Origin of the sequence: Halochromatium salexigens, from assembly GCF_016653295.1 — a bacterium.
Taxonomy (GTDB): Bacteria; Pseudomonadota; Gammaproteobacteria; order Chromatiales; family Chromatiaceae; genus Lamprobacter; species Lamprobacter salexigens.
The window spans coordinates 1-56,076 of sequence record NZ_NHSF01000067.1 but is presented as its reverse complement, the minus strand read 5'-3'; the positions used below and the strand labels follow the sequence as shown (position 1 = coordinate 56,076).

Genomic DNA, 56,076 nt, shown 5'->3' with positions numbered 1-56,076 from the left:
GGTCATCTGCTGCTGGCTCCCGCAAGTATCCTCGTACCCAGTCTCCGGCCTATGATACGCGCATGAACGACGCAACGATGGTGAGCGCGCGCGGCTGGTGGGATTTGGCCGATCGCGCCACATTCTACCCGGACGATCTGCCCGAGGATTGGCAGTTAAGCTATTTCGCCAACTGCTTTCACGCCACCCTGCTGCCAGCCTCATTCTGGCGCCCGAGCGAGGCCTCGCAGTTCGCGCAATGGCGCGATGAGGTACCGGCAGGATTTCGCTTCGTCGCCGAGCAGCCGTGCGCGCGGTCGACACCGGCCGAACCGCCACTCCAGGCCGCGATCCTCGAACGATGGCTCGCACCAAAGCTCGCGGCCTGGCTCGAGCCGGTGGCGTCTGCGCCACGTATCCCGGCCGACGCCGGTGAGCCTGCAGTAGAGGCCTGGTTTCGCTACCTTGGCCCTGCCCCGGATGCAGGCTCGAACGCGGGCGAGCCCAACGCCGTGCGCGAGCACTATGCCGTGCAGGCGCCGAGTGCCCTTCACCAAGACCTCCGGGGCGCCAGGCACTGGCTGAGCGCACTGATCGAGCACCAGGGTCAGGCACCGAGCCTGATCATCCTGGCGCAACCGAGCAGCAACAGCCTCGGCGCCTGGCAAGAGTTGCTGGAGCTGCTCGGGCTGAGCCAACGCTGACCCAGCGCTGAACCCACGTCAGCCCGCAATGCCGCCTCGTCCTTGACGCTGTGCGGGGAGGTCGCGAGAATGCCCCGCTTTGGATCGCCGCCCGCACAGGGATCAACCACCGATGGGATCAGCTCTGTCCAAGCCCGCCGCCGAGCCAAAGGCGGCGGCCACCGACGCCACGCCGGGCGAGGCCCTCGTGCGCGTGCGTGGTCTGCGCTTCTGTCATGGCGAGCGCTGCATCTTCGACGGCATCGATCTCGAGATCCGGCGCGGGCGGGTGACGGCCATCATGGGCCCGAGCGGCACCGGCAAGACCACTCTGCTGAAGCTGATCAGCGGGCAGTTGCAGCCGGACGCCGGCGAGATCGAGGTCGATGGACAGGCGATCCAGTCGCTCAGTCGCGCCGATCTCTATCGGCTGCGCACCCGCATGGGCATGCTGTTCCAAAGCGGTGCCTTGCTCACCGACCTGAGCGTGTTCGAGAACGTCGCCTTCCCCATCCGCGAGCATGCCAAGCTGCCGGAATCCGTGCTGCGCAAACTGGTGCTGATCAAGCTCGAGGCGGTTGGCCTGCGCGGGGCGGCGGCCTTGATGCCGAGTCAGCTCTCCGGCGGCATGGCGCGCCGGGTCGCGCTGGCGCGGGCGATCGCGCTGGACCCGATGATGATCATGTACGATGAGCCCTTCACCGGCCAGGATCCGATCTCCAAGGGTGTGCTGGTCTCGCTGATCCGGCAACTGAACGATGCCAGCGGCATGACCAGCATCATCGTCAGTCACGACGTGGCCGATACCGCCAGCATCGCCGATGATCTGTACATCATCGCCAATGGCAGGATCATGGCCCAAGGCACCCCGCAACAGCTCGCGGCCCACGAGTCGGCCTGGGTGCGGCAATTCATGGATGGCGAGCCCGATGGGCCCGTGCATTATCATTATCCGGCCCCGGCGCTGGAGCAGGACCTGCTCCAGGATGCCCGTCATTGAGCACCCCTCATGCTTGACCCACTCGCGAGTCTAGGCCGCGCGGGGCTCTCGGTGCTGGCCAGCCTCGGTCGCGCTCACCTGCTGCTGGCGAACATCCTCGCCGGCTTGCCGTCGCTGCTGATCCGCCCGCGTCTGCTGCTGGCGCAACTCTATGGCATCGGCGTGCTCTCGCTGCTGATCATCGTCGTCTCCGGCCTGTTCGTCGGCATGGTGTTGAGCCTCCAAGGCCACTATGTGCTGTCACAGTTCGGCGCCGCCGAGAGTCTGGGGGTGATGGTCGCCGCCTCGCTGGTACGCGAGCTGGGGCCGGTGGTCACGGCGCTCCTGTTCGCCGGCCGCGCCGGGTCGGCATTGACCGCCGAGATCGGCCTGATGAAGGCCACCGAGCAGCTCTCCGGTCTGGAGATGATGGCCGTCGATCCGATCAAGCGCGTGCTCACGCCGCGCTTCTTCGGCGGGCTGATCTCGATGCCGCTGCTGGCGGCGATGTTCAGCGCGGTCGGCGTGCTCGGCGGTTGGTTCGTCGGCGTTGGCCTGCTCGGCGTCGACGACGGCGCCTTCTGGGGGCAGATGCAGAACAAGATCGACTTCGAGGAGGATGTCATCAACGGCGTCATCAAGAGTCTGGTCTTCGGTCTCGTGGTCACCTGGATCGCGCTCTACGAGGGCTACGATGCCACGCCGACCTCGGCCGGCGTCAGCCGCGCCACCACCCGCACCGTGGTGCAATCGGCGCTGGCGGTGCTGGGGGTCGATTTCATTCTCACCGCATTGATGTTTGGAGGCTGAAGCCATGGCGCGTATCCGCCTGAGCGAGATCCTGGTCGGTGCCTTCATGGCGCTTGGCTTCGTCGCGCTGTTTTTCCTGGCCATGCGGGTCAGCAACCTGAGCACGGCGACGACCGGCGAGGGCTATACCCTCAAGGCCCACTTCGACAACATCGGCAGCTTGCGAGTACGCGCGCCGGTGAGCATGGCCGGTGTCAGGCTGGGCCGGGTCGAGGCGATCGAGTTCGACCAAGCGACCTACCAAGCCGTGGTGACGCTGCGCATCGCCGAGCGCTACGATCAGATCCCCAGCGATACCTTCGCCAACATCTTCACCGCCGGCCTGCTCGGCGAGCAGTACATCGGCCTCGACCCCGGCGGCAGCCCCGACATGTTGACGGACGGCGATCGCATCGAATTCACCCAGTCGGCGTTGGTACTGGAACAGATGATCGGACAATTCCTTTTGAGTAAAGCAGAGGACGGTGGCGAATGAGAACACTCCTGATCGCCGGCATCTTATTGCTGGCAAGTCCATTGGGCGCCCTCGGCGCCGAGCCCTCGGCAACCGAGCTGGTCGAGCAGACCGCCAGCAAGATGCTCAGCACGCTGGAGAATCGGCGCGCCGAAGTCGAGCGCAAGCCGCAGCTGATCAATGAATTGGTCGACAGCATCCTGGCCCCGCACTTCGACTTCGAGCAGATGACCCGACTCGCGGTCGGGCGCGCCTGGCGGGACGCCAGCCCCGAACAGCAGGAGGCTCTCATCGAGAGCTTCCGCAATCTGCTCGTGCGTACCTACGCCAGGTCGATCATGAAGTACTCGGGCCAGGATATCGTCTACGAAGCCGCGCGTCCTGGCACCCGCTCGGGCACCGTCGTGGTGCCGACCGAGGTGCGCGAATCAGGCTCGAGCCCCATCCCGATCGACTACTCCATGCTCGAGCGTGGCCGCAGTTGGAAGGTCTATGACGTGGTCATCGACGGGGTGAGCATGATCTCGAACTATCGCAGTCAATTTCGCTCCACCATCGCCAGTTCGGGGATCGACGGCTTGATCGAGCAACTGCGAGCCAAGACCGCGCGCGGTGCCTGAGCCCGTGCCTGCTCGCAACGGCGCAGGCGCGGCGGCCCAGCAAGCGGCGGAATTGGTCGAGCTTGGCGCCGGCCAGTTCAGGCTCCAGGGCCCCCTCGATCTCAGCACCATGCCCGAGCTTGCGCGCCAGGGTCAGCGGCTGTTCAAGCGCTTGCGCCGCGACAGCACGAGCCAGCCCCAACACCTCGAGATCGACCTCGGCGGTGTCGAGCGCAGCAGCAGCGCCGCGATCGCGCTCTTGCTCGACTGGGTCGCACAGGCCCAGCACGCTGGCCTCGGGCTCAGTTTCGCGCACTGGCCGGATGCGCTGAGGCGCATCGCCCTCTTCTCCAACGTCGACGGTCTACTCGGCATCGAGACGGATCAGCACGGATAAGCCTCGGCATGGATAAACTCCTGATCACCGGCGGATCGCGTCTCGATGGCGAGGTCCGCGCCTCGGGCGCCAAGAACGCCGCGCTGCCGATCATGGCCGCGACCCTGCTCGCCGATGGCGTCTGCACGCTCTCGAACGTGCCGCATCTGCGCGATATCACCACCACCATGGAGCTGCTCGGGCGCCTCGGCGTGCAGCTGACGGTGGACGAGCGCATGGGCATCCAGGCCGACGCGCGCCACATCACCAGCCTCGAGGCCCCCTATGAGCTGGTCAAGACCATGCGCGCCTCGATCCTGGTGCTCGGCCCATTGCTGGCCCGCTTTGGCGAGGCCAATGTCTCGCTCCCCGGTGGCTGTGCGATCGGCGCGCGGCCGGTGAATTTGCATCTCGAGGGTCTGCGCGCGATGGGCGCCGAGATCCAGGTCGAGAACGGCTATGTGCATGCACGCGCCAAACGCCTGCGCGGCGCGCGCTATGTGATGGACATGGTCACCGTCACCGGCACCGAGAATCTGATGATGGCTGCCGCCCTCGCCGAGGGCGAGACCGTGCTCGAGAACGCCGCGCGCGAGCCCGAGGTGGTGGACCTGGCGCGGTTCCTGACCCAAATGGGCGCGCGCATCCGGGGTGCCGGCACCGACAGCATCCACATCCAGGGCGTCGAGCGCCTTCACGGCACCGACTACAGGGTGCTGCCGGATCGCATCGAGACCGGCACCTACCTGGTCGCCGCCGCGATGACCGGCGGGCGTGTGCGCGTGCAAGGCACCCGCGCCGACCTGCTCGAGGCGGTGCTGATGAAACTGCGCGAGGCCGGCGCGCGGGTCGAGGCCGGCGCCGACTGGATCGACCTCGACATGCAAGGCCGCCGCCCCCGCGCGGTGGACATCCAGACCGCACCGCATCCGGCTTTCCCGACCGATATGCAGGCCCAGTTCTGCGCGCTCAACAGCATCGCCGAGGGCAGTGCCATGGTGAAGGAGACGGTGTTCGAGAACCGTTTCATGCACGCGCTGGAGATGCAGCGCATGGGCGCCGATATCCGCATCGAGGGCAATGTCGCGATCTGTCGCGGCGTCGAGCGCCTGACCGCCGCGCCGGTGATGGCCACCGATCTGCGCGCCTCGGCCAGCCTGGTGCTGGCCGGTTTGGTCGCCGAAGGCGATACACTGATCGATCGCATCTACCATATCGATCGTGGCTACGACAATATCGAGGAGAAGCTGGCCGCGCTCGGGGCGCTGATCCGGCGCGTGCATTGAGTCGCCTTGCCCCGAGCCGATCTGCCCTTTCCTGAACCGTCCTGACCTGACCTGCTGCCGAGAGCGACCGCATCCATGTCCAACGATCCCAGGCTCACCATCGCGCTCTCCAAGGGGCGTATCTTCGAGCAGACGCTGCCGCTGCTCGAGGCCGCCGGACTGCGGGCGAGCGAGGACCCGGAGACCAGCCGCAAGCTGATCCTGGACACCAATGACCCAAACGTGAAATTGGTGATCATCCGCGCCAGCGACGTGCCCACCTATGTCCAGTACGGCGCCGCCGATCTCGGCGTGGCCGGCAAGGATGTACTGCTCGAGCATGGTGGCGAGGGGCTCTACGAACCGCTCGATCTGCGCATCGCGCGCTGTCGCCTGATGGTCGCCGGCCGGCCCGATGCCGCGTTGGTGCCACCGCCGGCGCGCGGACGACTGCGCATCGCCACCAAGTATGTGCGCAGCGCCGAACGGCATTTCGCCGCCAAAGGCCAGCAGGTCGAAATCATCAAGCTCTATGGCTCGATGGAACTCGCGCCGCTGGTGGGACTCTCGGATCTGATCGTCGATCTGGTCGAGAGCGGTAACACGCTCAAGGCCAATGGGCTGGTACCGCTCGAGCACATCGGCGACATCAGCTCGCGCTTGATCGTCAACAAGGCCTCCTGGAAGATGAAGCATGAGCGCGTCGCCGGCCTGGTCGAGGCGCTGCGCGGCGCGGTCGCGAGCGCCTGACGCGGCCGACGGGCCCTGCCCGCGCCTTTTGCATTGCCACTCATCGTTTTCGCACCTCAGCGTCTCGCATTGCCATGACCCAGATCGCTCCCTCCACCATCGCCCGTTTGAGCACCACCGATTTGCAGTTCGATGCCCGCCTCGACGCCCTGCTCGCCTGGGAGTCGGTCTCGGATGCGGGCGTCAAGCAGACCGTCGAGACCATCATCGCCGATGTTCGCGCGCGCGGTGACGCCGCGCTGATCGAGTACACCGCGCGCTTCGATCATTGGCACCCGCAGGATGCAGCGGCGCTCGAACTCGACCAGGAACGCTTGAGCGCGGCATTGGAGGCGATCCCGAGCGCTCAACGCGAGGCGCTGGAGGCCGCCGCCGAGCGCATCCGCGCCTATGCCGAGCATCAGCGCCTGCAGAGCTGGCAGTTCGTCGAGGCCGATGGCACAGTGCTCGGTCAGAAGGTGAGCCCGCTCGATCGGGTCGGACTCTATGTCCCTGGCGGCAAGGCGGCCTATCCCTCCTCGGTGTTGATGAACGCGCTCCCGGCCAAGGTCGCCGGCGTGCCGGAGCTGGTGATGGTGGTCCCGACACCGGGCGGCGAACTCAATGAGCTGGTGCTGGCGGCGGCCGCCATCGCCGGGGTCGATCGCGCCTTCGCCCTCGGCGGTGCGCAAGCGGTTGCCGCGCTCGCCTATGGCACCGAGACGGTTCCGGCCTGCGACAAGATCGTCGGCCCCGGCAACATCTATGTCGCCACCGCCAAGCGCGCGGTGTTCGGCCAGGTCGGCATCGACATGGTCGCCGGTCCGTCCGAGATCCTGATCCTCTGCGACGGCAAGACCGACCCGGACTGGATCGCGATGGACCTGTTCTCGCAGGCCGAGCACGACGAGGACGCCCAATCGATCCTGATCGCCTGGGAGGCCGAGTATCTCGACCGGGTCAAGGCGAGCATCGAGCGGCTGCTGCCGCAGATGGAGCGCAGCGAGATCATCGCGCAGGCGCTGAGCGCGCGCGGCGCCCTGATCCTCGCCCGCGATCAGGACGAGGCCGCCGAGGTCGCCAATCGCATCGCGCCCGAGCATCTGGAACTCTCGGTCGCCGAGCCCGAGGCGCTGGCCGAGAAGATCCGCCATGCCGGTGCCATCTTCATGGGCCGCTACACCGCCGAGGCGCTTGGCGACTACTGTGCCGGGCCGAATCATGTGCTGCCGACCTCGCGCACCGCGCGCTTCTCATCGCCACTCGGGGTCTATGACTTCCAGAAGCGCTCGAGCCTGATCATGGCCTCGGCGGCCGGCGCCGCCGCGCTCGCCGACACCGCCTCGGCCCTCGCGCGCGGCGAGGGCCTGACCGCCCACGCCCGCTCAGCCGAATATCGTGGCCCTGGCACCGGTGAAAAACCGTGAAATACACTGCAATCACGGACACGGGACAAACGGCGCGACCAACCGCCATGAGCCACCTGGTCGAGACGCTGATCCGCCCCGAGATCCAGGCGCTCAAGGCGTATGATGTGCCGGATGCCACCGGCCTGATCAAGCTCGACGCCATGGAAAATCCTTACCGCTGGCCTGAGGCGCTGCGCGATGACTGGCTCGCGGCGCTGCGTGAGGCCGAGCTGAACCGCTATCCGGACCCGCAGGCCCGCGACCTGCAAGCGGCGTTGCGCGAAGCGATGGCGATCCCGCCCGACATGGGGGTGCTGCTCGGCAACGGCTCCGATGAGCTGATCCAGATGCTGGCGCTCGCGGTGGCCGCACCCGGTGAACAGACGCGCGCGGATGCTGCTGAGGCCGGTGGTGAGGCGTTGACGAACGCTACCTCGGGCCGCCCGACGCTGCTCTCGCTCGATCCCGGCTTCGTGATGTACCGGATGATTGCGCGCTTTGTCGGGCTCGAGTATGTCGGCGTCGCGCTGAGCGCGGCTGATTTTGCGCTCGATCTCGACGCCACCCTGGCGGCGCTCGAGCACCACCGACCGCTGCTGACCTTCATCGCCTATCCGAACAATCCGACCGGTAACCTCTTCGATCCGGCGGTGATCGAGCGGATCATCGCCGCCAGCCCCGGCCTGGTCATCGTCGATGAGGCCTATGCGCCCTTCACCGACGCCAGCTTCCTGCCACGGCTCGGCGACTGGCCGAATCTACTGGTCATGCGCACCGTCTCGAAGATGGGCCTAGCCGGACTGCGGCTCGGCTATCTGGCCGGCCCGGCGGACTGGATCGAGCAGATCGACAAGGTGCGCCTGCCCTACAACATCAACTGCCTGAGCCAGGCCAGCGCCACCTTCGCGCTGCGCCATCGCGATGTCCTCGATGCCCAGACCGAGACCATCCGCAGCGAGCGCGATCGGCTCGCCAGCGCCCTCGCCGAACTCGACGGTGGTCAAGGCCGACTCGAGCCGTTCCCGAGCGATGCCAACTTCATCCTGGTCCGCACCCGGCCTGGGCGAGCGGGCGCACTTTTCACCGGCCTGCGCGAGCGCGGCCTCCTGATCAAGCACCTCGACGGCAGCCATCCCCTGCTCGCCGACTGCCTGCGCATCACCGTCGGCACGCCTGATGAAAACGCCGCGCTGCTTGCGGCCCTTGCCGCGCTGCTCGACGATCACTGAGGTGATGATTTCACCGGCTTGACCCCGCCCTTGCGCCTGAGACCATAGCCGACCCGATAGACATCCGGCATATTGGTGGCTTTGGATGTCTTAGACGCCTTGGGTGCCACCTTGGGCGCCGATGTCTTCGCACGCGACTTAACCGGCTCGCCATCGGAGATCGCGAGTACCAGGCCCAGGCTCGCGAAGACGGTGAGCAGACTACTGCCACCATGACTGATCAGCGGCAAGGTGATCCCGGTGAGCGGCAGGGCCTTGGTGACGCCCCCCACATTCAGCACTGTCTGCACGCTCAGCACAGTGGCCACGCCAGTTGCCGCCATCAGCCCGAAGGGCGTGCGCGCCCGCGCGGCCAAGGTCAGCAGACGCGTCAGCAGCACCGCGAACAACAGCAGCAACAGCAGGCTGCCGGCAAAGCCAAGCTCTTCGGCCCAAACCGCATAGATCAGGTCCGACTCCGCGATCGGCGTGTAGCGTGGACGCGCCTCGCTGAAGCCCTCGCCCCAGAGTCCGCCCGCGTACATCCCGGATAGGCCTTGCAGCACCTGCCAACCGGCCCCGGTCGGGTCGGTAAAGGGGTTCATCCAAACCTCGACGCGACTCAGGCCGTGGCTGAAAAAGCGGATCAGGACCGCGCCAGCCGCACCACCCAGCACCAAGCCATAGAGCAGGTAACCGGGCTGTCGGGTGCCCGCCGCCAAGACCGCGATCAGCGTCAGACCCAGGATCAGCACCAGCCCGAGATCACGCTGCAGCAGCAGCATCGACAATAACGCGCCCCAGACCAGCAGCAGCCGCCAGTGCGGCGCCAACGGCGGCAGCAGACCGCGCCAGCGACTGAGCCGCTTGATGTGTTGATCAACGAAAGCGGCGGTGAACAGCACCATGGTCAGCTTCAGCAGCTCGGTCGGCGTGATCAAGCCGAGACCGTATACCGCACCGCGATAGCGTTGCCCCGTCACCAGCACCAGCGCCATGAGTAGCAACGAGAATACGCCCCAGACCCAGGTCGCGCGCGCGGCGAGCCGATAGCGGCCCTGGCGGCCAGCAATCGTGATGGTCAACATCAGTGCGACCCCAAGCGGCAGCAATGCCAGCTTGGACCCGTGCAGCGCTCCAGCGCCGAGGAGTCCGGTCCGCGCCTGAGCCATCAAGCCGATCGCGCTCAGCAAAGCCGTGACGGGAAGCAGCAGCTGATCGCCACGGAAGCGCGCCAGCACCAAGCTCAGATGAGCACTGACGAAGGCGCCCATGAACACGAGCAAGGGGATCAAGGCGCTGAGCCGGACATCCAGCCCCTCCTTGGTCTGTGCGCCAAGCAGCATCAGATACCCAAGGAGGGCGATCAACAGCGCCCACAGCAGCAGTTGACGCTCTGGTGCGCGTAGCCGCCAGAAATCCTCAAGGTTTGTTGGTGTAACGCGGCTCATCATAGGCCTTGCTCAGCGGCCTTGAGCAGCAGATCGCGAGCGATGGGCGCCGCGACCGTCGAGCCGTATCCGCCATGCTCGACTAACACCGCGAACGCGAGCCGTGGCGCCGACGCCGGTGCAAAGCCGATGAACCAGCTATGCGAGGCCCCTTGCGGATTCTCGGCGGTGCCGGTTTTGCCGGCGATCTCGAGTCCGTCAGTCTCGATCCCGCGACCGGTACCCTCGCTCACCGCGCCCCGCAACATCACCCGGAGCCGACGCGCGGTATCGGCGCTCATGAAGCGTGTCAGCGTCTCGGGCGGGCGATCGCGCAGCAGACGCGGACGCATCGCCACACCCTCGTTGGCGATCGCTGCCGCAATCAGCGCCATGTAGGCAGGCGTTGCCGTGACCCGACCCTGACCGATCGCCGCCTGCGCTAATCCGTAGCGATCGCGCTCGGGGATCGGCTCAAGCCGTGCGGACTGTAGCCGCAGCGTCCCCGAGGGACCACCGACAAAGGCGATCGAGCGGTTGAAGGAGAACCGCTGACCGGTCGCTGCGAAAGCCCGATGGCCGCCCAGGATGCCCAGCTGGGCGAAGAAGACATTCGAGGACTTGGCCAGCGCCGTGGAGAGATCGAGCGGGCCATGTCCGGCCCAGGCCCGACCGGCGCGCTTCGCCTCGTAGTATTCGTGATCCCGAATCGGCCGATAGCGACTCGAGGTGGTGTAACCCTCGGCGGGACAGTCCAAACGGCCATGAAAGCCCGTCTCCAAGGCCTGTGCGGCGAGCACCACCTTGAAGCTGGAACCCGGCGGATACTGACCCTGAGTGGCCCGATTCATCAGCGGGTTGGTAGCATCAGCGCCAGTGAAAACAGTCGGTTGCAGCCGATTGGGATCGAAGCCGGGCACGCTCGCTAGCACCAGCACGGCGCCATCAGTGGGCCGGAGTATTACCACGGCGCCGCGCCCGACCGGCTTGGCCGCCGCGATCCGCTTGACCGCCAGCTGCTGCAGCTCGGCATCCAGAGTAGTGACCAGATCCTGGCCACGCGGGCGCTTGCTCTGGGTCAGCACCTGGCGTCCCAGTTCACCCCAGTCGCCGAGACTCTGCAGCGTTGCTCCATTCAGCGCCCGGTTGGCGATGGCCTCGATACCGCTCAGCCCAAAGCGCGGATCGGCATAACCCACGGCATGCGCGAAAACCGGCCCATAGGGATAGACACGCTCGGCGGCGCCGTCACGGTTGTGACTCTCGGCCAAGACCCGACCGCGCCGATCGAGGATGCGGCCGCGTTGAACCCAGTGCGCGGGATTGAACTGCCGCCGGTCATGCAACTGCATGAAGGCGATGAACTGCGGTCGTGCCATCCCACCAAGCTGCCAGGTCGCCTGATAAGTCAGGATGGCCACCAAGGCCAGCGTCAGCAGACCCACCGCCGGCAACAGCCAGGCGCGCGGCCGCGCCAAATGCCGCAGCGACACGGCCGCGCGCAGCCGCAAGGCCTGCCAGAGCCAAAACAGCAACGCGAGCGCAAAGGCCAGATGCAGGCCGACGCGCATGGCCTCCCAGGGCGGTGAGCGGAACAGGTCGTTGAGCAGATCCATGGCAGGCGCAAGCATACCCGAGAACATTATCGAACTTGCGGCTACAATCGGCTCGATGACCCTGTGCGACCCCGGCCTACCGGTACCCGTGCCGCAAGCCCCAGGGTCCGATCCAGACCAGCCGGCGAATCGCCCGCCCGACCCAGCGGAGTCCAAGATGCCCAAAGACCAATCCCGCCACGGCCGCACCGGCCAGACCATCGATGGCAGCAAGCTCGATCGCGTCGTCGCCAGCGCCCGCCGCGCGATGGACGAGCGCGCCGCCGGTTATCGCGAGCAGGCGCTCAAACTCTACCCTTGGGTGTGCGGACGCTGCGCGCGTGAGTTCGATCGTAGCAACTTGCGCGAGCTGACCGTGCATCACAAGGACATGGATCACGACAACAATCCGCCCGACGGCAGCAACTGGGAACTGCTCTGCCTCTATTGTCACGACAACGAGCATCAGAAGTACGAAGAGCACCTGGCCGCCGTCGCCGCCGGGCGCGATACCAGCGCCACCGGTGGACGCACCGCTGCGCCCAGCACCCACAATCCCTTTGCCGGGCTCGCCGATCTGCTGAAGAAAGACTGATGAGGCGGCATTCGCCGCCGCTCAGGGCAGAGCGCCGGCCTCGCGGACGATGAGATCGAAGACCACGGACGGGCTCTCCTCGTGCCCGAGATGGCCAAGCCCCGGCAGTCGCCGCAGGCGCGCCGACGGCAGCAACCGTTGCGCGCGCTCGGCCTCGCTCGGCGGCACCGTGCGATCCTCCGCGAAGCCCACCAGGACCAGCGTCGGCCGCAACTGCGGCAGCTCGCGCAGCATCGGCTCGAGATCCCAGTTCGCCATCATATTGAGCGCCGCCGCCAGATGCCCTGGATAGGCGATCAGCAGCCGATACAGGGCGACCTCCTCCGGGCTCAGACGCGAGCCGGTGCCATCGACCATGCGCTTGACACTGCGCGGGTCCTTGCGCGCGCCCTGGGCGAAGAAGCGCGGCACGATCGAGCTGCGAGCGAAGAGCTTGGCCGCCGGCGAGAACCATTTGCCAGCGAATCCGCGCAAGGGCAGCAAGGCACCGCTGAGGCTGATCAACAGCTTGGGTTGGATAGAGCCATCGAGGCACAGGCGCGCCAAGATGGCCGCGCCGGCCGAATGGCCGACGACGATCTCGGGCGCGAAGCCGAGCTGCTTGGTCAAGGCGCCCACGGCCGTGGCCATGCCCGGCAATGACAACTGCTTCGGCGCCGGCGCCGAGGTGAAGCCATGCCCGGGGAGGTCGAGTGCGAGCACCTGATAGCGCTCGGCGAGCAAAGGCAACAGCCCGCCCCAAGAATGCGAGGCCGCGCCGGTGCCGTGGATCAGCAGCAATGGCGGGCCGCTGCCGGCCTCCTGGATGTGCCAACGCAGCCCGCCGGCCTCGACGAAGCGACTGCAATCGCGATTCGGCCAACTGTGCCCGTCGCGTTCCCAGATCGGCCTGTCGTTCATCACCGAGGCCGAGGTCATGGGGAGCCAACCTGCGGTGGCCTGTGCATCGGCGGCCTGTGCATCAACTGACCGCCTGCACGGCACCGGAGAGCGCGCGCGCATCGGCATGCGGCAACGGCAGATAGACCGCGCCCATCTCGCGCGCCAGGTTCTCGGCATCCGGCCGTGGTCGCGGTGACATATCCACCACCAGCGCTTTCAGCTCCGCGACGCGGAAGGCACGCGCCGAGGCCAACGCATCCTCGGCCGCTTGCGCACGGCCACCGATGCCATCACGATTGACGTTCGCGCGGCCATCGGTGAGCAGGATCACCACCGCCGTGCCACCGCGACGCGTGACTCCATCGGCGAGCGACAGCGCGGCATCGATGCCGGAGGCCAGCGGCGTGCCGCCACCGCCGGGCAGACTGGCCAGGCCGCGCTTGGCGCGCACCAGCGAGCGCGTCGGTGGCAGCAGGATCTCGGCGCCCGGACCCCGGAAGGCGATCATCGCCACGCGATCGCGACGCACATAACAGTCGGCTAGCAGCAACTCGACCGCGCCCTTGGCCTCGGCGAGGCGGTGCAGCGCCGCCGAACCCGAGGCATCGACGACGAAGATCGTCGTCGTCTCCGAGCGTTGGCGATAGCGGGTGATGCGAAAATCATCGCGCCGCACCTCGACCAGCACTTCGGAGGCGCCGCCCTTCTCGGCGCGCTCCTGGCGGCGCAACCGCTGCCAGGGTGCTGCGACGCGCAGCGTATCGATCACGTTCAGCCGCGCGCCGGCGCCGGGCTCGCCGCGCCGAGTGCCGGCCGGTCGGCCACGCAGCGAGCCGCTCTGGATCGCCCCCGACTTACCGCTCGAGTTCGAGCGTTGGCGCATCGCACCCATCTGCAGCATCGCCAACAGATTTGGCGGAATGGCCGCCTGCGCGGACTCCAGCACCTGCTCCTCGAGCGGCTTGTCCATCTCCTGCTGGGGCGTCTGGTCCTGATCCTGTTGCTCGTCCTGATTGTCTTCCGGCGGTGGCGGCGGTTCCTCGGCCTGTTGCTCCTCATCCGGCTGCTCTGGCATCGGGATGCGGGTCGCGCGCGGCGCCAGCACCAAGCGGGCCGCCGCGCTCACATCGGCGGACTCGACCCGCTCGCGCCCGGCGAGCGCGGCCGAGGCCCGCGCCACCCGGAAGGCGGCGAGCGACGAGCGCAGCGAATCGACGCCGAGCGCCAAGGCCGTGCCGCAAAGTGCCTCGATGGCCTCATCATCGATGGCTATCTCCGACAGCCGATGCCGCGCCGACTGGATCTCGCTCGGGTCGATGTCAGAGGCGATCGCCTCGGTGTAACGGATATCGCCGAGATCGAGCAAGAAGGCGAAGCGATCGAGCAAGGTATGCGGCACCTGCTCTTCGTCGTTCGCACCTTCATCGAGCGCCACCACCCCGACCCGCGCCGAGGTGCGCGCGGTGATCCCGTCGCGCTCGACCTGGATCTCGCCGTTATCGAGCGCCGTGCTCAGATAGGCGGCGGTGGAGCGACCGACGCGCTCGGCCATCGCCAACTGCACCACGCCGCCATCGGCCTCGGCCAACAGCCCGCGTTCGGCGACCGGGCGCCCGGCGTGCAAGGTCGCGGCCAGGTCGAGCCCACCGAGCAGACGCCCATCGGCGATATGCAGCGGGATGCGCCGGAATGGCAACTGCGCCGGCAGCAGCTCGCGCAGCAGTTCCATCCAGAGATCGCGCACCGGCCCCGGCAGCGCCCGCACCGAGATGCCGCCGCTACCGGCCGGATCGACCGCGAACAGCGCCGCCGCGAGGCAAGCATCCTCCCAGCGCGCACTGTGATCGGGCAGCGAGGGCTGGGTCTCGTCGCTCATTCCCCGAACAGCTCTTCGATGGCGCGCTCGACGCGGGTGGTGGAGCCGGCATCATCGAGCACATTGCGGCGCAGCCGATGACGCAGCGCTGGCGGCGCGACCCGCTTCAGATGCGCATCGGTCACGCTATCGTCGCCCTCGAGCGCGGCGAAGGCTCGCGCGGCGCGGATCAGTGTCAGCTCGCCGCGCAGGCCGTCGGTGCCGAGCTTCATGCACAGCTCGGAGGCGCGCTCGAGGGCCGCGTCCGGGACCTCGACATTGGCCAGGCGCTCCTTGGCGTTCATGATCTGGCGCCGTACCTTGCCATCCTTGCGCTTGTATTTCTCGATGAAGGTCGGCGGATCACGCTCGAACTCATCGCGCAGGCGCACTACCTGAACGCGCGATTTGAGATCTTGCGGGGTGCTGATTTCGACCGAGAGGCCAAAGCGGTCGAGCAGCTGCGGGCGCAGCTCACCTTCCTCCGGGTTGCCGCTGCCGACCAGCACGAACTTGGCCGGATGGCGCACGCTCAAGCCCTCGCGCTCGACCACGTTCTCGCCACTGGCGGCGACATCGAGCAGCGAATCGACCAGATGGTCCTCGAGCAGGTTGACCTCGTCGATATAGAGGAAGCCGCGGTGCGCGCGCGCCAGCAAGCCCGGCTCGAACGCCTTCTCGCCGCGCGTCAGGGCCTTTTCCAGATCCAGCGCGCCGATCACGCGATCCTCGGTGGCACCGAGCGGCAGATCGACCACCGGCACCTGCGTCTTGCGCACCTTGACCTTGCCATGGGCCTTGCGCTCGCGGCATTGCTCGCAGAGCCCCGATTCCGAGGCGTCCGGATCGCAGTTGTAGATGCAGCGATCGATCACGCGCATGGTCGGCAGCAGGGCCGCGAGCGCGCGAATCGCCGTTGATTTACCCGTACCGCGATCGCCGAACGCGAGCACGCCACCGATACTCTGATCCGTTGCCGCGATCAGGATCGCGAGCTTCATCTCCTCTTGGGCGACAATGGCGGAAAAGGGGAAGGCAAGCGGCATAGTTGTTTGAACCTAATTGGGTGGGCCTGACAGGGAGCCCTGGTCGGTAGCTGGTCTCGCGCGAACGCGAGTGCGGCAAGACCCTAGCGTCGGGGATTCTTGTCGGTCAAGCCGAACCGTTCGTTTGCTTGCGCTGGCTCAGCGCGGCATCTTGTGGCACATCTTACAGCGAGCGCATGCGCCGCTGCCAACAAACCTCATTGCGCTGGAGCGAACGCCACGTGCCGCCAAATGAATCCCGCGACCTGATCCAGCTGATCGAGCAACGGCGCGCGCTCGGCGATGCCAGTGCGCTGCGGATTGGCGAGCGACGTTGGTCCTATGCCGAGCTTGCGACGCTCATCGAGCAGCGCGCGCGCGCGCTGACCCAGGCCGGTGTCTCGGCGCGCGAGCTGGTGCTCTGCCCGACCACGCCGGTGCTGGATTCGCTGCTGATGCAATGGGCGCTGGCTCGGCTCGGGGTGGCGATGCTGCCGATACGAGCCGATCTTCCCGATGCGCGGCGCGCGGCGCTGATGCGCGCGACCGGCGCTGAATGGTGGTGGGAGCCCGCTGAGGGCGATGGGGAGTCGGGCGCAGGATTACCCGGCATGCTAAGCGACAGCCGATACGCCCAGGCACCAACCTCGCTCGCAGACCTCAGCCCAGCGGCAGCAGCAGCGACAACGACGGCGGAGCCAACCACAGCCGTGACCGAAGCCGCGATCACGCCGTTTCTCCTGGTCGAGACCAGCGGCAGCAGCGCGGACCCCAAGCTCGTGATGTTGAGCGCGGCGACGATCCTCGCCTCCTGCCAGGCCGTGAATGCGCGCCTCGCGCTGAGGCGCGGTGATCGCTGGCTTTGCGTGTTACCCCGCCATCATGTCGGCGGGCTGGCGATTGGCTATCGCTGTGCGCTTGCTGGTGCCGAGCTGCAAGTGCAATCGCGCTTCGCGGCCGACGCGGTGCACGCCGCGCTTCGGGAGGATGGCATCACGCATGTCTCGCTCGTGCCGGCTCAACTGGAGCGCTTGCTGAGCCTCGACGATCCAACGCCGCCAACATCGCTGCGGGTCGTGCTCTTAGGCGGACAGGGGCTCGATGCGCGGCTCGCCCGACGCGCGCTCGATCACGGCTGGCCGCTCTATCTCGGCTATGGCATGAGTGAGACCTTCTCACAGATCGCCGGCGGCTGGATCGGTGCCGATGGTGTGCCACCGCAGGGTCTGATCCCGCTCGCCGGGGTCGAACTCGGCTGCCCGAGCTGCGCGGAGGCCAGCGTGGAAGCCAGTGTGGAAACCAGCGCAGCACCATCCCAGCAACCAGCCGCGCGGCACACCCAACCGCTTCGCCTTCGCGCGCCCATGCTGATGCTCGGCTATGCCAATCCGGCGCGCAGGCCCGGCGAGGGCCTCGACGATGGCTGGCTGCAAACCTCGGACCTCGCCTGCCGACTGCCGGGCGGCGGCTTACAGGTGCTGGGCCGCGCCGATGATGTGGTGCTCATCGCCGGTATCAATGTGCTGCCAGCCGAGATCGAGCGTGAGATCGCCCAACTCGATCGGATCACCGAGGTCGCCGTCGTCGGCGTGCCTGACCCGACCTGGGGACACCGACTCGTGGCGCTCTACACTGGCAGCCTGGCGCCGAGCATGCTGGCAGCCTGGTGTCGCGACAATCTGCCTTCGCACCAGCGACCACGCGGTTTCGCACGCCTCGACTCCCTGCCGATGCTCAGCTCCGGCAAGCGCGACCGGCGCGCGCTCGCCGCACGCGCCGCCGAGATCACTCAGCTCGATTAAAGGATAATATTCAAACGCCCGGCTCCGCGCACGGGGGCAATGCGGTGAGGGCATGCGCGAGTTCGGGCGACAGCCGTTGGCGTTTGCCGAAGCGGGGATCGATCGCCGCATGCACGCTCAGCGCCGTCGCCACCTCGAACTCGTGGATGAAAAACCCATACGCCAGACTGAAGTCTCGCTCAGTGAGCCCAGCGCGTTCGATCTTGACCGCGACCTGATCGCCGTGGCGCATCGGGTGCCGAAAATCGGCTTCCACATGGACCAGCGGCAGGCCGATCTGGCGCCCGCGAATCAGGCCATCGAGTGGCCAGCCGATGCGCACCATCATCGCTTCATAGGCGTCATGGGCATGGCGGAACAGATGCGCGAAGAACAGCACGCCAGCGGCATCGGTATCGTGCAACGCGACGCGGAATCGATGCTCGATGATCGGCGTTGTCATGTGGGGCCTTGCGTGAGACTTGATGCCAGCGCTTGATCCAGGGCAGAGCCCTGGCCCGCCACCTGACCTTGGCCCACAGCCTGATCCGTCACAGCGGTGGCACCAGAGGCTGGCAGCTCGGCCTCGTAGGCGGCCCAGGCGATGTGCGATTCGCTCAACTGGATGCGCATCCCGGTCAAGCCCTTGGCGGACTCGCCGAGATCGCCGGTCGCGATGCGCGCCGCCATCCGCTCGAAGATGGCCCCGGCGAGGAACTCGGTGGTCGTATTGTGACCTTTGAACGCCGGATGCTCATCCAGGTTACGGTAGTCAAACTCGGCCAGCACTTCGCGCAGCACCATCGACGCCTGGCCAATATCAACCACCAGCCCATTGGCATCCAGCGCCGGGCGCCGCAGCTCGCAATCGACCACATAGGTGGCGCCATGCAGTTGCTGCGCCGGGCCGAAGACCTCGCCGCGAAAACTGTGCGCAATCATGACGTGGTCGCGGACACACAGGCTATACATTGGTCAGTCTCGCTCTCTTGTCGGCATCGCCATTGTTACAGTCGTAGCGGATGCGTTGCATCAGTGTATCCCCTGGGGCACTGCTCAGCTCGGCCATGATTCGCGGCAGCTCGATAAAGGCCTCTTCGCCGGTGATCAACACGTCCAAAGCCGGCTCCGTGAGCAACGACAAGGCCAAGCGCATGCGCCGACGCACGTCCCAGCGCGCGCCTTGGCCCAAAGGTAGACGGCCAACCTGCGATGAGCGCAGCGTGAGCCGGCGCGGATGAAAGGCCGCGCCGAGCGGCAGCGTTACCTCGCGCGTACCAAACCAGCTCAGCTCGAGCACGGTGGCCTCATCGCCGGCAAGCGCGAGCGCCGAGAGCAAACCTTGCTGGGTCGCGCTGGTATGGATAACCAAGTCGGCGTCGGGGCAAGCATCAGCCGGTTCGGAAAAGTCAAGGCCGAGGGCGGCGGCAGTCTCGGCGCGGCGCGGATTGATATCGATGAGCCGCACCTCGCAGCCTGGTATCTGGCCTGCCAGCCAGCCGCAGAGACAACCTAAGGTGCCCGCGCCGACGATCGCGATGCGGTCACCAAGTCGAGGCTGCGCGTCCCAGAGGCCGTTGATCGCCGTTTCCATCTGTGCGGCAAGGACCGCGCGCGCGACCGGCACCCCCGACGGTAGCGGATGCAAGGCGGCGGCGGGAACCCGGTAGCGGGTCTGATGCGGATACAGACAGAACACCGACTGCCCGAGCAGATCCGCATGCTCGGTGTCCGCCTCCTCGACCTGACCGACGCTGATATAGCCATCTCACCCTGCCCTGGACGGGCGAGCCAAAAGGCGACAGCAGCTTCCGTCATGGACATGATTCTGCTCGAACCGCATAGAGATCGCCCGCGTTCGCCGCCTGTGGCAACTGCTCAATCCAGCGGCCAATCCGGGTGCAGTAGCCGATCGCTGGCACCCAAGGCGGCATTGTAACGATAGTCGCCGAGGCGCTGACAGTGCTTGAGCGCCCGCAGCGCCACCACTTGTGTATCTCGAGCGTACAGCATCCGTAGCATGCGCCCGAGTGCCGGCTGCGGCTCGACTGCGATCACCCGCGCGTTGAGCCGGCGCAAGCTCGCGATACAATCGCCAACATGGGCGCCGATGTCGAACACCAGATCTCCCGGACTGACGAATGGCGCCAGCAGGGCATCACGCCAGGCACCGTTTCCGTGCCGATAGCGTCGATACAGCGAGCCGACAACGCCCATTCCACCGCGTAATCCATTGTTGAGGCTCAAACCGGGTCTCCCGACTGTTGTGTCTAGCCAGCGCCCCATCAGGCAACCTGCCGCATGAAGCTTCGTTATTACATCTTACTGCTGCTACTCGGATTCGGCTTGGTGCCGTTGATCGTCGCGGTGCTGATCAATCTGCCCCTGGTGTTAGATCGCACCGCGATGTTCTACCAGAAGGCCTACATGCAGAACCTGCGTGCCGATTTTCGCGATCTTGACCAACATCTCGCCAGCCGGCACGAGATGATCCGGCTGCTAGCCAAGCTGCCTGAGCCAGGCATTATTCTCGGCAAAGCTGGCGATGAAGAGACCATCGATCTCGCCCGCGCCCGTTACACGGGCTGGATCAATCAGATGCTTAGCGATCAAGCGGATCTGATCGAGATCCTCTTCATTGATGGCGATGGCAACGAGCGTTTCTGGCTCACGCGCGACGCCAAGACCCAGGAATGGCGTCCCACCGAGCATCCGCCCGATCCGCCAAACCGCGGCTTCACCAGCGCAGGACTCAAACTGAAACCCGGTGAGGTCATCGTTAGCCGGATTCGCGTCAATTCTTTCGCCGCGCGCGAGGACCCGAGGCAACTGATGACCCTGCAGCTTGCAAGCCCTGTTAGCCAGCGCGCCAAAGGCGAGCACAAGCCGCTTGGGCTGCTGCTGATGACGATCGACGTCGGTGGACTCGCCAACTTCTATCGCGACACCCTATGGGTCACCGACGATGGCCGCTATTTGCGCCCCGGCGAGCCCTTTAGCGAAGAGGCGCTTGCATTCGCCGATTTTCCTGGCCTAGAGGCCATCTTCGAAGAAGGCAAACTCGCCCTCTACAAAGGCGATTACGGGCCGCCGCTGCTCTGGGTGCCGATGTTCCTCACCGAAAACGCCCGCCCGCTGTGGGTCGCACGACCGGTCGATCCTTCGCCGATCGCCAGCTTCCGCAATGCCCTAGTCGGGCGCGTGCTGAGTATCGTGTTGGTGTTGATACTGGTGGTGCTGATCATCGCGCGCTGGCTCGCCTCACGCGCCGAGCGCTTCGGTCAGGAACTTACCAGTGGTGTGCGCGGCATTCTGCGTGAAGAGCATCGGCAGCGGTTTTGCTGGCGCGGACCGAGCGAAGTGCGCGAACTCGGTGAGCAGCTCAATGCCTTGGCGCGCAGCCATGCCGAACATCTGAGCGCCGAGCGCCAGCACATGCGCCAGCTGGAGCAATCGAATCAGTACAAATCGGAGTTTCTAGCCAATGTCAGCCACGAGCTGCGCACGCCCTTGAACTCGATCCTGTTGCTCTCGAAGCTACTCGCCGCCGAGGAATCGGGATTGGATGATGACCAACGTCGCCAGGCCAGGGTGATCAACGAGGCCGGCCGCGATCTGCTGACGATGATCGATAATGTACTCGACATCTCGCGCATCGAGGCCGGAGCAGTCACTGTTCATCTCGAGTGGGTGCCGATCCGACCCATGATCGACGAACTCGTCGGCATGCTCGGCCCCATCTTCTCGGACAAGGGCCTGGCGCTGAGGGTTGAGTCCAATGCGTCGGCACCGGCCCAGATCTACAGTGATCAAGCCAAGATCCGGCAGATCCTGAAGAACTTTCTCTCCAACGCCGCGAAATTTACCCAACACGGCCAAGTCACCATCACCGTCAAGGCCGGCGACCAGCACTACCCGCTCGCGCTCGCGGTCAGGGATACAGGGCTCGGCATCCCCACGGGCAAGGAGGAGGTGATCTTCGAGGCTTTTCGGCAAGCTGATGGCTCGACGCGGCGGCGCTACGGCGGCACTGGTCTCGGACTCTCGATCAGCAAGGAGCTAGCCCAGTTGCTGGGCGGCCAGATCAGGGTCACCAGCACCCCGGGGCAGGGCTCCTGTTTTACGCTTTACCTGCCCCTGTCACGCGATCCCAGTTTGTTTTCGGCGGTCGAGGTCATTCAGGCCCAAGAGGCGGCCTCACCCGCCGAGGTCTTCGCGCAGTCTCAGCGAGCGAGCGCAACCGAGAGCGCGGCCCTTGGGTCTTATCCTGGCATCGACGCTACTGACAAACTGGCGTTGCCCCCCTCCAAGGTCGCCTCCAGCCTGGCTCGAGACTACTCCGATGCCTGGGTCCTACTCGTCGAGCGCGATGTTCAGAGCCTGGTCGCGGTCACGGCCGCACTTGAATCCCTTGGGCTTCAGGTACAAACCGCGGCCGACGAGGAGGAGGCCTTGGAAACCCTCTCCGAGGAGCACGATTGTTCGATGCTGCTGCTCGCATGCCTTGATGCCAAGGATACCTGTGATACGATCACCCATCTTCGGCGGACGGCGTGGCTGACCGAGCTGCCGATCGTTGTACTCGGCGATCTAGATTCAGCAGCGCAAGGGCGCTGTCTCGAAGCGGGGGCGTGCTGTTTCTTGAACAAGCCGATCGAACCGGCCGCCTTGGCGAATCTCATCCACTCCTCGTTGCAACCTGAGGCCAACCCTGGGATCAACGAGGATATCGAGGAGACGGCATGATGGGCGGAGTCGATTACAAGCTACTCATCGTCGACGATCACGCGCATAACCTCTACACCCTGCGCACGCTGATCGAGAAGCACCTACAAGCAACGGTACTCGAGGCATCCTCTGGACGCGAAGCGATCGATCTCACGCTCAGCCATCGCGACATCGATCTGATCATCCTCGATGTGCAGATGCCGGAGATGGACGGCTTTCAGACCGCCTCATTGCTCAAGCTGCGCCGACGCTCGCGTGATATCCCGATCATTTTCCTTACCGCAGCCTTCAAGGCCGAGGAATTCCAGCAACGCGGGTTCGCGGTTGGGGCCGTCGATTATCTACTCAAACCGATCGATGACAACCTCCTGATCAATAAGATCAGCACCTATTTCAGACTGATCGAAAAGGAGCGCTCGCTCAACCACGAGCTGGAGATCAAGGTCGCCGAGCGTACCGCCGAACTGGCCGAGGCCCGGCAATATCTCGCCAACATCATCACCCACATGGGCGAGGCCTTGCTGGTGCTCACGCCCGAGGGCGAGATCAAGAGCACCAATCCAGCCGCCTGCCGAATGCTTGGCTATCCCGAATCCGATCTGCTCGGTCTCTCGATCGGCGACGTCTTCGAGGAAGAGGGGGACGCGGAGGCTGGCGCCTTCATGGGCACCTGGCTCGAGGCGCTGATCCGCACCGGCGCGCTGGCCAAGATCGAGGCGCGCTTCATCGCCAGCGATGGGCGGCGCGTGCCGATCTTGTTTTCCCGCACTGCAATCAAAGATACTAACGAGACAATCACGGATATCATTTGCATCGCCAAAGATATGAGCGGGTATATGCGTATCCAAAGCGATGCTTTCATGGAAGCAAGTGCGACCACCAACAGTGACAGGACGCTGGAGGCTGACTGATGACGAATGAACTGCCAGCCGAACATATCGACCCCGAGGATACGACCCTGACAGCGATGGCTCTGAAGGCCATGGCCCATCCGCTACGCTGGAAGATCCTCTGCTCGCTTGGTCAAAATGAACTCTCGGTCGGCGAAATCGTCGAGCGCACTGGCACCTCGCAGAGCAATATCTCCCAACACCTAGAGCAATTGCGCAATAAGAACATCATCATCGCGCGCAAGGAGGCCAATCGGATCTTCTATCGCATCCGCAACGATCAACTGCTCGAGCTGATCGGCATCATGCGCGACGTACTTTGTCCGGCCAATCTCGACGATCGCTATCCTCGCTAAACCGCTTCTCAAGACGACCCCTGATCACCCGCGCATGCTTGACGAAAACGACTGGTTCACCGAGATCGCCGATGCCGCCGGCAGTGCCTTTTCACTGCGCGTGACAGGCCGGGTGCATCACGAACAGACCCCTTTCCAGACCATCGAGGTCTACGCCACCGAGACCTTCGGTCATCTGATGGTCATCGACGGCTTCACCATGCTCTCGAGCCGAGAGAACTTCCTCTATCACGAGATGCTCTCGCATCCGGCGCTGTTCACCCACCCCCACCCCAAGCGGGTCGCGATCATCGGCGGCGGTGACTGTGGCACCCTGCGCGAGGTCCTGCGCCACGCCGAGGTCGAGTCTGCGGTGCAGATCGATATCGACGAACGCGTCACCCGCGTTGCCGAGATCTTCTTTCCCGAGTTGACCGAATCGAACCACGATCCACGTGCTACGCTCTTGTTCGAGGACGGGATTCGCTGGATACAACAGGCGCCTGCGCAGTCGCTCGACGTGATCATCATCGACAGCACCGACCCGGTTGGCCCGGCCGAAGGCCTGTTCACCACCGCCTTCTATCGCGACTGCCATCGCGCCCTCGCCGCGGGTGGCCTGCTGGTCCAACAGAGCGAATCGCCGCTGTATCACATGGATATCATCCAGGGCATTTACGCCGATACGTGTGCCGCCGGGTTCGAGGACCACGCCACCCTGTTCTTCCCGCAGGCGATCTATCCGTCGGGCTGGTGGAGCGCCACCATGGCCAGTCGCGAGGGCAAGCTGCCGGCCTTTCGCGCCGCGGCGGCCACAGCGCCCCCCTTCCAGAGCCAGTATTACACCGCCGAGATCCATCGCGCGGCGCTGGCCCAGCCGGCCTTCTTCAAGCGCGCATTCGAGACGAGCGATCGCAACGCTCCCTGACCACAGCGACCTGATCCCGGCTTCCAACCCAACCCCGAGCATCAAGCCCCCGGCAGCCGAGCAAACAGCGCCCGGCTGTACTTGCTAATGTTCTCCTCAACGTAAAACGGGGCCCGAAGGCCCCGCTGCAAGGTCGATTGCGCAGCCGCGCTATCGGTCAGATTCCGCCACCGCGAGAGCCGACGAATTCCGGGTAGGCCTCGAGTCCGCATTCGCCGACATCGACACCCTCGTACTCCTCCTCTTCGCTGACGCGGATGCCCATGGTCAGCTTGATCAGCAGCCAAATGATGAGCGAGGTGATGAAGACCCAGGCAAAGATCGTCACCAGACCGATCAACTGCGGCACGATGCCGGCAGCTCCATTGGTGATCGGGACGGCGATCAGGCCCCACATGCCGATCACGCCATGCACCGAGATGGCACCGACCGGATCATCGATCCGCAACTTGTCCAAGGCGATGATCGAGAACACCACGATGACGCCACCGACGCCGCCGATCAGGGTCGCGGCCAATGGGGTCGGCGTCAGCGGCTCGGCGGTGATCGCCACCAGACCGGCCAGGGCACCATTGAGCGCCATGGTCAAATCCGCCTTGCCAAAGATCAGCCGCGCGGTGATCAGCGCAAAGACCAGGCCACCGGCGGCCGCCATGTTGGTGTTGACGAAGACACCAGCGACGGCGTTGGCATCTGAGATATTGGAGACCACGAGCTGCGAGCCGCCGTTGAAGCCGAACCAGCCGAGCCAGAGGATGAAGGTGCCGAGCGTTGCTAGCGGCATGTTGGCGCCGGGAATGGCGTTGATCGAGCCGTCCTTGCCGTACTTGCCGCGGCGCGCGCCGAGCAGGAGCACGCCGGCGAGTGCCGCCGAGGCCCCGCAGAGATGGACGACACCGGAGCCGGCGAAATCCTGGAAGTTCAGCGTGTGGAGGAAACCTTCACCCCACTTCCAATAGCCCTGCACCGGATAGATGAAACCGGTCATGATGACCGCGAACAACAGGAAGGCCCAGAGCTTCATACGCTCGGCCACGGCGCCCGAGACGATGGACATGGCGGTTGCCACGAACACCACCTGGAAGAAGAAATCGGACAGCCCTGAGTAGTAGAGGTCACCGTCACTGGCCAACACGGCGTCGACCGCGTTGTCCTTGGTCGCGTCCATGAACATGAAGGTCCAATTGATCTCCGGGATGATGCCATTGCCGCCGGCCGGGTACATGATCCCGTAGCCGATGAGCATGTACATGATGCTGGCGATCGCGAACAGGGCCACGTTCTTGGTCAGGATCTCGGCGGTATTCTTCGCCCGCACCAGACCGGCCTCGAGCATCGAGAAGCCGGCGGCCATCCACATGACCAGAGCGCCCGAGACCAGGAAGTAGAACGTATCCAACGCATAGGCGAGCTGGATGGTCGGTTCTTCCATTGTTACATTCCTCCGTTGCCAAGTTAGAGTGCGTCCGGACCGGTCTCGCCGGTGCGGATACGAATGACTTGATCGACATCGCTGACGAAGATCTTGCCGTCACCGATCTTGCCGGTGCGGGCGGCGTTGCTGATCGCCTCGATGACCTGATCGACCAGGCTGTCGTCAACCGCAATTTCAACCTTGATCTTGGGAAGGAAGTCAACGACGTACTCGGCGCCGCGATAGAGTTCGGTGTGGCCCTTCTGGCGACCGAAGCCCTTGACCTCGATGACGGTGATCCCCGAGACGCCGATATCGGCCAGCGCCTCGCGCACGTCATCGAGCTTGAAGGGTTTGATGATGGCAGCAACCAACTTCATGAATGTGCTCCGTTGGATTGAGTGCGGCAGGCCTGAGCCAGGCCAGCCGCGTTAGGCGATGGCAAATCGGCCATTGCCACTACGCGCTTGTGCGGTAAAGCCACGGCAAGTGGCGAGCCAAGCCCTCAAAACGCTTTGTTCCAGCCAACCCAGACCTTGGCGTCGTCGTCCCAGACGTCGTCGTCGCCACCATCGTTTTGCTCATAGGTGAAATTGAAGGTACCGAAGTCGCCTGCCTCCTTGCTAATCGTTGCCCCCCAATGGCTGTAGTCGGCGTTGACGTCATCGCTGACATCATTGTCAAAATCGTAATAACCGGCGAAGGCGCCGATGCTGAAGCCTTCGGCCAAAGGCACATCAACACCGATGCTGTAGTAGAGATCGCCCTCGTCGAATAGGGTATCTTCGTTGTCGTCGTCACCCCAGGCCGTGTACTGGATGCCGAGCGAGACCCATTTATAGCCACCAGAGATGCCGATCTCCCAAAAGTCGATGTCGCTGTCGCCGTCGGGGTAGGCGTAGTAGATGGTATTGAGTCCGAGACTGAAATCATCGTTCGGCAGGATGAAGTCGTAGCCAGCGTAGACATCGAGTTCATAGTTTGCTTCATCCGCGCCGAAATCGACGTTCGAGGCCCAGGTGCCTGCATAGAAGCCGCTCTCATGGGAAAGATCCAAACCACCTTGAACGGCGGCTTCGTCGCCGGTCTGACTAACGCCACGCCAGATATAGTTCGAGACGGCGCCGATGTTGGCGTCGAGCGCCCAGGGCCCCTGCGCGAGGGCAGGAGCCGCTGTCAGCATCGATACCGATAGCAGGGCACCAGAGGCGGCGGCAGCGATTCCAACTCTCTGTATTTTCATGATGCAAATTACCTCAGTTCAATCGTTGACGGGCGAGACAGTCACCCTGCGCGGTGATCCTGCCAATGCAAAATCACGGTCCAAATATCAACTAGCAGGTATCATGCCTACCCATTCCATGTGCGCAAAAGACCACGGTTTTGGCTAGAATGTCGCAGAGTTACAACTCGATCCTGCACCTGTAAAGTGCATCGCTCCCCGAGCACTCGGGAGCCAGCGCACCATTTCGGTGCAAACTTTGGAGCAGGCGCCCCGATCGCCACCGCCCTATAATGGCTTTAACCTCTTCTCACGCTTAAGGTGATCCTCGATGCTGGACCCCAAACAGATTGACGACCTTGCACGCCGCCTAGCGGACCAGGCCCCCAAGGGCTTTCAGGTGTTGCAGGAAGATCTTAACCGCAGCTTTCGCGCAACGCTGGAGGCTGGACTGGCCCGACTCGACTTGGTGACGCGCGAGGAATTCGACGTCCAAGCCGCGGTGCTCGCACGTTCGCGTTCCAAGCTTGCCGCACTCGAGCAACGGGTCGCCGCGCTTGAGGCGCGGTCCGTGCCGGCGTCGACAGCAGAGCAGGCAAGCGGAAGCGCCGAGTTCGAAGAGCCCAGCGCCTGAGCCCCGGCGCCCGCCGCTTCTCGCTCGCCCATTCAGGACCGCGCCTTGGGTCTCTCCGTTCTGTATAGCCGCGCACGCGTCGGCATCGAGGCGCCGCCCGTGACCGTTGAGGTGCATGCCGGCGTCGGCTTGCCGTCGCTGTCGATCGTCGGCCTCCCCGAACTCGCGGTGCGCGAGAGCAAGGATCGAGTCCGGGGCGCACTCGCCAATAGCCAATTCGAGTTCCCCGCGGGCCGAGTCACCATCAATCTGGCGCCGGCTGATCTACCGAAAGAAGGCGGCCGCTTCGACTTGCCGATCGCGCTCGGTATTCTCGGCGCGTCCGGGCAGATCCAGAGCGCGCCACTGAGCGTGCACGAATTCCTCGGCGAACTCGCCCTCAGTGGCGAGCTACGCCCGATCGACGCTGTCCTGCCGGCAGCGCTTGCGGCGCGTGACGCGGGGCGCGCGCTGGTCCTGCCGCGAGCAAACGCGGCCGAGGCCGCGCTCGTCAGCGGCCTCCAGATCCTGCCCGCCGATCGACTGCTCGACGTCTGCGAGCACCTGAACGGGCTGACAGCCCTGGCCGTCCACCCGCTCGACGAGCCACCACCGGCACCTGACAATGCCCCGGATCTAGCCGAGGTGCGCGGTCAACCGCAGGCCAAGCGGGCGCTCGAGATCGCTGCCGCGGGTGCGCACAGTCTGCTCCTGCTCGGCCCGCCGGGTACCGGCAAATCGATGCTGGCCGCGCGCCTGCCCGGCATCCTGCCGCGTCTGACCGAGGCCGAAGCAGTCGAGGTCGCGGCCGTGCATTCGGTCAGCCAGCTTGCGCCCGCGATCCCCTTACACTGGCGCCAGCGCCCGTTTCGCTCGCCGCACCATACCGCTTCCGGCATCGCCCTGGTCGGAGGCGGCGCCAATCCGCGTCCCGGCGAGATCTCGCTCGCGCATCATGGGGTGCTGTTCCTCGATGAGCTGCCGGAATTCGATCGGCGCGTGCTGGAGGTCCTGCGCGAGCCGCTCGAATCCGGTCAGATCCATATCTCGCGCGCGGCGCGCAGCGCTGAGTTCCCGGCCCGCTTCCAGCTCGTCGGCGCCATGAATCCCTGCCCCTGTGGTTATCTCGGCGATCCCAGTGGCCGCTGCCGCTGTACCCAGGAACAGGTCAGCCGCTATCGCGCGCGCCTCTCCGGCCCGCTGCTCGATCGCATCGACCTGCACGTGGAGGTGCCACGCCTGCCCGCCGAGCAGTTGCAGACCGAGGCGCACGCCCCGGCGGAGTCGAGCGCGACGGTCAAGCAGCGGGTCGCGGCGGCACGCTCGCTCGCCGAGGCGCGCGCCGGTAAACCCAACAGCGCCCTCGAGCCGCGCGAGATCGAGCGCGACTGCCCCCTCGGCAACGACGGGCAGCAGCTGATGCAGCGCGCCATGCAACGACTGGCCCTCTCCGCCCGCGCCTATCATCGGATCTTGAAGGTCGCCCGCACCATTGCCGACCTCGATCATCAGGAACGGATCACGCCGCTGCACCTGGGCGAGGCCATCGGCTACCGGCGCCTGGATCGCGAGCAGGCCCCTGGAGGCATGGGCGGAGGCGTCGGCTAGGCATGCTCGAATTACGCGGCGTCAGTCTGCGGCGCGGGACCAAGCTCCTGCTCGAGGATGCCGATCTGCGCCTGCATCCAGGCCAGAAGCTCGGGCTGGTCGGTGCCAATGGCTGCGGTAAATCGAGCCTGCTCGCGCTGCTGCGCGACGAGCTGACGCCTGATGCCGGCAGCGTCTCCCTCCCGGCCGGCTGGGAGGTCGCGCATGTCGCTCAACACACCCCCTCGGGCGCGCGCGAGGCGATCGAGTTCGTCATCGATGGCGACAGCGAACTGAGGCAACTGCAAGCGGCCCTGCGCGAGGCCGAGCAGGCCGACGACGGCCTGCGCCAAGGCGAGCTGCTCGGGCGCCTCGACGCGGTCGGCGCCTGGGAGGCCGAGAGCCGCGCCGCGCAGCTCATGCACGGCCTCGGCTTCGCGATCGGCGACGAACGGCGGCCGCTCGATGCCTGGTCTGGGGGCTGGCGCATGCGCCTGGCGCTGGCGCGCGCGCTCATGTGCCGCTCCGACCTGCTGCTGCTCGATGAGCCCACCAACCACCTCGATCTCGACGCGGTGATCTGGCTCGAGGGCTGGCTGCGCGCCTACCCCGGCACCCTGGTGCTGATCTCGCACGATCGCGACGTGCTCGATGCGGTGGCGACCAGCATCTGCCACCTCGAGCGGTGTCAACTGCGCACCTACAGCGGTGGTTATTCGGCTTTCGAGCGCCAGCGCGCCGAGCAACTGGCGCAGCAGCAGGCGGCCTTCGAGCGCCAGCAGCGCGAGATCGCCCATGTGCGCTCCTTCATCGATCGCTTTCGCGTCCAGGCCAACAAGGCGCGCCAGGCGCAGAGTCGACTGAAGGCGCTCGAGCGCCTCGAGCTGATCGCGCCAGCGCATGTGGACACACCGTTTAAGTTCCGGTTTCGCAATGCCGAGAGCCAACCCAACCCGCTGTTGCGGCTCGAGGATCTCGCGGTCGGCTATGATGGCGTGCCGATCCTCGAGGCGGTCTCGCTGATCCTGCGACCTGGCGATCGACTCGCCCTGCTCGGCCCGAATGGCGCCGGCAAGTCGACCTTGATCAAGACCCTGGCCGGCGAGCGAGCAGCCCTCACGGGCAGCCGGCTTGAGGCGCAGGGGCTGCGCATCGGCTACTTCGCGCAACATCAGATGGACCAACTGCAGCCGGATGCCTCGCCGTTGCGGCATCTGACCTCGCTCGATCCCGTGGCCTCGGAACAATCGCTGCGCGATTTCCTCGGCGGCTTCGGCTTCAGCGGCGATCAGGCCACCGACCCCGTGGCGCCGTTCTCCGGCGGCGAGAAGGCCCGGCTCGCGCTGGCGTTGATCGTCTATCAACGCCCGAATCTGCTCCTGCTCGACGAGCCGACCAATCACCTGGATCTGGACATGCGCCACGCCCTGAGCGAGGCGCTGCAGGATTACGCCGGCGCCGTGGTGCTGGTCTCGCACGATCGCCATCTGCTGCGCATCACCTGCGATGAGCTGCTGTTGGTCGACGACGGGCGCGTGCAGCCGTTCGACGGCGATCTCGACGACTATCCAACCTGGATCAGCCAACGCGCGAACCAGCGCGCGAGCCAACGCCGACAGTCGGCCAGTGCCGGCGTGCAGGGCGGTGCTCGAGCCACCCCGGACAGCGAGCCCGCTGCGGTGGTCTCGAAGAAGGATCTGCGCCGCCGCGAGGCCGAGGAACGCGCCCGGCTGCAACCCCTGCGGCAGCGGCTCAAGCAGCTCGAGCAGCGCCTGGAGACACTCAGCGAACGAGGCGAGCAGCTCGACCAACAGTTGACCGACAACAGCCTCTATGAGCCAGACGCCAAAGCGCGCCTGCTCGCGTTGATGGACGCCAAGCGCCAGGTCGACGCCGAACTGAGCGAGGTCGAGCAGGCTTGGCTCAGCACGGGCGAAGAGCTCGAGCAGCTCCAGGCACCCCCGCACTGATGCCCGTTAACAGTCAGGCCCCACTGCGCCAGGTCCTATCGCACCGCCGACCCTGGCTGCTGGCAAGGACACGCTGGGTCGCAGCTGGCTTGCTGATCATCGCCAGCCTCTACCTGGTCTCGCCCTTTATCAGCCTCTGGCGACTCGATCGCACCACCGTGAATGGCCCGACCTCAGCGCTCAGCAGTCTGATCGATATCGAGGCCGTGCGCGATCAGATCCTGCGTCGGCTCGACAAGGATCGCCAGAGTGCGATCGGCGAGGTCTCCGACGCCTTCATCGACTGGGTACAAACGACCATCCGCCGCGAGGGCCTCAACGCACTCCCCCAAGGCATGACCTTGGCCTGGGTGCGAGAGCGACTCCTCACCCATGCCGAGGGCCAAAGCGGATTCTGGCCCGCCATCAGTTATGCCTTCTACGACAGCCCGACCAGCTTTCGCGTGCGCATCGGTCAGCCTGCAGCCGAAGAGACATCGACAACGCCGGCCCCGCCGGTGCGGCTGCGGCTCGAGCGTGGCTGGCTGGATTGGCGTGTCACAGCCATCTCCTATTGACGTACTGCCGTGACCGCAGTCAGGCTTCAGACCCTTCGAGACCGACCCTTTTGAAAAACAGCGCCCTGGATGCACTGAAGTCGTTCCCGCAAAGCGCTAACGCGCGGTATCTTAGGCGCTTTAGCGTCCTGTCTCCCACCACCGCTCGCCTCCTCTTCGGCGCAGGAACTCATGATGTCTCCGTTCAAAGACCTCACCGACAGCTCACCCAACGACCGTCTGTTCAAGCTCGAGCCATTGGGCATGGATGCCGAGAGCCTCGGCCGTGACTTCCAACACTACTACGCACACACCCTCGGTCGCGATCGCGACTGTCGCTCCGCCTACTACCCCTACAAGGCCTTGGCCATCACGCTGCGCGACCGCTTGATGGAGCGCTGGAAGCGCACCCGACACGCGCATGATCAGGCCAACTGCAAGCGCACCTACTACCTCTCGCTCGAGTTCCTGATGGGGCGCTCGCTGAGCAATGCGCTGCTCAACCTCGGCATCACCGACGAGGCGAGTCAAGCCCTCTACGAGATGGGCCTGCTCTACGAGGAGATCGAATCGGCCGAGATGGACGCCGGCCTGGGCAACGGCGGCTTGGGACGTCTGGCCGCCTGTTTCCTCGACAGTTGCGCGACCCTGCAGCTACCGGTCAAGGGCTATGGCCTGCGCTACGAATTTGGCATGTTCCGCCAGTTGATCGAGAACGGCCACCAGCGCGAGGAGCCGGATCACTGGCTGCGCGATGGTAATCCCTGGGAGCTGGAGCGCCCCGAGTACACCCAGCGCATCCCCTTCGGCGGTCACACCGAGACGCACACCGACGACCAGGGCCGCTCGGTGCAGCGCTGGGTCAACACCCATGATGTGCTGGCGGTGCCCTACGACATCCCGATCCCCGGCTACAAGAACGACACCATCAATACCCTGCGGCTCTGGTCCACCACCGCCACCGACGTCTTCGATCTCGACGAGTTCAATGCCGGCAGCTACCCCGAGTCGGTCGCCGCCAAGAACAACGCCGAGCACATCACCATGGTGCTCTACCCGAATGATGCCAGCGAGAATGGCAAGGAGCTGCGCCTGCGCCAGCAATACGTCCTCGCTTGCGCCAGCATCAAGGACGTGATCCGTGAATGGCAGCGCCTGCACGGCAACGACTTCAGCGCCTTCGCCGACAAGAACTGCTTCCAGCTCAACGATACCCATCCGGCGGTCTCGGTGCCGGAGCTGATGCGCCAGCTCATCGACCTGCACCATCTGGAGTGGGAGCAGGCCTGGGAGATCACCACCCGCACCATGGCCTATACCAACCATACCCTGCTGCCAGAAGCGCTCGAGCGCTGGCCGGTGCGCCTGTTCCAGCAACTGCTACCGCGCATCCTCGAGATCATCTACGAGATCAACGCCCGCTTCCTCTCCGAGGTGGCTTCGCGCTGGCCGGGCGAGATGGACCGGCAGCGACGCATGTCGTTGATCGAGGAAGGCGATGATCCGCAGGTACGCATGGCCTTCCTGGCCATCGTCGGCAGTTTCTCGGTCAACGGCGTCGCCGCGCTGCACTCCGAGCTGCTCAAGCAGGGCCTGTTCCGCGACTGGTTCGAGCTGTGGCCGGCCAAGTTCAACAACAAGACCAATGGCGTCACACCGCGGCGCTGGCTGGCGATGTGCAATCCGGGGCTGCGCGAGCTGCTCGATGAGACGGTCGGCAAGGACTGGGTCAACGATCTCTCCTTGCTCGAGCAACTCGCGCCCAAGGCCGAGGAGGCCGACTTCCAGCAACGCTGGGATGAGATCAAAACCGCCAACAAGGCACGCCTCGCGGAGATGGTGGGCTCGACCTGCCGGATCGACTTCCCGGTCGAATTCATGTTCGATGTCCAGGTCAAGCGCATCCATGAGTACAAGCGCCAACTGCTCAACATCCTGCATGTGATCCATCTCTATCATCGGATCAAACACGGCGATGGTGATATCGGCGCGCCGCGCTGCGTGCTGATCGGCGGCAAGGCCGCGCCCGGCTACGAGATCGCCAAGCGGATCATCAAGCTGATCAACAACGTCGCCAAGGTGGTCAATGCCGATCGCCAGGTCACCGAACAACTGCGCGTGGCCTTCATCCCGGATTACCGCGTCTCGGTGATGGAGATCCTGGCGCCGGGCACCGATCTGTCCGAGCAGATCTCGACCGCCGGCAAGGAGGCCTCCGGCACCGGCAACATGAAGTTCATGATGAATGGCGCGGTCACTATCGGCACCCTGGATGGCGCCAACATCGAGATCCGCGAGCGCGTCGGTGACGAGAACTTCTTCCTCTTCGGGCTCACCGCCGAAGAGGTCACGCGCACCCGTGATCACTACGACCCCAATGGCATCATCGCCCATGACGAGGCCCTGCGCGAGGTCATGGCCCTGCTCGAATGCGGCCATTTCAATCAGTTCGAGCCGGGCATCTTTGAGCCAATTGTCAACGGCATCCGCAGCCCCAACGACCCCTGGCTCACAGCGGCGGACTTCGACAGCTATCGTCAGGCCCAGCAGCAAGCCGCCGAGGCCTATGTGGATCGCCAACACTGGCTAAAGATGAGCATCCTCAACAGCGCGCATAGTGGGCATTTCTCCTCCGACCGCACCATCGCCCAGTACAACCAGGACATCTGGACGCTGAGCCCCATCGCACCGACGCCTTTCAGCGATAGGTAGACGCCTCGTGAACACTAACACCCACAGAGATCTTCGTCGGTTACCGCGTGCTGCACAATCGCCTGCTCGGAGCCGGTAAGGGCGGTATTCGTTTCCACTATACTGACCCTAACGGCATTGGCCGCGATTCAATGCTCTGCCCCTTGGGTTCAAGGTTGGACTCAAGGGGGCAGGGAACCCTTGGTTATCGGCAGCCTATGCTCGTACCGTCTCTAGATCTTGCTTTATTATGATTTATTTATCTATCAAGTTAGTCGTAATAATCAGTGCTGTGGATAATAAACTTTTCGGGGTTAAAGTTTAATTATTTCAAAGACTTGAAGAGGTTGCAAAGCTGTGTGCCAAGGTGATATAGCCTGTCGATGGCTTGTGGGTAACTCGCATGGATGAATCCGCTGACAGGTTATCCACAACCCATGTCCTTGAGTCTTCAACAGCTTGTCAGCCCTTTTAAGGTGACGAAATCCGTCCGACTACAAGCCCCTGATTTTCATCAAAGTGTTTGCGAGAGAATGGGGCCTCGACCTTTCGGTCGGGCAGATCGATGCTCTGCTCAGTGGGCACAACGAGGACTTCTTTGCCGAGAAAGACGACCTGCTCAAGGTCGGCCTCGCGGTGAGCGCCTGCATCACGGTCGATGACTCCGGCGCCCGCCATCAGGGTCGCAACGGCTCTGTGACGCAGATTGGCAATGACCTCTTTGCCTGGTTCAGCCGCACCGACAGCAAGAGCCGGGTCAACGTCCTGACCCTGCTGCAAGCCGGTGATCGGCTCTACAGCGGCACCGCAGAGGCCCTGACCTATTGGCACGAGCAGGGTCTTCCCCAGGCCAAGCGCGAGGCACTGATGGCCTCCCCGATCCGTGAGCTCACCACCGCCAGCGCCTGGGGCGCGCATCTCAGCGCGCTGGGCATCACCCAGGAGCGCCACCAGCGCATCGCCACCGAAGGCGCCTTGCTGGCAGGGCTCTTCGCCAACGGTCTCTCACGTGAGCTGGTCATCGTCAGCGACGGGGCCGGGCAGTTTGCCATCCTGCTGCATGCCCTGTGCTGGGTGCATGCCGAGCGGCTGATCCACACGCTCATCCCGCTCAATGCGCAGCAGCGCGCCGATCAGCAAAGCGTGCGCGATCAGATCTGGACGCTCTACGCTGACCTCAAAGCCTACCAGCGTGACCCCGATCCCGCGGCCATCGTCGCGCTGCGCGAGCGCTTCGAGGCGATTTTCACCCAGAAGACCTCCTTTGCCGCCCTCAACCAGACCTTGAAGCGGCTACATCGCCACCAGAGCGAGCTGCTACGGGTCTTGTTGCACCCCGATATCCCGCTGCACACCAACGGCAGTGAGAACGACATCCGCGGTTACGTCAAATGGCGCAAGATCAGCGGCGGAACCCGCAGTGAACTCGGGCGACGATGCCGCGATACCTTTGCCAGTTTGAAGAAGACCTGCCGCAAGTTGAACATCTCCTTCTGGGACTACCTCAACGACCGCATCAAGCAGACCGGCATGATTCCGCCCTTGCCAGACATCGTTCGGGAGCGGGCGGCTGCGGCCGCCGTGCCGTGACTTATTGAGAAGTTACCCTGCTCTCACCTAACCTGTTGATCTGAAAGCTGGTGCCCGGAGCCGGACTCGAACCGGCACGGCCGAAGCCGAGGGATTTTAAGTCCCTTGTGTCTACCAATTTCACCATCCGGGCAGGGTCTTGCATTATGACCGGTCAAGGCGCTTTCGGCGAGCCCTGGTGAGTGTGCTGAGCGCGCGTTTTGGACACGACCTCATGCGCCCCTATATTAGGCGCCAGCCCACCGAACCCGTGACTACCGGAGAATCGCCTGATGCGCAGCCCCTTTCTACAGCGTTTCCCCGATCTGCCCGACGTGCTGCCGATCTTCCCGCTCAGCGGCGCCGTGGTGATGCCGGGCGTGCAACTGCCGCTGAATATCTTCGAGCCGCGTTATTTGGCGATGGTGCAGGCCGCCTTGGCCAGCGATCACCTGCTCGGCATGGTGCAGCCGCGCGCACCGACGGCGGACGCGCAGGCGGCGGATGATCCGCTCGACATCCATCAGGTCGGCTGCGCTGGACGCATCACCTCCTACAGCGAGACCAACGACGGGCGCATCGTGCTGGTGCTGACCGGACTCTGCCGTTTCAAGGTCCTGGAGGAGTTGCCGATGCAAGAAGACTTCCGCCGCGTCAGGCCGGAGTGGCACGGATTCGCGCTGGACCTCGAGGACGAGGAGGCGAGTCTGAGCGAGCGTGAACGCTTCATGGGCTCGCTGCGCACGTTCTGCGAGCAGCGCAGCGTCGAGATCCCTTGGGATGATATCGGCAAGATGGCCGATGCCGACCTGATCAACCTCCTCTGCGCTCATCTGCCGCTCGAGGCCGAGGACAAGCAAGCCTTGATCGAGACGGTCCAGCTCGGCGAGCGCGCCTCGCTGATGCGCGGGCTGATGGAGATGTCCGCACACGCCGCCCGGCTGGGGACCGAGCAACGCCACTGAGTGAGACAACGGCGCGCGAGCCCTTGAAATTTGCGCGCGCGAAGGCACTAGCTAGGACAGCGCTATCCATGAACACGAGGACTCCATCAATGGCAGTGACTTTGACCGACGCGGCTGCGAGCCACGTCAATAAGATGCTCCAACAACGCGGCCATGGCGTCGGACTGCGCCTCGGCACCAAGAAGAGCGGCTGTACCGGCTTCGCCTATGTGGTCGACTATGCCGACGACTGCGCCGATGGCGATCATGTCTTCGAGAGCCATGGCGTGAAGGTCGTGGTCGATGAGGCCAGCCTGCCGCGCCTCGATGGCATGGAGGTCGACTTCGTCAAATCCAGCCTGCTCAACGAGGGCTTCGAGTTCCGCAACCCCAACATCAAGGACGCATGCGGCTGTGGCGAGTCGTTCAGCGTCTGACCCGATACCAAGGATCATCCATGGCCGACGAATCGATCCAAGACATCATCGAGACCTTCGACCTGCTGGGCGACTGGGATCAGCGCTATCAGTACCTGGTCGAGATCGGTGAGCGCCTGCCGGCCATGGACCCGGCCGACAAGACCGATGCCAACCGCGTGATGGAGTGCATGAGTACCGTGCACCTGGTGGCCAAGCCCGAAGGCGAGCGGTTGCGCTTCGAGGGCGATTGCGACACCGCGATCATCAAGGGGGTGGTCGCGCTTCTGGTCGGGTTGTTCTCGGGCAAGACCGCCGCCGAGATCGAGGCGCTCGATGTCGATGCGCTGTTCGCCGGTCTGCAGCTCGAAGAGCACCTGAGCCCCAACCGACACGTCGGCGTCTACGCGATCGTCAACAAGATGAAGGGACAAGCCGCGCGGGCCGCAGCCTGAGTCAGGCATCCAGGGGTCACAGCCGGGGCCACAGCGTCGGGGAATCGGTCAGAGTTCGCTCCACATGCGCACCAGGTTGGCATAGCTGCGATCGACGTGCCCGGTATGCGCGGCGCCCGGTGCCTCCTTCAACAGCAGCTCGCGCGCCTGATTGAGTTCATAGAGCAATTCGCGTTGGGCCGGGTCACGCACATAGCTCTGAATCCACGTTAGCGCCACCAGGCGCTCGCCGCGAGTCACCTCGGCGACCTGATGCAGGCTCGAGGAAGGATAGACCACAGCATCGCCAGCGGGCAGCTTGACATGCTGATCGCCGAACGGGGTGTGCATCAGCAGTTCGCCGCCGTCATAGGCCTCGGGCTCATTGAGGAACAGCGTCATCGAGACATCGCTGCGAAAGCGCGGCCCGCTGCTGCCCATGATCGGATCATCGACATGATCGCCATAGGTCATGCCGGGGCGATAGCGGGCGAAGATCGGGTCGGCGACGCGGTGCGGCAGCACGCCGAAGCGAAAGCGCTCGTTGTGGCCGAGACTGGCCATGAGGATGCGTACCAGCAGGCGCATGCGCTCGGGCTCCTGGCGCATCTCCTCGTTGTGCTTGACCTTCGAGGCGGCGAAGCCGGCGCTGAGCTTGCCATCGACGAACTCGGCGTCGGCGAGTAGCTCGCGCACCTTTTGGACTTGGGCGGCATTCAGTAGAGCAGGAATCCTGAGGAGCATGGGATGAACATTCAGTCAGTGGGTCGGATAGAATCAGCGCATCCATCGCGATCAAGCAACGAGCGGAGGGCCGGATGATCCTCAAGGCCATCATCGACGAGCAAGTCTACACCCTGAATGTCCCGGACCCCGTGATCGAGCGCGGCGGCGATTTCTTCGCGCAGCTCGACCGCGATATGGACCAAGGCTGGCAGATGAGCCGCGAATGGGTCGAGGCGCCGAATCGCCTGCAGCGCTGCCAGATCATCGCCGACAAGCTCCTGACCGCGCTCGAGAAGGAGAACGAGAAGCTGGGTATGCTGATGGCCGGTTATATCCTGACCCGGCTGCCGGAGGTCGAGAGCGTCGAGCTGGATGTGCAGGGTGAGGTGCAGAACAACCAATTCCGCTTCAGGGAGACGGCCAGCCAGCCACTCGGCCCGCCACTCGACCAGGCATCCTCGGGACCATCCAATGCGCCGACCGCCGGCCTCGACAAGATGCAGGCGCTTGCGCAAGCCGGGCAGGACGTGACCCAAGTGTTCAAGGTCGGCAAGGCGTATCGGTTCTCGGTCTTCGATCACGCCAGCGGTGGTTGGCAGGATTCGCCGCTGATCGCCACCGAGGCCGAGGCCGAACGCTTGCGCCAGGAGCGTTTCAAGGCGCGCTACGAGGCACTGCAACGGTCCTGATCCGCGCCCTGGCCAGCGCCGCCTGATCGCCCCCACTTTCGCCCAACCCGCATGGACGCATTGCTCGCCCTTGGCTGGCAAGGCTGGCTCAGCCTCGGGCTGGTTGGTCTCTCCTTCGTCCTCTTCCTCGCGACCCGTCTGGCGCCCGATGTCATCACCGCGGGCGCGCTCACCGTTCTGCTCGTCAGCGGCGTGCTCACCCCGGCCGAGGCGCTGGCGGGTTTCGCCAATCCGGGCATGCTCACCGTCGCCGTGCTCTACATGGTGGTCTCCGGGCTCAAGGAGACCGGCGCCGTGAGCTGGATCGGCCAGTCGCTGCTCGGCCGGCCCAAGGGTGAGGCCGATGCGCGCCTGCGCGTGATGCTGCCGACGGCGGGCCTCAGCGCCTTTCTGAACAACACCGCCGTGGTCGCGATCTTCATCCCGGCGGTCAGCGAGTGGGCGCGCCGGCATCGGTTGGCCCTCTCCCAGCTGCTGATCCCGCTGAGCTTCGCCAGCATCGTCGGTGGCACCTGCACGCTGATCGGCACCAGCACCAACCTGGTGGTGAACGGGCTCTACAGCGAACAGACCCAGGGCGCCGGCTTCGGGCTGTTCGAGCTGGCCTGGATCGGTGTGCCGCTGGTGATCGCCACCTTGCTATTCATCCTGCTCGGCGCACGCTGGTTGTTGCCGACGCGTATTGCGGCCGCCGAACGCTTCGAAGACGTGCGCCGCTATACCACCGAGATGATGGTGAGCACAGACAGCCCGCTTGCCGGCAAGAGCATCGAGGCCGCAGGGCTGCGGCAACTGCCCGGTCTGTTCCTCGCCGAGATCGAGCGCGATGGCCAGATCATGCCGGCGGTCTCGCCACAGGTGCTGCTCGCCGCCGGCGATCGACTGGTGTTCGCCGGCATTCTCGACTCGGTGGTCGATCTGCATCGGATTCGCGGCCTGGTGCCGGCCACCAAGCAGGTCTACAAGCTCGGCGGGCCGCGCCAAGAGCGCTGTTTCGTGGAGGCGGTCCTGTCCAACAAATGTCCCTTGGTTGGCGCGAGTGTGCGTCAGGGCCAGTTCCGAGGCACTTACAACGCGGTGATCATCGCGCTTTCGCGCAACGGCGAGCGCGTGCGGCGCAAGATCGGCGATATCGTGCTGCGGGCCGGTGACACCCTGCTGCTCGAGACGCGTCCGGATTTCGTGCTGCAACAGCGTAACTCGAAGGATTTCCTGGTCGTGAGCCAGTTCGGCGACGAACATCCGCTGCGCCACGAGCGCGCGCCTATCGCCTTGGTCATCGTCGTCGCCATGGTCGCGGTGGTTGCCGTTGGCTTGCTGAGCATGCTCGAGGCCGCCCTGCTCGCCACCGGCGCGATGATCCTGACCCGCTGCACGCCCGATCGTGTCGCCCGACGCGCACCGGACTGGCAGGTGTTGATCGTGATCGCGACCGCGTTCGGCATCGGTGCGGCGCTCGAGAAGACCGGTGCGGCGGCCTTGCTCGCCGATGCGCTGATCGGGCTCGCCGGTGGCCTGCCCTGGCTGGCGCTGGGCCTGCTGTTCGTCGCTGCCGCCGTGCTCACGGCCCTGGCCACCAACAATGTCGCCGCCGTGCTGCTGTTTCCGGTCGCCCTCGATAGCGCGCGGCTGATGGATGTGAGCCCGGTGCCGTTCCTGGTGACCTTGATGGTCGGCGCCTCGGCCAGCTTCGCGACCCCGATCGGCTATCAGACCAATCTGATGGTGTTCAACGTCGGCGGTTATCGCGTCGTCGATTTCCTGCGCATCGGCATCCCGCTCACCCTGCTGATCGGGCTCCTGACGGTGGCCTTGGTGCCGCTGATCTGGCCATTCTAGGCACTGGCCCAGCCAGATTGTCTACTTGAATTGACACTTTGAGAAAAATTTTTGTGTCAATCCAGCTACACACACACCGAAAAGGGTTTACACTTAGGACGAGATTGTCACTCCCGACGGTCCCGCGTCGCGATCACGATGTCGGTTCTTGCGCGGCGTTGTGTCGAGGTCGCCCTGTACCTCGATGGTTGTGACCGTCGGTCCCCTTCACCACAGGTCCAGTTGGAGGACTCGTCGTGTCCGAAGCCACCGCCGTTTCCAGTGCAGCACCCGCTAAAGCCAAGTCGAAAGCCAAGCCGAAGCGCAAACGCTACCAAAGTCCGTTCCTCTTCGCCCTGCTGCCGCAAATCATCCTGTTCGTCACCGCCGTGGTGCTGTTTTGGCTGAGTCAGAACGATATGGCCGGCACCATCCAGTACTGGGTATACTTCATTCCGGTTATTGCCCTGATCTCGTTGATCTCCGGGTGGAGTCAGTCCTATCTCTCGAACGAGGTGCGCACCTGGTACCTGATCAAACAAGTCGTGCATTGGGGAGCCGTCTTTGGCCTGCTCTATGCCGCCAATACTCAAGGTCTGCGGGAGGCGATTGATGCCCAGCAGTACACCTCGATCGTTATCTACCTGATCGCCTTCGCCACCCTGCTGGCGGCCATCCACATGGACCTAAAGCTGTTCTTCTTCAGCCTGTTCATGGTGTTCTGCGCCTATCTGCTGGCCGCCCCGGCCGATAACGCGATGCTGATCTACATCGGCGAGACCTTCGGCGTCGATGGCGCCCAGAGCAAGGCGCTCTCAATCAGCATTGGTGTCGCCGTCGTTGGCTTCATCGCGAGCACCTTCGTGCTGCTCTCGATACGGGGTATGGTGCTCTCCAAGCGCATCGGCGATAAGCGCAAGGAGGCCTGATCAGCACTATAGTGCGGCGCTCCTCCCCAGGGAGCGCCACGCCGCAAAAGAGCACTTAAGCGCTATACTCACAGCCTTTCCCTCGCCAACGGATGTCGCATCCAGACGGGAGCTGCTGATGAACCCGCCAACAAAGGCTTGGCCCGCGCCGTTTCGCCTACTTTCCGGAAAACGCTATGGGCTCGGGCAGAGGCTCATGGTTGGCCTGCTCGTGCTGCTGACGTTCGATCCGCTCATTGCCGCCGAGACGCCTTGGTCGCGGGTCGAAACCGTTGCGAAAGGGCGCCCTGAGGCGATTGGCGGCCCCTCGAACGGCTGCGTGCGCGGTGCCCTGGGCTTACCTGCCAGTGGCGAGGGCTTCGTCAGCATCCGCCGCCATCGCAACCGCTATTACGGCCATGCCCGGACGATCGCACTGGTGCGCGAACTCGGCGCTGCAGTTGCCGCGCGTACCGGCGGCAAGTTGATCATGGTCGGTGATCTGGCGCAGCCGCGTGGCGGGCGCATGGCGTCGTCACACGTTAGCCATCAGAATGGGCTGGATGTCGACATCTGGCTCACATTGGCCGAGTCGCCGCGTCAGGCCTGGCGCGACACCCCGGAGGCCAATGATCCACCGAGCATGCTCGACCGTCATCGGCTCCGGCCCAACGCGCGTTGGGGCGCCGAGCAGCGCTTTCTGATCCAACGCGCGGCGCAACATCCGGATGTCGACCGGATTCTGGTCAACCCCGGCATCAAGCGCGCCCTCTGCCGCAGCGAGGCGAGTTCGCCCTGGCTGCGCAAGATTCGACCCTGGTGGGGCCATGATGCGCACATGCATGTACGCCTTAAATGCCCGCCGGACAGCCCAGCCTGCCAGCAGCAGGCGCCGATCGCGCCCGGCAGCGGCTGCGGTGCCGAACTCGCCTGGTGGTTCAGTGAGGAGGCCCGCTCGCCGAAGCGAGGCTCATCGGGCACGTCGAAACCGCGTCCACAGCCACCCGCCGCCTGCGCACAGGTGCTGGGTTCTTGAGTCAGGCAAAGACCACCCAGGTGGTGGCGATGTACTTGAGCCCTTCGCGCAGCTGCGCCGCCCGATGCTCATGGGTCCAGAACGGCGGGAACAGCACCAGCTTGCCGCGTTCCGGTCGCACGCTGACCTGCTGGAACAGGAAATCGGTCTCGCCACCCGGCCCCGGCACGTCGTTCAGGTACCAGAGCGCGACCAACTGCCGCTGGCTGAGTTCGTGACTGCCGCCGTCGATGTGCCAGTGGTAATACTCGCCGGGCCGATAGCGCTGGACCTGATAGCCGATGTCCTTGAACGGCCCCTTGAAATACGGAAAGGCCTCGCGCAGCTCGAGCATGGCCGCGCCGAGCGAGCGGAAGAACATGCGGTCGACATCCTTCCAATCATCCTTGTTGCTGACCACCAGATCGGTGGTCTTCTTCACCGAGGCATTCTCCTCGCGGAGCTGACCGATACGGCCTGCGTATTGCTGCTCCGGATGGGCCTCGAAGCGGGCGATGACCTCCTCGCAGAAGGCCGGTGGCAGCGCCGCCGGGCGCTCGAGGATGAAGCTGCCCGGCTTGACCTCGCGCAGGCCGCGCAGAGCGTCAGTGCCACGCACGGTCGTCTCCCCCTCGGCTGTCGGTCTGGACGCCGTGTTCGCCGACGCTGTGCTCGCAGCCGCCGAATGCTGCCTCACCGGACCCTGATCGAGGGTGCTCATGGGCGATCATCGACCAGCGTGCCCTCCTTCTCCGGCGGCAGCAGGTCGGCCCGACTGATACCGAGCCACACCGCTGCGGCGGTGGCGATGTAGATGGTCGAATAGGTGCCGACCAACACGCCGATGATCAGCGCCAGCGAGAAGCCGGCGATGGCCTCGCCACCGAGGACGTAGAGCGCCAGCAGCACCAGCAACGTGGTGCCAGAGGTGATGATGGTGCGCGAGAGGGTCTGATTGACCGACCGGTTGCTGATCTCGATCACCGTGCCCTTGCGCATCTTGCGGAAGTTCTCGCGGATGCGATCGAAGATGACGATGGTGTCGTTGAGCGAGTAGCCGATCACCGCCAGCACCGCCGCCAGCACGGTCAGATCGAACGGAATGTAGAAAAGCGAGAACATCCCGATCGTGAACAGCACATCGTGCATCAGAGCCGCGACCGCGCCGACCGCGAAGCGCCACTCGAAGCGCAAGGCGACATAGACCAGGATGCCGATCAGCGCGAACAGCACCGCGAGGCCACCTTGCTCGCGCAGCTCCTCGCCGACCTGCGGTCCGACGAACTCGACCCGCCGCAGTTCGAGCCCGCCCTCGACGTCGGCGCTGAGCACGCGGAACACCCGATCGCTGATGGTGGCACTCGCCGCCTCACCCTCCTGCGGCGCGATGCGGATCAGGATGTCGCGGTTCGAGCCGAAGTATTGGACGGTGGCATCGACGATGCCCTCCTCGGCCAGCGTCGCGGTGATCTCGGACACCTCGACCGGCTGCTCATAGCCGAGTTCGATGACGGTGCCGCCGGTGAAGTCGAGACCGAAGTTGAAACCGCGCAACAGGATCGACAGCAGGCAGATGACCATGAGCGCCCCGGAGACGATCGCCGCGATGCGCCGCTTGCCGAGGAAGTCGATGTGGGAGTCTTTCAGGATCTGGGCGTGGGCCATGAGGAATGCTCCGCGAGGAAAATCAGATGGCCAGTCGCTTCACGCGGCGACCGCCGTAGATCAGGTTGATCAACGCCCGCGAGCCGAGGATGGCGGTGAACATCGAGGTCAGGATGCCGATGAACAGCGTCACCGCGAAACCCTTGACCGGCCCGGTGCCGAAGCTGAACAGCACGATCGCGGCGATCAGCGTGGTGACATTGGCATCGACGATGGTCGAGAGCGCCTTGTCGTAGCCGGCGTGGATGCTCGCCTGCGGCGTGCTGCCGTTGCGGATCTCCTCGCGGATGCGCTCGAAGATCAGCACATTGGCATCGACCGCCATGCCCACCGTGAGCACGATGCCGGCGATACCCGGCATGGTCAGCGTCGCCTGCAACAGCGAGAGCACGGCGACGATCAGCACCAGGTTGACGATCAGCACCAGATCGGCGACCAGCCCGAAGACGCGATAGTAGAGCGCCATGAAGAGCACCACCAGCGCCAGGCCGATCAGCACCGAGCGCATGCCCTGATCGATGTTGTCCTGACCCAGGCTCGGGCCGATGGTGCGCTCTTCGACGATCTCGATCGGTGCCGCCAGGGCGCCGGCGCGCAGCAGCAGCGCGAGATTGTGCGCCTCCTCGGAGCTATCCAGACCGGTGGTCTGGAAGCGCCGACCGAAGGGCTCGAGGATATTGGCGACGCTGATCACCTCTTCGCTGCGCACGCGCTCCTTGACCGGCTCGCCGTCGACCAGACGGGTGACAGTGCGCGATTCGATGAATACCACCGCCATCGGCTTGCCGACATTCTCGGTGGTCACCCGGCGCATCTGCCGCGCGCCCTGCCCGTCGAGGCTGACGCTGACCATCGGCGAGCCGCTCTGTTGGTCGAAGCCGGCCGCGGCACTGGTGATCTGGTCGCCGGTGACGATGACCCGGCGCTTGAGCAAGATCGGCTGGCCGTTGCGCTCGTAGTAGAGCGCGGCGCCGACCGGCACCCGGCCATCGAGCGCGTCCTGCACAGCGTGTTCGGTATCGACCAGGCGGTATTCGAGGGTGGCCGTGGCGCCGAGCAGGTCCTTCAGGCGCGCCGGGTCTTGCGCGCCCGGTAGTTGCACGATGATGCGCCGCTCGCCCTGGCGCTGGATGATCGGCTCGGCGACGCCGAGGGCGTTGACCCGGTTGCGCAGGGTGGTGATGTTCTGCTCCAGGGCGAAGCGCTTGATCTCCTCCTGCTTGGCCGGCGGTAGGCTGCCATAGAGGTAGGCATCGCCACCCTGGCTGCCGGTCGTGATGTCGAGATCACGGAACTCGCGCCGGATCAGCTTCGCCGCCTCATCGCGCACCGAGGCGTCGCGGAAGCGGACCTCGAGGCGTCCGTCCTCATGGCCCACGGTCAGATAGCGAATGCGCTCATTGCGCAGCAGGGTGCGGACATCGCCGGTCAAGCGCTCCAGCGCCTGGGTCACCGCTGCATCCATATCGACATCGATCAACACATGGATCCCCCCACGCAGATCGAGTCCGAGGAACATCGGCTGCAGACCCAGCGCCTCGACCCAGCCCGGCAGGTCCGGGGATTGGGTCAGCGCATGCTGGTAGCCCTCCTCGAGGGTGCGATCTAGGGTCGCTTGGCCACGCAACTGCGCGTCTGGTGACTCGAAGCGGATGAGTGCCTTACCACCCTCGCGTTTCTCGATGGCCTTCACCGGCACACCGGCGTTTTCCATCGTCGCCGCGATCTCGGCCCGCGTGGCTGAGTCAACCTCGCCTTCCGAGGCTTGAACCTCGATCGCCGGGTCCTGCGGGAACAGGTTCGGCAGGGCTAGCACCAGGCCGAACAGGATGACGGCGAGGATTAGCAGATTCTTCCAGAGGGGGTACTGATTCATAAGGAAGCGTCTTCCAGTGGCGGGATTCGGCGGCGCGGATCGAGCTGAGTCGCAACGACTTCACGTTGAGCCCCGAGGCCGCCCAGCGTGAAGCCTGAGCCTCTCTCTAAGCCTGATCAGAGATCCTTCAGCGAGCCTTTTGGTAGGACGCCCTCAACGGCTTGTCGACGGACTTTGATGACAACGTTATCGGCAACCTCGACCTGCGCGAAGTTGTCGCCAAGTTCGGTAATGCGTCCAGCCATGCCGCCCATGGTGACGACCTCATCGCCCTTGCTCAAGCCCTCGACCAGGCGCTTGTGCTCCTTCTGGCGCTTGATTTGCGGGCGGATCATCAGGAAATACAAGATGACGATCAGACCGATCGGGAAGAGCAGCCCGAGCAACGGGTCGCCGGCGGGAGCGCCCTCGGCCTGGGCCAGGGCATCAGGGATGAAAAAGCTCATCAGGGTTCCTCATAGGCCGCGCTTGATGCGCGTGTCAGCGGTGATCGAGCCCGGTATTATGGCATATCCTCTTCGGCGAAGAACCGGGCTGCCAAGGTCTGAAAGCGGCCCTCGGCAATCGCTATTCTTAAGGCGCGCATCAAATCTTGATAGAACGCCAGGTTGTGGATGGTGTTCAGGCGCGCGCCCAGGATCTCGTTGCAGCGTTCCAGATGATGCAGATAGGCGCGGCTGTAGTGCTGGCAGGTGTAGCAGCCACAGCCCGGATCGAGCGGGCTGTCGTCGTTCTTGTGGCGCGCGTTGCGAATTCGCAAAACGCCGCCGCGCACGAATAGATGGCCATTGCGCGCGTTGCGCGTCGGCATCACGCAGTCGAACAGATCGATCCCGCGCGCGACCGCCTCGACGATGTCGGTCGGCTTGCCGACACCCATCAGATAGCGCGGACGCTCCGCCGGTAGCTCGCAGGCCAAGTGATCGAGCACCCGCAACCGCTCCGCCGGCGGCTCGCCGACCGAAAGCCCGCCGACGGCGTAGCCATCGAAACCGATCTCGAGCAGGCCGGCCAAGGACGCCGAGCGCAGGGCCGGCGACATGCCGCCCTGGACGATGCCGAACAGCGCCGCTGGATTGTCGCCATGCGCCTGCTTACAGCGCGCGGCCCAGCGCAGCGAGAGTTCCATCGAACGGCGTACCTCGTCGTCGCTCGCTGGGTAGGGCGTGCACTCGTCGAAGATCATCACGATGTCCGCGCCAAGCGCGCGCTGTACCGCCATCGATTCCTCCGGCCCCAGGAACACCGGACTGCCATCGACCGGCGAGCGGAACTGCACGCCCTGCTCGCTGATCTTGCGCAGCTCGCCGAGGCTGAAGACCTGAAAGCCGCCAGAATCGGTCAGGATCGGCCCGTCCCAGTGCATGAATCGGTGCAGGCCGCCGAGCTGTTCGATAATCGCGGTGCCGGGGCGCAGCATCAGATGGAAGGTGTTGCCGAGGATGATCTCGGCGCCGATCGCGCGCAGCTCCTCTGGCGTCATGCCCTTGACGGTGCCATAGGTGCCGACCGGCATGAAGGCGGGCGTCTCGATACGGCCGCGCGGCAGCGTCAGGCGACCGCGTCGGGCCAGGCCGTCGTTGGCCAGATGCTGGAAGTCCAGGCTCATCATCGTGTCTTGTTGGAGTCCATGTTGCGCCGACGCATTTGGCTCGAGCGCCTGCGCCCAAACCTCGAAGAGCGTCCAATCATACCGACCGAGGCCATCACCATGTTCCTGTTCCGCAAGAAAACCGAGCTGCCGACCGCCAAAGACGCCCTGCCCGGCCGCACACAACCGATGCCGGTGACGAACCGCCACGCAGTCCTCGACCATCCGCTGCAGCCGCCGTTTCCAGACGGCATGCAACAGGTGGTGTTCGGCATGGGCTGCTTCTGGGGGGCTGAAAAGGCCTTCTGGAGCCTGCCCGGGGTCTATAGCACGGCGGTCGGCTATGCCGGCGGCCTGACCCCGAACCCGACCTATGAAGAGGTCTGCTCCGGCTACACCGGCCACAACGAAGTGGTACTGGTGGTGTACGACCCGGCGCAGATGGCGTTCGAGCAGCTGCTCAAGACCTTCTGGGAAGGCCACGATCCGACCCAGGGCATGCGCCAGGGCAATGATGTCGGCACCCAGTACCGCTCTGGCATTTATGCGTTCGACGCCGGGCAGTTGGAGGCCGCCCACGACAGCCTGAGCCGGTATCAGCAGGCGCTGGAGCAGGCCAATCGGCACGCGACCATCACCACCGAGATCCTCTCCGCGCCAACCTTCTATTACGCCGAGGACTATCATCAGCAGTATCTGGCCAAGAACCCGGGCGGTTACTGCGGCCACGGTGGCTGCGGCGTGCGCTATCCGGCGCAGGCCGCGGTCGGGGTTGACAACCAGATTAGTATTTAAGAAACTAGCGATGCACTAGAGGTTCGCAGTCCTCTGGTGCACTCCTCCATCCTCCTTTGGTGGTAATCTTTAGAGCGCGGCGCCCGCCGCGCTTTTTTTTGTCCACCGTCTTTGCCTCCCTCATCGCCGCGTCAAGAACATCGCATCGCCATAGCTGAAGAAGCGATAGCGCTGCACGACGGCATGACGGTAAGCGGCCATGATCGCCGCGTGGCCGGCGAAGGCCGAGACCAGCATCAACAGCGTCGAGCCCGGCAGATGGAAGTTGGTGATCATCGCATCAACGACCTGGAAGGCATAGGGCGGGCGGATGAACAGCCGGCTCTCGCCGCGATAAGGCGCCAGCACCGAGGCCGCATCGGCCGCCGCCGCCGTCTCGAGACTGCGTACCGTCGTGGTCCCGACGGCGATGATGCGCCCGCCAGCGGCGCGGGTCGCCTCGATCTGCGCCACCGCCGTCTCGCTCACCTCCAGCCATTCGGCGTGCATGCGGTGCTGATCCAGATCCTCCTCGCGCACCGGCTGGAAAGTGCCAGCGCCGACATGCAGGGTGACGCGGGCGGTCGCGATGCCGGCCCGGGCGAGCTGCTCGAGCATCGCCGCCTCGAAGTGCAAGCCTGCCGTCGGCGCCGCGACCGCGCCCTCGCGCTCGGCATAAACGGTCTGATAACGCTCGCTGTCAGCGGCATCGTCGGCGCGTCGGATATAAGGCGGCAGCGGCATGTGGCCGTGGCGTTGCATCAGCTCCGGCAGCGTCGCATCTAGCGCCCGCAGCCGAAACAGCCCCTCCTCGCGCGCCACCATCAACAGTCGCTCGCCGTCGGCCAGGTGCAGTTCGCTGCCGGCGGCCGGTGTCTTGCTGGCACGCACATGGGCGAGCGCCTCGTGCGCGTCGACCATGCGCTCGATCAGCACCTCGACGCGGCCACCAGTCGCTTTGTGCGCGAACAGCCGCGCCGGGATCACCCGGGTATCGTTGAAGACCAGCAGATCGCTGGGACGCAGCAGACTCGGCAGATCCCGAAAGCCGAGGTCGTCGCGGCGGCCACTCGGGCCATCGAGTGCGAGCAGGCGGCTCGCACCGCGCTCGCTCAGAGGGCGCTGGGCGATCAGCTCGTCCGGCAGGTCGAAATGGAAATCGGAGCGGCGCATGGATCCTGTACAAGAACCTCAAAAGATGACTGTACCCTTTCGGTACGCTGAGGCTATAATTATAGGTTCGCTGCCGGGGTGGCGGAATTGGTAGACGCAGTGGACTCAAAATCCACCGGTGGTAACACCTTACGAGTTCGAGTCTCGTCCCCGGTACCAACCTTCTCGGTGACGCCTATGCGCCTGGGCATCGATCGCCTCCTCGCCGACGGCCATCTGCGCCGCCCCCTGGCCGCTCGGCGCGTTGCCCTGCTCGGCCATCCGGCCTCGGTCAACCATGTCGGGCGCCACAGCCTCGATGCGCTGATGTCGCTCAGCGGCCTGCGGATCACCGCCGCCTTCGGCCCTCAGCACGGGATGCGCGGCGACAAGCAGGACAACATGATCGAGTCCCACGATTACGTCGATCCGATCCACCAGATCCCGGTGTTCAGCCTCTACGGCGAGGTGCGTTACCCCACCGACGCCATGCTCGACCAGTTCGATGTGCTGCTGGTCGATCTGCAGGATATCGGCACGCGCATCTACACCTATGTGACCACGCTCGCCTATGTGCTCGATGCCTGCGCCAAGCACGGCAAGGCGGTCTGGGTGCTCGACCGTCCCAACCCCATCGGCCGCCCGGTCGAAGGCAGCCTGCTCGAGGACGACTGGCAGAGTTTCGTCGGCGTCGCGCCGCTGCCGATGCGCCATGGGCTCAGCTTCGGCGAGCTGGCGCGCTGGTTGATCGCCCACCAGCGGCTCGATCTCGAGTGCGAGGTGATCGCGATGGAAGGCTACGAGCCCGACAGCGCCCCCGGCTGGGGCTGGCCGCGCGACGAGCTGGCCTGGGTCAACCCGAGCCCGAATGCCTCGAGCCTGAACATGGCGCGCTGTTTCCCCGGCACCGTGCTGATCGAAGGCACCAGACTCTCGGAGGGGCGCGGCACGACCACGCCGCTGGAAGTCATCGGCGCGCCCGATCTCGACATCTGTCGGCTGATGCGGCGCATGGAGAGCCTCGCCTCGGACTGGATGCAAGGCGCGCTGATCCGCTGCTGCGGCTTCGAGCCCTGTTTTCACAAGCATCAGGGTCAGCTCTGCCACGGACTCCAGATCCATACCGACAGCGTCCACTATGACCATCAGCGCTTCCGTCCCTACCGGCTGGTCGCACTCTTCCTGAAAGCGCTGCGCACAGAATACCCGGAGGAGCCGCTCTGGCGCGATTTTCCCTATGAATACGAGACAGGGCGCCTGGCCATCGACCTGCTGAGCGGCGGCACCGCACTGCGCGAGTGGGTCGACGACGCGACGACCGAACCGGCCGACCTCGATGAACGCCTGGTCCGCGACGAGCAGCGCTGGCTCGAAGAGCGCGCGCCGTTCTTGCTGTATTAGAAAGGTTTTTATCGTGTTCCAAGGTGCGGATGAAGCGGCCTGTTGGAGTCATGGGCCTGCAAGCCAGGTCAGATTTCGTTTACCCCAGTGGTGAACGAACAATCAATGTCTTGGCGGGAGCACTCGTGCCCTGAGCACCTTAAAAGGGCTACTGCTTAATCTTGAACAGGCTCGGATGAAGGTTTGATGTCTAGAATTCCAGACGAACGCCCGTTGAATCCAAAGCCCGAGGTCATCTCGGAGTTGCGTCGGCTGCTGCCCGCAGCCAGCGTGCTCGCGACCGAGGCTGAGCTGGCGCCTTACGAGTGCGACGGGCTGAGCGCCTTCCAACAGCGCCCGCTGGTGGTGGCGCTGCCGGAGACGGTGGAGCAGGTGCAGCAGATCATGCAGCTCTGTCATCGACTGGAAGTGCCGGTGGTGGCGCGCGGGGCGGGCACTGGGTTGTCCGGCGGGGCGCTGCCGCTGGCCGATGGGGTGTTGCTGTCGCTGGCCAAGTTCAATCGGATCATCGCGATCGACCCGGCGAATCGCAGCGCGAGGGTGCAGCCGGGGGTGCGCAATTTGGCCATTAGCGAGGCCGTGGCGCCGCATGGGCTTTATTACGCGCCTGATCCGTCCTCGCAGATCGCCTGCTCGATCGGCGGCAATGTGGCCGAGAATTCGGGCGGAGTGCACTGCCTGAAGTACGGGCTGACGGTGCACAACATCCTCAAGCTGACGCTGGTCAGCGTTGAGGGCGAGCTGTTCGAGGTGGGCGCCGAGGCGCTGGATTCGCCGGGGCTGGATCTGTTGGCGTTGATGACCGGCTCGGAGGGGATGCTGGGCATCATCGTTGAGGTAACGGTCAAGCTGCTGCCGAAGCCGGAGCGGGCGCAGGCGCTGCTGGCGTCGTTCGACAGCGTCGAGCGGGCCGGGGCGGCGGTGGCTGAGATCATTGGGGCCGGAATCATCCCAGCTGGGCTCGAGATGATGGACAACCCAGCGATTCGCGCGGCCGAGGCCTTCGTCCATGCCGGCTATCCGGTCGATGCGGCGGCGATCCTGATCTGCGAGCTGGATGGCTTCAATGCCGAGGTGTCGGTGGATGTGATGCGAGTACGCGAGCTGCTGCTCGGTGCTGGGGCGACCGATGTGCGCACCGCAGCCGATGATGCCGAGCGCCTAAGGTTTTGGAAGGGGCGCAAGGCGGCGTTCCCGGCGGTCGGGCGAATCTCGCCGGACTATTACTGCATGGACGGCACCATCCCGCGTCGACAGCTGGGGCCGGTGCTGAACCGCATCGCTGAGCTGTCGGCGGAGGTTGGGCTGGCGGTCGCGAATGTGTTCCATGCCGGTGATGGCAATCTGCACCCATTGATCCTCTACGATGCCAATAACCCAGGCGAGCTGGAGCAGGCTGAGAGCTTGGGTGGCGCCATCCTCGAGCTGTGCGTCGAGGTGGGCGGTACCGTGACCGGTGAGCATGGCGTGGGTGTGGAGAAATTGAATCAGATGTGCGTGCAGTTCAATCGCGCGGAATTGACCCAGATGCATGCGGTGAAGGCGGCCTTTGATCCTAAGGGTCTATTGAATCCGGGAAAGGCGGTGCCGACGCTGCATCGCTGCGCGGAATTCGGCGCCATGCACGTCCATCACGGGGCGCTGAAGTTTCCCGAGCTGCCGCGGTTTTGAGCGGGCGCTCCAACTCCAATGGTTGAACACCTAGACACGACGACTGAGCCGGCGATCGTCGAGCAGGTCCATGCTGCCCGGGCAGCGGGCTCAACGCTGGCGATCCATGGTGGCAAGACCAAAGACTTCTATGGCAATCCGGTACAGGCCGATGCCGAATTGGATTGCTCGATCCATCGCGGTGTCATTGCCTACGAGCCGACGGAGCTAGCGATCACGGTGCGGGCCGGGACGCCGCTGGCCGAGGTCGAGGCACTGCTGGCTGAGCATGGCCAAGAGTTTCCATTCGAGCCGCCCCATTTTGGTGAGCGAGCGACGATCGGCGGGATGGTGGCGGCGGGCCTGTCTGGGCCTCGGCGGCCCTATGCGGCCAGCGTTCGTGATGCGGTGCTCGGCGTGCGCATGCTCAATGGCAAGGGCGAGGTCATGGATTTTGGTGGCCGGGTGATGAAGAACGTCGCCGGCTACGATCTGTCGCGCTTGATGGTGGGCGCGCTCGGGGTGCTGGGCGTGCTGCTGGAGGTGTCGATCAAGGTGATGCCGAGGCCGCCGGGCCGGATCACGTTGATTCAGGAGCAGGATCAAGCGAGCGCGCTGGCGTCGATGCAGCGCTGGGCCGGGCAGGCACTGCCGATCACCGGCACGGCGTGGCTGTGTGGTCGGCTGCATCTGCGGGTGGCCGGGAGTGAGGAGGCGCTGAGCGAGACGCAGCGCATCCTCGGCGGTACGCCGGTGGCCGCTGCAGAGGCGGACGCTTTCTGGACGGCGGTGCGTGAGCAGCGGCTGGAGTGCTTCGCCGATGAGCAAGCGTTATGGCGGGTCTCGGTGCCGCCGGCGACCGCAGCGGATGTGATCCCGGACGTTGAGCTGATCGAATGGAGCGGTGCCTTGCGCTGGCTGAAGACGGAGTTAGCGGGTGTGACGGGTTCGGCTGTCAAGCCTAGGAGGTATGGCGCCTCGGCGGTGTCTGCAGTGAGGGCGAACGACCGTATCAATGATGCGGGGGACGTCGATGCGGGTGCGATTCGGCCATGGGCTGCAGCGGCCGGCGGGCATGCGACGTTGTTTCGCGCCGGGGCAAGCACTCCGCGGCCGAGTGACGGCGTTTTCGCGCCGCTGAGTCCTGTCGTGATGCGGTTGCATCAACGCCTGAAGCAGGCCTTTGACCCAGACGGTCTCTTCAATCTAGGTCGGTTGTATTGATGAGCGGGACATGCAGACGCGACTGATCCCTGAGCTGCTGGCGACTTCGGATGGCCGCGAGGCCGACCGCATCCTGCGCAGTTGTGTGCATTGCGGCTTCTGTACCGCAACCTGCCCAACCTATCAGCTTCTCGGCGACGAGTTGGACGGCCCGCGTGGTCGCATCTATCAGCTCAAGCTGGTGTTGGAAGGCGAGCCGGCGACGCGTTCCACGCAGCAGCACTTGGATCGTTGCCTGACCTGTCTGAACTGCGAGACCACCTGTCCGTCTGGGGTTGAGTATCACAAGCTGGTTGAGATCGGCCGCGAACGGGTTGAGCGTTCGGTGCCGCGACCAGTGTATGAGCGCCTGATGCGTTGGGGCCTGCGCAAGGTACTGCCCTATCCGCGTCGGTTCGTGCCGTTGTTGCGCGTTGGGCAATGGATGCGGCCGCTGTTGCCGCGGCAATGGCGTAGCAAGGTTCCGGTTGCGCCCTCGCAATCGCCGCAAGGTGTTGGTGTGGATGCAGTTTGGCCTGAAATCGCTGCTGAACCTGGAGCTGCAGGCGCTGAAACGGCATTACGTGGTGGCTTTGCACGGCGGCGGGTGCTGATGCTCGACAACTGCGTTGAGCCGACCTTGACCCCGGTGACGGTGCAGGCCGTCAAGCGCGTGCTGGATCGGCTCGGCATCGATGTTTTGCAGCCGCAAGGCAGCGGTTGCTGCGGGGCGATCAGCCAGCATCTGGCCGCGCCGAACGAGGCTAAGCGCTTCATGCGCCGCAATATCGACGCCTGGTGGTCGGAGATTGAGCCGAGCGATCCTGAGCAAACGCCGGCCGATGCGATCTTGATCACCGCAAGCGGCTGTGGCGCGGTGGTCAAGGACTACGGTTGGCATCTCCGCGATGATCCTGACTATGCGGCGAAGGCGGCGCGCGTCTCGGCGCTGGCCAGCGATCTCAGTGAACTGCTAAGCGTCGAGGATCTGGCGCGACTGCCTAGTCCTTTCGCGCATGGCGTGCCACGGCGCATCGCCTTTCATCCACCCTGCACCTTGCAACATGGTCAGGGCCTGATGGGGCGGGTCGAGTCGTTGCTGCGGGGGGTCGGCTTCGAATTGACGCCGGTGCGCGATGCGCATTCCTGCTGTGGCTCGGCGGGCACCTATTCGATTCTGCAAGCCGAGCTGTCAAAACGCCTGCAGGCCGATCGTCTTGAAGCTCTGCAGGCGGGCGCGCCCGCGTTGATCGCTAGCGCCAACGTTGGCTGCCAAACCCATCTGGCCGCCGCCGCGCGGGTATCCGTCGTGCATTGGATCGAACTTTTCGATCCGGATTTTCGCGTTGCGCGAATGCCATAAGGCCGCTCGAAGCGGCCTTATGGTGGTTGCACCTGAGTCCTTGGGCGCTAGATTGCGGGTGCCGATCAGATCGCAGGGCCTACCACCAGCACTCGAGCGATGGTAGGCAGAGGTCTTCTCTCAGGGCGAAACCGTTCTGACTCTGACTGACCAGCAGTTGAGGGATTTACCCTCGATTCTGGACAATTCCCTTCGTCTGGTCCAAACTGCCCGCCACTGTTGGTTGGCGAGGTAGCGGCGTGAACGTGCACGACATCACCCTGCGCCCGGTCGCGCACGAGGAAGAGCCGCGCTTCAAAGCGCTGCTTGATGCG

Annotated in this window: 52 protein-coding genes, 2 tRNA genes and 2 pseudogenes (1 of these 56 only partly in view); 35 read left to right on the top strand and 21 right to left on the bottom strand. The window is 64.8% G+C overall.

Annotated elements, in window-relative coordinates:
* Positions 1-6, bottom strand: the 5' end (the start) of a protein-coding gene (gene kdsC, locus CCR82_RS14280; RefSeq protein ID WP_201246467.1) for a 3-deoxy-manno-octulosonate-8-phosphatase KdsC. It extends 543 nt beyond the left edge of the window; 6 of the gene's 549 nt are visible here — the first part of the coding sequence; its start codon is at positions 4-6; its stop codon lies off the left edge, out of view.
* Between the two features lie 56 nt (positions 7-62).
* On the opposite strand from kdsC, the gene CCR82_RS14275 reads away from it, so the two are divergent.
* The 10 genes from CCR82_RS14275 to CCR82_RS14230 all read left to right on the top strand — a co-directional run bounded on the left by CCR82_RS14275 (position 63) and on the right by CCR82_RS14230 (position 8,512).
* Entirely contained in the window at positions 63-683 is a 621-nt protein-coding gene (locus CCR82_RS14275) for a DUF72 domain-containing protein (protein ID WP_201246466.1), read from the top strand.
* Between the two features lie 112 nt (positions 684-795).
* Positions 796-1,662, top strand: a complete 867-nt coding sequence (locus CCR82_RS14270) for an ABC transporter ATP-binding protein (RefSeq protein ID WP_201246465.1) — start codon at positions 796-798, stop codon at positions 1,660-1,662.
* Between the two features lie 9 nt (positions 1,663-1,671).
* Positions 1,672-2,451: a lipid asymmetry maintenance ABC transporter permease subunit MlaE gene (gene mlaE, locus CCR82_RS14265; RefSeq protein ID WP_201246464.1), complete on the top strand. Its 780-nt coding sequence runs from the start codon at positions 1,672-1,674 to the stop codon at positions 2,449-2,451.
* 4 nt (positions 2,452-2,455) lie between these two features.
* On the top strand, positions 2,456-2,926 hold the full coding sequence (gene mlaD, locus CCR82_RS14260) for an outer membrane lipid asymmetry maintenance protein MlaD (protein WP_201246463.1): 471 nt from the start codon (positions 2,456-2,458) through the stop codon (positions 2,924-2,926).
* A complete protein-coding gene (locus CCR82_RS14255) occupies positions 2,923-3,525 on the top strand; it encodes an MlaC/ttg2D family ABC transporter substrate-binding protein (RefSeq protein ID WP_201246462.1) in 603 nt (200 codons plus the stop codon). Before mlaD ends, CCR82_RS14255 begins: the two co-directional genes overlap by 4 nt.
* Positions 3,526-3,529: 4 nt before the next feature.
* Positions 3,530-3,901 (top strand): STAS domain-containing protein, encoded by a 372-nt coding sequence (locus CCR82_RS14250; RefSeq protein WP_201246461.1) that lies wholly within the window; start codon positions 3,530-3,532, stop codon positions 3,899-3,901.
* An 8-nt stretch (positions 3,902-3,909) separates the two neighbouring features.
* On the top strand, positions 3,910-5,166 hold the full coding sequence (murA, locus tag CCR82_RS14245; protein ID WP_201246460.1) for a UDP-N-acetylglucosamine 1-carboxyvinyltransferase: 1,257 nt from the start codon (positions 3,910-3,912) through the stop codon (positions 5,164-5,166).
* Positions 5,167-5,241: 75 nt separating this feature from the next.
* Complete coding sequence (gene hisG / locus CCR82_RS14240) at positions 5,242-5,895, top strand: ATP phosphoribosyltransferase (protein ID WP_201246459.1); 654 nt, start codon at positions 5,242-5,244, stop codon at positions 5,893-5,895.
* 74 nt (positions 5,896-5,969) lie between these two features.
* Complete coding sequence (hisD, locus tag CCR82_RS14235) at positions 5,970-7,301, top strand: histidinol dehydrogenase (RefSeq protein ID WP_201246458.1); 1,332 nt, start codon at positions 5,970-5,972, stop codon at positions 7,299-7,301.
* A gap of 47 nt (positions 7,302-7,348) precedes the next feature.
* Positions 7,349-8,512 carry a pyridoxal phosphate-dependent aminotransferase gene (locus tag CCR82_RS14230; protein WP_201246457.1) on the top strand — a complete coding sequence of 388 codons (1,164 nt, stop codon included), beginning with the start codon at positions 7,349-7,351 and terminating at the stop codon, positions 8,510-8,512.
* Here CCR82_RS14230 and CCR82_RS14225 read toward each other — a convergent pair.
* Together CCR82_RS14225 and CCR82_RS14220 are read right to left on the bottom strand one after the other, a co-directional pair.
* Entirely contained in the window at positions 8,506-9,945 is a 1,440-nt protein-coding gene (locus tag CCR82_RS14225) for an FtsW/RodA/SpoVE family cell cycle protein (protein WP_201246456.1), read from the bottom strand. The two genes, CCR82_RS14230 and CCR82_RS14225, sit on opposite strands and share 7 nt — an antisense overlap.
* Positions 9,942-11,552, bottom strand: a complete 1,611-nt coding sequence (locus CCR82_RS14220) for a peptidoglycan D,D-transpeptidase FtsI family protein (protein WP_242513502.1) — start codon at positions 11,550-11,552, stop codon at positions 9,942-9,944. Before CCR82_RS14220 ends, CCR82_RS14225 begins: the two co-directional genes overlap by 4 nt.
* A gap of 142 nt (positions 11,553-11,694) precedes the next feature.
* On the opposite strand from CCR82_RS14220, the gene CCR82_RS14215 reads away from it, so the two are divergent.
* The gene (locus CCR82_RS14215) at positions 11,695-12,111 is read left to right on the top strand and encodes a YajD family HNH nuclease (RefSeq protein ID WP_201246455.1); all 417 of its coding nucleotides are present in this window, start codon (positions 11,695-11,697) and stop codon (positions 12,109-12,111) included.
* Between the two features lie 21 nt (positions 12,112-12,132).
* Here the strand turns inward: CCR82_RS14215 and bchO are convergent, their stop codons facing one another.
* Genes bchO through bchI form a run of 3 tightly spaced genes read right to left on the bottom strand, consistent with a single transcriptional unit; the run spans position 12,133 to position 15,894 of the window.
* Entirely contained in the window at positions 12,133-13,029 is an 897-nt protein-coding gene (gene bchO / locus CCR82_RS14210; protein WP_242513501.1) for an alpha/beta fold hydrolase BchO, read from the bottom strand.
* A 43-nt stretch (positions 13,030-13,072) separates the two neighbouring features.
* On the bottom strand, positions 13,073-14,869 hold the full coding sequence (locus tag CCR82_RS14205) for a magnesium chelatase subunit D (protein WP_201246454.1): 1,797 nt from the start codon (positions 14,867-14,869) through the stop codon (positions 13,073-13,075).
* Positions 14,866-15,894 carry a magnesium chelatase ATPase subunit I gene (gene bchI, locus CCR82_RS14200; RefSeq protein ID WP_201246453.1) on the bottom strand — a complete coding sequence of 343 codons (1,029 nt, stop codon included), beginning with the start codon at positions 15,892-15,894 and terminating at the stop codon, positions 14,866-14,868. Before bchI ends, CCR82_RS14205 begins: the two co-directional genes overlap by 4 nt.
* Before the next feature lie 221 nt (positions 15,895-16,115).
* On the opposite strand from bchI, the gene CCR82_RS14195 reads away from it, so the two are divergent.
* Positions 16,116-17,675 (top strand): class I adenylate-forming enzyme family protein, encoded by a 1,560-nt coding sequence (locus tag CCR82_RS14195; RefSeq protein ID WP_338073179.1) that lies wholly within the window; start codon positions 16,116-16,118, stop codon positions 17,673-17,675.
* A gap of 10 nt (positions 17,676-17,685) precedes the next feature.
* On the opposite strand, the gene CCR82_RS14190 is transcribed toward CCR82_RS14195, so the two are convergent.
* The 4 genes and pseudogenes from CCR82_RS14190 to CCR82_RS19415 all read right to left on the bottom strand — a co-directional run bounded on the left by CCR82_RS14190 (position 17,686) and on the right by CCR82_RS19415 (position 19,901).
* A complete protein-coding gene (locus tag CCR82_RS14190; RefSeq protein ID WP_201246451.1) occupies positions 17,686-18,117 on the bottom strand; it encodes an acyl-CoA thioesterase in 432 nt (143 codons plus the stop codon).
* A gap of 119 nt (positions 18,118-18,236) precedes the next feature.
* Positions 18,237-18,626: pseudogene (locus tag CCR82_RS14185) on the bottom strand (6-pyruvoyl trahydropterin synthase family protein); the annotation flags it as partial.
* A pseudogene (locus CCR82_RS14180) lies at positions 18,619-19,419 on the bottom strand (zinc-dependent alcohol dehydrogenase); the annotation flags it as partial. The pseudogenes CCR82_RS14180 and CCR82_RS14185, both read right to left, overlap by 8 nt.
* Before the next feature lie 113 nt (positions 19,420-19,532).
* Positions 19,533-19,901: a class I SAM-dependent methyltransferase gene (locus CCR82_RS19415; RefSeq protein ID WP_201246448.1), complete on the bottom strand. Its 369-nt coding sequence runs from the start codon at positions 19,899-19,901 to the stop codon at positions 19,533-19,535.
* Between the two features lie 54 nt (positions 19,902-19,955).
* Here CCR82_RS19415 and CCR82_RS14170 point away from each other — a divergent pair, with 54 nt between their 5' ends.
* From CCR82_RS14170 to speE, 4 genes are read left to right on the top strand one after another with little or no spacing between them, the layout of a single operon-like run.
* On the top strand, positions 19,956-22,400 hold the full coding sequence (locus CCR82_RS14170; RefSeq protein ID WP_201246447.1) for an ATP-binding response regulator: 2,445 nt from the start codon (positions 19,956-19,958) through the stop codon (positions 22,398-22,400).
* A complete protein-coding gene (locus CCR82_RS14165; RefSeq protein ID WP_201246446.1) occupies positions 22,397-23,293 on the top strand; it encodes a response regulator in 897 nt (298 codons plus the stop codon). The genes CCR82_RS14170 and CCR82_RS14165 overlap by 4 nt, the downstream gene beginning before the upstream one ends.
* Complete coding sequence (locus tag CCR82_RS14160) at positions 23,293-23,628, top strand: ArsR/SmtB family transcription factor (RefSeq protein ID WP_201246445.1); 336 nt, start codon at positions 23,293-23,295, stop codon at positions 23,626-23,628. Before CCR82_RS14165 ends, CCR82_RS14160 begins: the two co-directional genes overlap by 1 nt.
* A 34-nt stretch (positions 23,629-23,662) precedes the next feature.
* Positions 23,663-24,535 (top strand): polyamine aminopropyltransferase, encoded by an 873-nt coding sequence (gene speE / locus CCR82_RS14155; protein WP_201246444.1) that lies wholly within the window; start codon positions 23,663-23,665, stop codon positions 24,533-24,535.
* Positions 24,536-24,692: 157 nt separating this feature from the next.
* On the opposite strand, the gene amtB is transcribed toward speE, so the two are convergent.
* The 3 genes from amtB to CCR82_RS14140 all read right to left on the bottom strand — a co-directional run bounded on the left by amtB (position 24,693) and on the right by CCR82_RS14140 (position 27,192).
* Complete coding sequence (gene amtB / locus CCR82_RS14150; protein ID WP_201246443.1) at positions 24,693-25,967, bottom strand: ammonium transporter AmtB; 1,275 nt, start codon at positions 25,965-25,967, stop codon at positions 24,693-24,695.
* 23 nt (positions 25,968-25,990) lie between these two features.
* On the bottom strand, positions 25,991-26,329 hold the full coding sequence (locus tag CCR82_RS14145) for a P-II family nitrogen regulator (protein WP_201246442.1): 339 nt from the start codon (positions 26,327-26,329) through the stop codon (positions 25,991-25,993).
* A 125-nt stretch (positions 26,330-26,454) separates the two neighbouring features.
* Positions 26,455-27,192, bottom strand: coding sequence for a TorF family putative porin (locus tag CCR82_RS14140; protein WP_201246441.1), 738 nt, complete (start codon positions 27,190-27,192; stop codon positions 26,455-26,457).
* A gap of 310 nt (positions 27,193-27,502) precedes the next feature.
* Here CCR82_RS14140 and ubiK point away from each other — a divergent pair, with 310 nt between their 5' ends.
* From ubiK to CCR82_RS14110, 6 genes are all read left to right on the top strand, one after another.
* Positions 27,503-27,805 (top strand): ubiquinone biosynthesis accessory factor UbiK, encoded by a 303-nt coding sequence (gene ubiK / locus CCR82_RS14135; RefSeq protein ID WP_201246440.1) that lies wholly within the window; start codon positions 27,503-27,505, stop codon positions 27,803-27,805.
* Positions 27,806-27,850: 45 nt separating this feature from the next.
* Positions 27,851-29,392 (top strand): YifB family Mg chelatase-like AAA ATPase, encoded by a 1,542-nt coding sequence (locus CCR82_RS14130; protein WP_201246439.1) that lies wholly within the window; start codon positions 27,851-27,853, stop codon positions 29,390-29,392.
* Positions 29,393-29,394: 2 nt separating this feature from the next.
* On the top strand, positions 29,395-31,341 hold the full coding sequence (locus CCR82_RS14125) for an ATP-binding cassette domain-containing protein (RefSeq protein ID WP_201246438.1): 1,947 nt from the start codon (positions 29,395-29,397) through the stop codon (positions 31,339-31,341).
* On the top strand, positions 31,341-31,898 hold the full coding sequence (locus CCR82_RS14120; protein WP_201246437.1) for a DUF2939 domain-containing protein: 558 nt from the start codon (positions 31,341-31,343) through the stop codon (positions 31,896-31,898). The genes CCR82_RS14125 and CCR82_RS14120 overlap by 1 nt, the downstream gene beginning before the upstream one ends.
* A gap of 174 nt (positions 31,899-32,072) precedes the next feature.
* Positions 32,073-34,589: a glycogen/starch/alpha-glucan phosphorylase gene (locus CCR82_RS14115; RefSeq protein ID WP_201246485.1), complete on the top strand. Its 2,517-nt coding sequence runs from the start codon at positions 32,073-32,075 to the stop codon at positions 34,587-34,589.
* A gap of 498 nt (positions 34,590-35,087) precedes the next feature.
* Positions 35,088-36,158, top strand: coding sequence for an IS66 family transposase (locus CCR82_RS14110; RefSeq protein ID WP_338073178.1), 1,071 nt, complete (start codon positions 35,088-35,090; stop codon positions 36,156-36,158).
* A gap of 48 nt (positions 36,159-36,206) precedes the next feature.
* Here the strand turns inward: CCR82_RS14110 and CCR82_RS14105 are convergent.
* A tRNA-Leu gene (locus tag CCR82_RS14105) sits at positions 36,207-36,291 on the bottom strand.
* A gap of 139 nt (positions 36,292-36,430) precedes the next feature.
* Here CCR82_RS14105 and CCR82_RS14100 point away from each other — a divergent pair.
* From CCR82_RS14100 to CCR82_RS14090, 3 genes are all read left to right on the top strand, one after another.
* The gene (locus CCR82_RS14100) at positions 36,431-37,102 is read left to right on the top strand and encodes an LON peptidase substrate-binding domain-containing protein (RefSeq protein ID WP_338073177.1); all 672 of its coding nucleotides are present in this window, start codon (positions 36,431-36,433) and stop codon (positions 37,100-37,102) included.
* Positions 37,103-37,191: 89 nt separating this feature from the next.
* Positions 37,192-37,518, top strand: a complete 327-nt coding sequence (locus tag CCR82_RS14095; RefSeq protein WP_201246436.1) for a HesB/IscA family protein — start codon at positions 37,192-37,194, stop codon at positions 37,516-37,518.
* A gap of 20 nt (positions 37,519-37,538) precedes the next feature.
* Positions 37,539-37,952, top strand: a complete 414-nt coding sequence (locus CCR82_RS14090) for a SufE family protein (RefSeq protein ID WP_201246435.1) — start codon at positions 37,539-37,541, stop codon at positions 37,950-37,952.
* A 48-nt stretch (positions 37,953-38,000) separates the two neighbouring features.
* Here CCR82_RS14090 and CCR82_RS14085 read toward each other — a convergent pair whose 3' ends face one another.
* A complete protein-coding gene (locus tag CCR82_RS14085; RefSeq protein ID WP_201246434.1) occupies positions 38,001-38,675 on the bottom strand; it encodes a Fe2+-dependent dioxygenase in 675 nt (224 codons plus the stop codon).
* Positions 38,676-38,749: 74 nt separating this feature from the next.
* On the opposite strand from CCR82_RS14085, the gene CCR82_RS14080 reads away from it, so the two are divergent.
* The 4 genes from CCR82_RS14080 to mepA all read left to right on the top strand — a co-directional run bounded on the left by CCR82_RS14080 (position 38,750) and on the right by mepA (position 43,108).
* The gene (locus tag CCR82_RS14080; RefSeq protein ID WP_201246433.1) at positions 38,750-39,346 is read left to right on the top strand and encodes a hypothetical protein; all 597 of its coding nucleotides are present in this window, start codon (positions 38,750-38,752) and stop codon (positions 39,344-39,346) included.
* 51 nt (positions 39,347-39,397) lie between these two features.
* A complete protein-coding gene (locus tag CCR82_RS14075; protein WP_201246432.1) occupies positions 39,398-41,185 on the top strand; it encodes an SLC13 family permease in 1,788 nt (595 codons plus the stop codon).
* Positions 41,186-41,421: 236 nt separating this feature from the next.
* Positions 41,422-42,093: a hypothetical protein gene (locus CCR82_RS14070; protein WP_338073176.1), complete on the top strand. Its 672-nt coding sequence runs from the start codon at positions 41,422-41,424 to the stop codon at positions 42,091-42,093.
* A gap of 118 nt (positions 42,094-42,211) precedes the next feature.
* On the top strand, positions 42,212-43,108 hold the full coding sequence (mepA, locus tag CCR82_RS14065) for a penicillin-insensitive murein endopeptidase (protein ID WP_242513500.1): 897 nt from the start codon (positions 42,212-42,214) through the stop codon (positions 43,106-43,108).
* Position 43,109: 1 nt separating this feature from the next.
* Here mepA and CCR82_RS14060 read toward each other — a convergent pair whose 3' ends face one another.
* The 5 genes from CCR82_RS14060 to tgt form a co-directional block, all read right to left on the bottom strand.
* Positions 43,110-43,706, bottom strand: a complete 597-nt coding sequence (locus tag CCR82_RS14060) for a 2OG-Fe(II) oxygenase family protein (protein WP_338073175.1) — start codon at positions 43,704-43,706, stop codon at positions 43,110-43,112.
* Positions 43,707-43,804: 98 nt separating this feature from the next.
* Positions 43,805-44,752, bottom strand: a complete 948-nt coding sequence (secF, locus tag CCR82_RS14055) for a protein translocase subunit SecF (protein WP_201246430.1) — start codon at positions 44,750-44,752, stop codon at positions 43,805-43,807.
* A 22-nt stretch (positions 44,753-44,774) separates the two neighbouring features.
* A complete protein-coding gene (gene secD, locus CCR82_RS14050) occupies positions 44,775-46,628 on the bottom strand; it encodes a protein translocase subunit SecD (protein WP_201246429.1) in 1,854 nt (617 codons plus the stop codon).
* A 116-nt stretch (positions 46,629-46,744) separates the two neighbouring features.
* The gene (gene yajC, locus CCR82_RS14045; RefSeq protein ID WP_201246428.1) at positions 46,745-47,074 is read right to left on the bottom strand and encodes a preprotein translocase subunit YajC; all 330 of its coding nucleotides are present in this window, start codon (positions 47,072-47,074) and stop codon (positions 46,745-46,747) included.
* A 56-nt stretch (positions 47,075-47,130) separates the two neighbouring features.
* Positions 47,131-48,240, bottom strand: a complete 1,110-nt coding sequence (tgt, locus tag CCR82_RS14040) for a tRNA guanosine(34) transglycosylase Tgt (RefSeq protein ID WP_420827337.1) — start codon at positions 48,238-48,240, stop codon at positions 47,131-47,133.
* A gap of 99 nt (positions 48,241-48,339) precedes the next feature.
* On the opposite strand from tgt, the gene msrA reads away from it, so the two are divergent.
* On the top strand, positions 48,340-49,014 hold the full coding sequence (gene msrA / locus CCR82_RS14035; RefSeq protein ID WP_201246479.1) for a peptide-methionine (S)-S-oxide reductase MsrA: 675 nt from the start codon (positions 48,340-48,342) through the stop codon (positions 49,012-49,014).
* 120 nt (positions 49,015-49,134) lie between these two features.
* Here the strand turns inward: msrA and queA are convergent, their stop codons facing one another.
* On the bottom strand, positions 49,135-50,166 hold the full coding sequence (gene queA, locus CCR82_RS14030) for a tRNA preQ1(34) S-adenosylmethionine ribosyltransferase-isomerase QueA (protein WP_201246427.1): 1,032 nt from the start codon (positions 50,164-50,166) through the stop codon (positions 49,135-49,137).
* Between the two features lie 72 nt (positions 50,167-50,238).
* Between queA and CCR82_RS14025 the strand changes: the two genes are divergently transcribed.
* The 5 genes from CCR82_RS14025 (at position 50,239) to glcF (ending at position 55,762) form a co-directional block, all read left to right on the top strand.
* Positions 50,239-50,325 (top strand) — tRNA-Leu (locus tag CCR82_RS14025).
* Between the two features lie 18 nt (positions 50,326-50,343).
* Positions 50,344-51,546 carry an exo-beta-N-acetylmuramidase NamZ family protein gene (locus tag CCR82_RS14020; RefSeq protein WP_201246426.1) on the top strand — a complete coding sequence of 401 codons (1,203 nt, stop codon included), beginning with the start codon at positions 50,344-50,346 and terminating at the stop codon, positions 51,544-51,546.
* Between the two features lie 186 nt (positions 51,547-51,732).
* Positions 51,733-53,217 carry an FAD-linked oxidase C-terminal domain-containing protein gene (locus tag CCR82_RS14015; RefSeq protein WP_201246425.1) on the top strand — a complete coding sequence of 495 codons (1,485 nt, stop codon included), beginning with the start codon at positions 51,733-51,735 and terminating at the stop codon, positions 53,215-53,217.
* Between the two features lie 18 nt (positions 53,218-53,235).
* Positions 53,236-54,420: a glycolate oxidase subunit GlcE gene (gene glcE / locus CCR82_RS14010; RefSeq protein ID WP_201246424.1), complete on the top strand. Its 1,185-nt coding sequence runs from the start codon at positions 53,236-53,238 to the stop codon at positions 54,418-54,420.
* A 10-nt stretch (positions 54,421-54,430) separates the two neighbouring features.
* Positions 54,431-55,762, top strand: a complete 1,332-nt coding sequence (glcF, locus tag CCR82_RS14005; RefSeq protein ID WP_201246423.1) for a glycolate oxidase subunit GlcF — start codon at positions 54,431-54,433, stop codon at positions 55,760-55,762.
* The last annotated feature ends 314 nt before the right edge of the window (positions 55,763-56,076 follow it).

Coding starts and splice junctions, on each gene's coding strand:
- CCR82_RS14275 (WP_201246466.1), top strand. CDS start 63: ATGAACGACGCAACGATGGTGAGCGCGCGCGGCTGGTGGGATTTGGCC.
- CCR82_RS14270 (WP_201246465.1), top strand. CDS start 796: ATGGGATCAGCTCTGTCCAAGCCCGCCGCCGAGCCAAAGGCGGCGGCC.
- mlaE (WP_201246464.1), top strand. CDS start 1,672: ATGCTTGACCCACTCGCGAGTCTAGGCCGCGCGGGGCTCTCGGTGCTG.
- mlaD (WP_201246463.1), top strand. CDS start 2,456: ATGGCGCGTATCCGCCTGAGCGAGATCCTGGTCGGTGCCTTCATGGCG.
- CCR82_RS14255 (WP_201246462.1), top strand. CDS start 2,923: ATGAGAACACTCCTGATCGCCGGCATCTTATTGCTGGCAAGTCCATTG.
- murA (WP_201246460.1), top strand. CDS start 3,910: ATGGATAAACTCCTGATCACCGGCGGATCGCGTCTCGATGGCGAGGTC.
- hisG (WP_201246459.1), top strand. CDS start 5,242: ATGTCCAACGATCCCAGGCTCACCATCGCGCTCTCCAAGGGGCGTATC.
- hisD (WP_201246458.1), top strand. CDS start 5,970: ATGACCCAGATCGCTCCCTCCACCATCGCCCGTTTGAGCACCACCGAT.
- CCR82_RS14230 (WP_201246457.1), top strand. CDS start 7,349: ATGAGCCACCTGGTCGAGACGCTGATCCGCCCCGAGATCCAGGCGCTC.
- CCR82_RS14225 (WP_201246456.1), bottom strand. CDS start 9,945: ATGATGAGCCGCGTTACACCAACAAACCTTGAGGATTTCTGGCGGCTA.
- CCR82_RS14220 (WP_242513502.1), bottom strand. CDS start 11,552: ATGCTTGCGCCTGCCATGGATCTGCTCAACGACCTGTTCCGCTCACCG.
- CCR82_RS14215 (WP_201246455.1), top strand. CDS start 11,695: ATGCCCAAAGACCAATCCCGCCACGGCCGCACCGGCCAGACCATCGAT.
- bchO (WP_242513501.1), bottom strand. CDS start 13,029: ATGACCTCGGCCTCGGTGATGAACGACAGGCCGATCTGGGAACGCGAC.
- CCR82_RS14205 (WP_201246454.1), bottom strand. CDS start 14,869: ATGAGCGACGAGACCCAGCCCTCGCTGCCCGATCACAGTGCGCGCTGG.
- bchI (WP_201246453.1), bottom strand. CDS start 15,894: ATGCCGCTTGCCTTCCCCTTTTCCGCCATTGTCGCCCAAGAGGAGATG.
- CCR82_RS14190 (WP_201246451.1), bottom strand. CDS start 18,117: ATGACAACGCCGATCATCGAGCATCGATTCCGCGTCGCGTTGCACGAT.
- CCR82_RS14170 (WP_201246447.1), top strand. CDS start 19,956: ATGAAGCTTCGTTATTACATCTTACTGCTGCTACTCGGATTCGGCTTG.
- CCR82_RS14165 (WP_201246446.1), top strand. CDS start 22,397: ATGATGGGCGGAGTCGATTACAAGCTACTCATCGTCGACGATCACGCG.
- CCR82_RS14160 (WP_201246445.1), top strand. CDS start 23,293: ATGACGAATGAACTGCCAGCCGAACATATCGACCCCGAGGATACGACC.
- speE (WP_201246444.1), top strand. CDS start 23,663: ATGCTTGACGAAAACGACTGGTTCACCGAGATCGCCGATGCCGCCGGC.
- amtB (WP_201246443.1), bottom strand. CDS start 25,967: ATGGAAGAACCGACCATCCAGCTCGCCTATGCGTTGGATACGTTCTAC.
- CCR82_RS14145 (WP_201246442.1), bottom strand. CDS start 26,329: ATGAAGTTGGTTGCTGCCATCATCAAACCCTTCAAGCTCGATGACGTG.
- CCR82_RS14140 (WP_201246441.1), bottom strand. CDS start 27,192: ATGAAAATACAGAGAGTTGGAATCGCTGCCGCCGCCTCTGGTGCCCTG.
- ubiK (WP_201246440.1), top strand. CDS start 27,503: ATGCTGGACCCCAAACAGATTGACGACCTTGCACGCCGCCTAGCGGAC.
- CCR82_RS14125 (WP_201246438.1), top strand. CDS start 29,395: ATGCTCGAATTACGCGGCGTCAGTCTGCGGCGCGGGACCAAGCTCCTG.
- CCR82_RS14120 (WP_201246437.1), top strand. CDS start 31,341: ATGCCCGTTAACAGTCAGGCCCCACTGCGCCAGGTCCTATCGCACCGC.
- CCR82_RS14115 (WP_201246485.1), top strand. CDS start 32,073: ATGTCTCCGTTCAAAGACCTCACCGACAGCTCACCCAACGACCGTCTG.
- CCR82_RS14100 (WP_338073177.1), top strand. CDS start 36,431: ATGCGCAGCCCCTTTCTACAGCGTTTCCCCGATCTGCCCGACGTGCTG.
- CCR82_RS14095 (WP_201246436.1), top strand. CDS start 37,192: ATGGCAGTGACTTTGACCGACGCGGCTGCGAGCCACGTCAATAAGATG.
- CCR82_RS14090 (WP_201246435.1), top strand. CDS start 37,539: ATGGCCGACGAATCGATCCAAGACATCATCGAGACCTTCGACCTGCTG.
- CCR82_RS14085 (WP_201246434.1), bottom strand. CDS start 38,675: ATGCTCCTCAGGATTCCTGCTCTACTGAATGCCGCCCAAGTCCAAAAG.
- CCR82_RS14080 (WP_201246433.1), top strand. CDS start 38,750: ATGATCCTCAAGGCCATCATCGACGAGCAAGTCTACACCCTGAATGTC.
- CCR82_RS14075 (WP_201246432.1), top strand. CDS start 39,398: ATGGACGCATTGCTCGCCCTTGGCTGGCAAGGCTGGCTCAGCCTCGGG.
- mepA (WP_242513500.1), top strand. CDS start 42,212: ATGAACCCGCCAACAAAGGCTTGGCCCGCGCCGTTTCGCCTACTTTCC.
- secF (WP_201246430.1), bottom strand. CDS start 44,752: ATGGCCCACGCCCAGATCCTGAAAGACTCCCACATCGACTTCCTCGGC.
- secD (WP_201246429.1), bottom strand. CDS start 46,628: ATGAATCAGTACCCCCTCTGGAAGAATCTGCTAATCCTCGCCGTCATC.
- yajC (WP_201246428.1), bottom strand. CDS start 47,074: ATGAGCTTTTTCATCCCTGATGCCCTGGCCCAGGCCGAGGGCGCTCCC.
- tgt (WP_420827337.1), bottom strand. CDS start 48,240: ATGATGAGCCTGGACTTCCAGCATCTGGCCAACGACGGCCTGGCCCGA.
- msrA (WP_201246479.1), top strand. CDS start 48,340: ATGTTCCTGTTCCGCAAGAAAACCGAGCTGCCGACCGCCAAAGACGCC.
- queA (WP_201246427.1), bottom strand. CDS start 50,166: ATGCGCCGCTCCGATTTCCATTTCGACCTGCCGGACGAGCTGATCGCC.
- CCR82_RS14020 (WP_201246426.1), top strand. CDS start 50,344: ATGCGCCTGGGCATCGATCGCCTCCTCGCCGACGGCCATCTGCGCCGC.
- CCR82_RS14015 (WP_201246425.1), top strand. CDS start 51,733: ATGTCTAGAATTCCAGACGAACGCCCGTTGAATCCAAAGCCCGAGGTC.
- glcE (WP_201246424.1), top strand. CDS start 53,236: ATGGTTGAACACCTAGACACGACGACTGAGCCGGCGATCGTCGAGCAG.
- glcF (WP_201246423.1), top strand. CDS start 54,431: ATGCAGACGCGACTGATCCCTGAGCTGCTGGCGACTTCGGATGGCCGC.